50 protein-coding genes, 5 pseudogenes and 2 riboswitches (2 of these 57 only partly in view) are annotated in these 57,124 nt (G+C 65.5%); of the genes and pseudogenes, 33 read left to right on the forward strand and 22 right to left on the reverse strand.

Annotation, left to right across the window (positions count from 1 at the left end; all coding sequences use genetic code 11):
* Both SY91_RS27945 and SY91_RS27950 read left to right on the forward strand, forming a co-directional pair.
* Positions 1-332: pseudogene (locus SY91_RS27945) on the forward strand (DUF3422 family protein) (it extends 987 nt beyond the left edge of the window).
* A 34-nt stretch (positions 333-366) separates the two neighbouring features.
* Positions 367-546, forward strand: a complete 180-nt coding sequence (locus SY91_RS27950; RefSeq protein WP_023475300.1) for a hypothetical protein — start codon at positions 367-369, stop codon at positions 544-546.
* A gap of 156 nt (positions 547-702) precedes the next feature.
* On the opposite strand, the gene SY91_RS27955 is transcribed toward SY91_RS27950, so the two are convergent.
* Positions 703-1,062 (reverse strand): DUF3304 domain-containing protein, encoded by a 360-nt coding sequence (locus SY91_RS27955; RefSeq protein WP_310642270.1) that lies wholly within the window; start codon positions 1,060-1,062, stop codon positions 703-705.
* A gap of 55 nt (positions 1,063-1,117) precedes the next feature.
* Positions 1,118-2,014: a transcriptional regulator CynR gene (gene cynR / locus SY91_RS27960; protein ID WP_023475301.1), complete on the reverse strand. Its 897-nt coding sequence runs from the start codon at positions 2,012-2,014 to the stop codon at positions 1,118-1,120.
* A gap of 113 nt (positions 2,015-2,127) precedes the next feature.
* Between cynR and SY91_RS27965 the strand changes: the two genes are divergently transcribed.
* The 3 genes and pseudogenes from SY91_RS27965 to SY91_RS27975 all read left to right on the forward strand — a co-directional run bounded on the left by SY91_RS27965 (position 2,128) and on the right by SY91_RS27975 (position 3,861).
* Complete coding sequence (locus SY91_RS27965) at positions 2,128-2,787, forward strand: carbonic anhydrase (RefSeq protein WP_023475302.1); 660 nt, start codon at positions 2,128-2,130, stop codon at positions 2,785-2,787.
* A gap of 30 nt (positions 2,788-2,817) precedes the next feature.
* Positions 2,818-3,288: a cyanase gene (gene cynS / locus SY91_RS27970; RefSeq protein WP_023475303.1), complete on the forward strand. Its 471-nt coding sequence runs from the start codon at positions 2,818-2,820 to the stop codon at positions 3,286-3,288.
* A gap of 149 nt (positions 3,289-3,437) precedes the next feature.
* Positions 3,438-3,861: pseudogene (locus SY91_RS27975) on the forward strand (GNAT family N-acetyltransferase).
* Positions 3,862-3,922: 61 nt separating this feature from the next.
* On the opposite strand, the gene SY91_RS27980 reads toward SY91_RS27975, so the two are convergent.
* A complete protein-coding gene (locus SY91_RS27980; protein WP_006479871.1) occupies positions 3,923-4,819 on the reverse strand; it encodes a LysR family transcriptional regulator in 897 nt (298 codons plus the stop codon).
* Between the two features lie 137 nt (positions 4,820-4,956).
* Between SY91_RS27980 and tam the strand changes: the two genes are divergently transcribed.
* Positions 4,957-5,742, forward strand: coding sequence for a trans-aconitate 2-methyltransferase (gene tam / locus SY91_RS27985; protein WP_043886913.1), 786 nt, complete (start codon positions 4,957-4,959; stop codon positions 5,740-5,742).
* 41 nt (positions 5,743-5,783) lie between these two features.
* Here the strand turns inward: tam and SY91_RS27990 are convergent, their stop codons facing one another.
* The 5 genes from SY91_RS27990 to SY91_RS28010 all read right to left on the reverse strand — a co-directional run bounded on the left by SY91_RS27990 (position 5,784) and on the right by SY91_RS28010 (position 10,240).
* Positions 5,784-6,374: a GNAT family N-acetyltransferase gene (locus SY91_RS27990; protein WP_023475304.1), complete on the reverse strand. Its 591-nt coding sequence runs from the start codon at positions 6,372-6,374 to the stop codon at positions 5,784-5,786.
* Between the two features lie 143 nt (positions 6,375-6,517).
* Positions 6,518-7,402: a helix-turn-helix transcriptional regulator gene (locus SY91_RS27995; RefSeq protein ID WP_043886914.1), complete on the reverse strand. Its 885-nt coding sequence runs from the start codon at positions 7,400-7,402 to the stop codon at positions 6,518-6,520.
* Positions 7,403-7,860: 458 nt separating this feature from the next.
* Complete coding sequence (locus SY91_RS28000; protein ID WP_023475307.1) at positions 7,861-9,252, reverse strand: MFS transporter; 1,392 nt, start codon at positions 9,250-9,252, stop codon at positions 7,861-7,863.
* A gap of 188 nt (positions 9,253-9,440) precedes the next feature.
* Positions 9,441-9,842, reverse strand: coding sequence for a hypothetical protein (locus SY91_RS28005; protein ID WP_185921251.1), 402 nt, complete (start codon positions 9,840-9,842; stop codon positions 9,441-9,443).
* A 17-nt stretch (positions 9,843-9,859) separates the two neighbouring features.
* Positions 9,860-10,240 carry a winged helix-turn-helix transcriptional regulator gene (locus SY91_RS28010; RefSeq protein WP_006479865.1) on the reverse strand — a complete coding sequence of 127 codons (381 nt, stop codon included), beginning with the start codon at positions 10,238-10,240 and terminating at the stop codon, positions 9,860-9,862.
* Between the two features lie 136 nt (positions 10,241-10,376).
* Here SY91_RS28010 and gstA point away from each other — a divergent pair, with 136 nt between their 5' ends.
* From gstA to SY91_RS28040, 6 genes and pseudogenes are all read left to right on the forward strand, one after another.
* On the forward strand, positions 10,377-11,006 hold the full coding sequence (gene gstA / locus SY91_RS28015; protein ID WP_023475309.1) for a glutathione transferase GstA: 630 nt from the start codon (positions 10,377-10,379) through the stop codon (positions 11,004-11,006).
* A 90-nt stretch (positions 11,007-11,096) separates the two neighbouring features.
* Positions 11,097-11,483, forward strand: coding sequence for a hypothetical protein (locus tag SY91_RS28020; protein ID WP_023475310.1), 387 nt, complete (start codon positions 11,097-11,099; stop codon positions 11,481-11,483).
* Between the two features lie 91 nt (positions 11,484-11,574).
* A complete protein-coding gene (locus SY91_RS28025; RefSeq protein WP_023475311.1) occupies positions 11,575-12,867 on the forward strand; it encodes a TolC family protein in 1,293 nt (430 codons plus the stop codon).
* Between the two features lie 11 nt (positions 12,868-12,878).
* The gene (locus SY91_RS28030; RefSeq protein WP_023475312.1) at positions 12,879-14,402 is read left to right on the forward strand and encodes an efflux RND transporter periplasmic adaptor subunit; all 1,524 of its coding nucleotides are present in this window, start codon (positions 12,879-12,881) and stop codon (positions 14,400-14,402) included.
* Positions 14,399-17,604, forward strand: a pseudogene (locus SY91_RS28035) (efflux RND transporter permease subunit). The gene SY91_RS28030 and the pseudogene SY91_RS28035 overlap by 4 nt, the downstream one beginning before the upstream one ends.
* Positions 17,601-17,969, forward strand: a complete 369-nt coding sequence (locus SY91_RS28040; protein ID WP_006484513.1) for a copper-binding protein — start codon at positions 17,601-17,603, stop codon at positions 17,967-17,969. Before SY91_RS28035 ends, SY91_RS28040 begins: the two are co-directional and overlap by 4 nt.
* 95 nt (positions 17,970-18,064) lie before the next feature.
* On the opposite strand, the gene SY91_RS28045 is transcribed toward SY91_RS28040, so the two are convergent.
* Entirely contained in the window at positions 18,065-19,075 is a 1,011-nt protein-coding gene (locus tag SY91_RS28045) for a sodium:calcium antiporter (RefSeq protein ID WP_023475314.1), read from the reverse strand.
* 68 nt (positions 19,076-19,143) lie between these two features.
* Positions 19,144-19,312, reverse strand: a riboswitch (yybP-ykoY riboswitch).
* Positions 19,313-19,428: 116 nt separating this feature from the next.
* On the opposite strand from SY91_RS28045, the gene SY91_RS28050 reads away from it, so the two are divergent.
* The 4 genes from SY91_RS28050 (at position 19,429) to SY91_RS28065 (ending at position 22,230) form a co-directional block, all read left to right on the forward strand.
* Entirely contained in the window at positions 19,429-19,704 is a 276-nt protein-coding gene (locus tag SY91_RS28050) for a metal/formaldehyde-sensitive transcriptional repressor (RefSeq protein ID WP_023475315.1), read from the forward strand.
* Positions 19,705-19,716: 12 nt separating this feature from the next.
* Positions 19,717-20,742: a CDF family Co(II)/Ni(II) efflux transporter DmeF gene (gene dmeF / locus SY91_RS28055; RefSeq protein ID WP_023475316.1), complete on the forward strand. Its 1,026-nt coding sequence runs from the start codon at positions 19,717-19,719 to the stop codon at positions 20,740-20,742.
* A gap of 2 nt (positions 20,743-20,744) precedes the next feature.
* On the forward strand, positions 20,745-20,930 hold the full coding sequence (locus SY91_RS28060) for a DUF1289 domain-containing protein (protein WP_023475317.1): 186 nt from the start codon (positions 20,745-20,747) through the stop codon (positions 20,928-20,930).
* A gap of 91 nt (positions 20,931-21,021) precedes the next feature.
* Positions 21,022-22,230, forward strand: coding sequence for an MFS transporter (locus tag SY91_RS28065; protein WP_023475318.1), 1,209 nt, complete (start codon positions 21,022-21,024; stop codon positions 22,228-22,230).
* Between the two features lie 24 nt (positions 22,231-22,254).
* Here SY91_RS28065 and SY91_RS28070 read toward each other — a convergent pair whose 3' ends face one another.
* Both SY91_RS28070 and SY91_RS28075 read right to left on the reverse strand, forming a co-directional pair.
* Positions 22,255-23,664: a heavy metal sensor histidine kinase gene (locus tag SY91_RS28070; protein ID WP_023475319.1), complete on the reverse strand. Its 1,410-nt coding sequence runs from the start codon at positions 23,662-23,664 to the stop codon at positions 22,255-22,257.
* Positions 23,661-24,332 (reverse strand): heavy metal response regulator transcription factor, encoded by a 672-nt coding sequence (locus SY91_RS28075; RefSeq protein WP_012338817.1) that lies wholly within the window; start codon positions 24,330-24,332, stop codon positions 23,661-23,663. The genes SY91_RS28070 and SY91_RS28075 overlap by 4 nt, the downstream gene beginning before the upstream one ends.
* A gap of 232 nt (positions 24,333-24,564) precedes the next feature.
* On the opposite strand from SY91_RS28075, the gene SY91_RS28080 reads away from it, so the two are divergent.
* The 10 genes from SY91_RS28080 to SY91_RS28125 all read left to right on the forward strand — a co-directional run bounded on the left by SY91_RS28080 (position 24,565) and on the right by SY91_RS28125 (position 34,825).
* On the forward strand, positions 24,565-24,921 hold the full coding sequence (locus SY91_RS28080; protein ID WP_023475320.1) for a hypothetical protein: 357 nt from the start codon (positions 24,565-24,567) through the stop codon (positions 24,919-24,921).
* An 88-nt stretch (positions 24,922-25,009) separates the two neighbouring features.
* A complete protein-coding gene (locus tag SY91_RS28085; RefSeq protein WP_043886956.1) occupies positions 25,010-25,279 on the forward strand; it encodes a hypothetical protein in 270 nt (89 codons plus the stop codon).
* Entirely contained in the window at positions 25,276-26,778 is a 1,503-nt protein-coding gene (locus SY91_RS28090; RefSeq protein WP_023475322.1) for a TolC family protein, read from the forward strand. Before SY91_RS28085 ends, SY91_RS28090 begins: the two co-directional genes overlap by 4 nt.
* A gap of 1 nt (position 26,779) precedes the next feature.
* Entirely contained in the window at positions 26,780-28,075 is a 1,296-nt protein-coding gene (locus SY91_RS28095) for a multicopper oxidase family protein (RefSeq protein ID WP_023475323.1), read from the forward strand.
* A gap of 66 nt (positions 28,076-28,141) precedes the next feature.
* Positions 28,142-28,486 carry a copper-binding protein gene (locus SY91_RS28100; RefSeq protein WP_023475324.1) on the forward strand — a complete coding sequence of 115 codons (345 nt, stop codon included), beginning with the start codon at positions 28,142-28,144 and terminating at the stop codon, positions 28,484-28,486.
* Between the two features lie 16 nt (positions 28,487-28,502).
* Positions 28,503-28,883, forward strand: coding sequence for a copper homeostasis periplasmic binding protein CopC (copC, locus tag SY91_RS28105; RefSeq protein WP_043886920.1), 381 nt, complete (start codon positions 28,503-28,505; stop codon positions 28,881-28,883).
* A complete protein-coding gene (locus tag SY91_RS28110) occupies positions 28,880-29,821 on the forward strand; it encodes a CopD family protein (RefSeq protein ID WP_023475326.1) in 942 nt (313 codons plus the stop codon). Before copC ends, SY91_RS28110 begins: the two co-directional genes overlap by 4 nt.
* A gap of 169 nt (positions 29,822-29,990) precedes the next feature.
* Positions 29,991-31,805 carry an ExeM/NucH family extracellular endonuclease gene (locus SY91_RS28115; RefSeq protein ID WP_023475327.1) on the forward strand — a complete coding sequence of 605 codons (1,815 nt, stop codon included), beginning with the start codon at positions 29,991-29,993 and terminating at the stop codon, positions 31,803-31,805.
* 697 nt (positions 31,806-32,502) lie between these two features.
* Entirely contained in the window at positions 32,503-34,350 is a 1,848-nt protein-coding gene (locus SY91_RS28120) for a S10 family serine carboxypeptidase-like protein (protein ID WP_043886922.1), read from the forward strand.
* A 55-nt stretch (positions 34,351-34,405) separates the two neighbouring features.
* Entirely contained in the window at positions 34,406-34,825 is a 420-nt protein-coding gene (locus SY91_RS28125) for a 2-oxoglutarate dehydrogenase (protein ID WP_226239597.1), read from the forward strand.
* Between the two features lie 134 nt (positions 34,826-34,959).
* On the opposite strand, the gene SY91_RS28130 is transcribed toward SY91_RS28125, so the two are convergent.
* Positions 34,960-35,970 carry a GlxA family transcriptional regulator gene (locus SY91_RS28130; RefSeq protein ID WP_043886926.1) on the reverse strand — a complete coding sequence of 337 codons (1,011 nt, stop codon included), beginning with the start codon at positions 35,968-35,970 and terminating at the stop codon, positions 34,960-34,962.
* Positions 35,971-36,058: 88 nt separating this feature from the next.
* Here SY91_RS28130 and SY91_RS28135 point away from each other — a divergent pair, with 88 nt between their 5' ends.
* Positions 36,059-37,159: a DJ-1/PfpI family protein gene (locus SY91_RS28135; RefSeq protein WP_043886928.1), complete on the forward strand. Its 1,101-nt coding sequence runs from the start codon at positions 36,059-36,061 to the stop codon at positions 37,157-37,159.
* A 15-nt stretch (positions 37,160-37,174) separates the two neighbouring features.
* On the opposite strand, the gene SY91_RS28140 is transcribed toward SY91_RS28135, so the two are convergent.
* The gene (locus SY91_RS28140) at positions 37,175-38,254 is read right to left on the reverse strand and encodes an alcohol dehydrogenase catalytic domain-containing protein (protein WP_023475332.1); all 1,080 of its coding nucleotides are present in this window, start codon (positions 38,252-38,254) and stop codon (positions 37,175-37,177) included.
* A gap of 109 nt (positions 38,255-38,363) precedes the next feature.
* Here SY91_RS28140 and SY91_RS28145 point away from each other — a divergent pair, with 109 nt between their 5' ends.
* Positions 38,364-39,155 carry a helix-turn-helix transcriptional regulator gene (locus SY91_RS28145; protein ID WP_023475333.1) on the forward strand — a complete coding sequence of 264 codons (792 nt, stop codon included), beginning with the start codon at positions 38,364-38,366 and terminating at the stop codon, positions 39,153-39,155.
* A gap of 92 nt (positions 39,156-39,247) precedes the next feature.
* On the opposite strand, the pseudogene SY91_RS28150 reads toward SY91_RS28145, so the two are convergent.
* The 6 genes and pseudogenes from SY91_RS28150 to SY91_RS28175 all read right to left on the reverse strand — a co-directional run bounded on the left by SY91_RS28150 (position 39,248) and on the right by SY91_RS28175 (position 48,106).
* Positions 39,248-40,725, reverse strand: a pseudogene (locus tag SY91_RS28150) (aminotransferase class V-fold PLP-dependent enzyme).
* 166 nt (positions 40,726-40,891) lie between these two features.
* On the reverse strand, positions 40,892-41,206 hold the full coding sequence (locus SY91_RS28155) for a TrfB-related DNA-binding protein (protein WP_023475335.1): 315 nt from the start codon (positions 41,204-41,206) through the stop codon (positions 40,892-40,894).
* 18 nt (positions 41,207-41,224) lie between these two features.
* The gene (locus tag SY91_RS28160) at positions 41,225-41,482 is read right to left on the reverse strand and encodes a PAAR domain-containing protein (RefSeq protein WP_043886930.1); all 258 of its coding nucleotides are present in this window, start codon (positions 41,480-41,482) and stop codon (positions 41,225-41,227) included.
* Between the two features lie 79 nt (positions 41,483-41,561).
* Positions 41,562-42,904 (reverse strand): annotated as a pseudogene (locus tag SY91_RS28165) (virulence factor).
* A gap of 134 nt (positions 42,905-43,038) precedes the next feature.
* Positions 43,039-45,210, reverse strand: coding sequence for a membrane protein (locus SY91_RS28170; protein ID WP_043886959.1), 2,172 nt, complete (start codon positions 45,208-45,210; stop codon positions 43,039-43,041).
* Between the two features lie 133 nt (positions 45,211-45,343).
* Entirely contained in the window at positions 45,344-48,106 is a 2,763-nt protein-coding gene (locus SY91_RS28175) for a type VI secretion system Vgr family protein (protein ID WP_023475339.1), read from the reverse strand.
* A 686-nt stretch (positions 48,107-48,792) separates the two neighbouring features.
* Here SY91_RS28175 and SY91_RS28180 point away from each other — a divergent pair.
* The 5 genes from SY91_RS28180 (at position 48,793) to SY91_RS28200 (ending at position 53,335) form a co-directional block, all read left to right on the forward strand.
* Positions 48,793-49,545: a hypothetical protein gene (locus tag SY91_RS28180; protein WP_260632496.1), complete on the forward strand. Its 753-nt coding sequence runs from the start codon at positions 48,793-48,795 to the stop codon at positions 49,543-49,545.
* 234 nt (positions 49,546-49,779) lie between these two features.
* The gene (locus SY91_RS28185) at positions 49,780-50,595 is read left to right on the forward strand and encodes a MipA/OmpV family protein (RefSeq protein WP_043886935.1); all 816 of its coding nucleotides are present in this window, start codon (positions 49,780-49,782) and stop codon (positions 50,593-50,595) included.
* A gap of 8 nt (positions 50,596-50,603) precedes the next feature.
* Positions 50,604-51,278 carry a response regulator transcription factor gene (locus tag SY91_RS28190; protein WP_043886937.1) on the forward strand — a complete coding sequence of 225 codons (675 nt, stop codon included), beginning with the start codon at positions 50,604-50,606 and terminating at the stop codon, positions 51,276-51,278.
* A 51-nt stretch (positions 51,279-51,329) separates the two neighbouring features.
* Positions 51,330-52,682, forward strand: coding sequence for an ATP-binding protein (locus SY91_RS28195; protein ID WP_043886939.1), 1,353 nt, complete (start codon positions 51,330-51,332; stop codon positions 52,680-52,682).
* Positions 52,683-52,841: 159 nt separating this feature from the next.
* Positions 52,842-52,945, forward strand: a riboswitch (SAM-I-IV-variant riboswitch).
* Positions 52,946-52,987: 42 nt separating this feature from the next.
* Positions 52,988-53,335: a hypothetical protein gene (locus tag SY91_RS28200; protein WP_023475344.1), complete on the forward strand. Its 348-nt coding sequence runs from the start codon at positions 52,988-52,990 to the stop codon at positions 53,333-53,335.
* 64 nt (positions 53,336-53,399) lie between these two features.
* On the opposite strand, the gene SY91_RS35250 is transcribed toward SY91_RS28200, so the two are convergent.
* The 3 genes from SY91_RS35250 to SY91_RS28215 all read right to left on the reverse strand — a co-directional run.
* Entirely contained in the window at positions 53,400-53,723 is a 324-nt protein-coding gene (locus SY91_RS35250) for a gamma-glutamylcyclotransferase (protein WP_260632462.1), read from the reverse strand.
* A 275-nt stretch (positions 53,724-53,998) separates the two neighbouring features.
* Positions 53,999-54,799, reverse strand: coding sequence for a serine protease (locus SY91_RS28210; RefSeq protein ID WP_185921252.1), 801 nt, complete (start codon positions 54,797-54,799; stop codon positions 53,999-54,001).
* Between the two features lie 70 nt (positions 54,800-54,869).
* Positions 54,870-57,124 carry the 3' portion of an AAA family ATPase gene (locus SY91_RS28215; RefSeq protein ID WP_023475345.1) on the reverse strand. The gene runs 358 nt beyond the window's last position, so only the last 2,255 of its 2,613 coding nucleotides appear in the window; the start codon falls outside the window, past its right edge; its stop codon occupies positions 54,870-54,872.

Below are 57,124 nucleotides of genomic sequence, written 5' to 3' on the forward strand. Positions count from 1 at the left end.
GCGTGAATCTCGCGCAGGAAAAGGACGTGACGCGGCTGCTGGCCGGCATGGAGCGCACCGCGCGCAACCAGCTGCATTTGCAGCACGCGGTCGAAGGGCTGTCGGTGGCCGCCATTTCGTACTACGTGCTGTCGCTCGCGACGGCGGCGTTCAAGGCGCTGCACGTGATGAACCTGCCGGTCGATCCCGAGCTGGCGGAAGGGCTGCTGATCGCGCCGGTCGTGTTCGCGGTGATCCACATCACGCGGCGTACGCGCGCGCAGCTTGCGCGGGCCGAGGCGGTGCATGACAGTGCGCCCGTGCATGCGGCGGCGTTGAAGCGGGCCGGCTAGAACATCAACGACCTATCAAGGCAAAGGAGTGGAGATGACTTTTTCGCAGAATCAAGCGGGTTTTTACAGCGGTTTCGATGCCGCGTTCGACGAGCCGGCAGCGGCTCGCGTGACGTCGTATCAGGCCGTGCTGCAGGAACCGATGACGTCGCTCGTCGGCAATACGCTCGATCGGCCGGACGTCGCGGCGGTGGCGATTCTCGGGTACAACTGACGCGGCGTCGCGCGACTATTCCGCGCGGCTACGCAGCATCCACGAGCGGCCCTTCTCCGATCAACCGCCATCGCGCATGCGTGGCATCGTCGGGTACGCCGCCCATCGGGCGTCGATCTTGCGGCCGGGCAGGAAACGAAACTCGATATAGCCGTCTCACCGGTTCGGCAAAGCCGGCACGGCGACCTCGGTTTCGACGATTTCAGGTGCCTGGTTCCTGGCGTCTTCTTCAGGCGTCAGGTCGTAAGTGACCCTGACGTGCCAGGTCTGCTTGCCGCGGGGCACGCTCATGCAGCACACCGTGCCACCCCCGCCGCCGAACTGGCGTGCGTGCACGCTGCCGGCGCCGAAGCCGTCGACCACGAAGCTGTAGACGCCACGATCCGTGTAGTTGAACCCCACGACGCGATACGGGCCGTTGGCGCGCGTCTGTGCGTGGACCCACCAGGCTGCGCCTGCCAGCAGCGCGGCGATGGCAAGCGGGTTGAGCGTCATGCGGCGTAGCAGGTTCGACATGTCGATGTTTCCATGAGTCGGTTCGCCGGCGACGATCCGTTGCCGGCAGCTGAGGTCAGCGCGCGGGCCTGACCGGCCCCGCCCCCTGCGCCAGCGCCAGCTCGACGAACGCCCGCGCCGCAGCACTCCGATACCCACCCTTGCGCTGCAGCAGCACGGCCGTGCGCCTCAGCCCCGCCGGATCGAGCGCAACCGCGACGAGATCGTCGTGCTCGACCGCGACCGTCGCCGGCAGCAGCGTCGCGAGGTTCGTGCGGCGCACGATCTCGATTACCGCACCGAGCGAATTCGCTTCCATCAGCACGCGCGGCTGCAGGTCGTGCTCGCGGAAATAGCGGTCGATTTGCATGCGCGTCGCGAATTCCGCGGTGAGCAGCACGAGCGGCGCGTCGTGCAGCGCGCGCAGGCCGGCCTTGCGTTTGCTGCCGAGCGCGTGTCCGCGGTTCACGACGAGCGCCAGTGTTTCGACCAGCAGCGCTTGCGCGTCGATATCCGCCGTCTGCACCTCGTCGAATGCAATGCCGACATCGAGCTCGTCGTCGACGAGCAGTGCCTCGATACGCTCCTGCGACATCTCGCGAACCGACAGCGATACGTCCGGATAGCGGCGGTGAAACGCCTCGACGAGCGGCCCGACGAGATAGCTCGTGAAGGTCGGCGTGACCGCGACGCGCAGCGAGCCGCGGCTCAGGTCCTGCACGTCGTGAATCGCCCGCCGGCCTTCCGCGAGATCATGCAGCGCCTGCCGCGCATAGCGGAAATACACGTCGCCGGCATCGGTCAGCCTCGTGACGCGGCCGGTGCGGTCGAACAACTGCGCGCCGAGCGTGTCCTCGAGCTGGCGGATCTGCTGCGACAGCGCGGGCTGCGATACGTGCAGCGCGGCGGCCGCGCGCGTGAAGCTGCGGTGTTCGGCGACGGCCAGGAAGTAGTGGATGTGACGCAGCAGCATGGCGGTTCCTATAAGTCGTGCTTATCCGGTGGATCGTAAATCAGTCTTTTACGTTATCGGAAGTCGGGCGTAACCTGCCCTTCATCGATTCCACCCGCACCGGAGAATACGCGATGAAGGACATCATCGAAGGCTTCCTGAAGTTCCAGCGCGACGCCTATCCGGCGCGCGCCGCGCTGTTCCGTGATCTCGCACGTAGCCAGAATCCGCGGGCGCTGTTCATCTCGTGCTCGGATAGCCGGCTCGTGCCGGAGCTCGTCACGCAGCGCGAGCCGGGCGACCTGTTCGTGATCCGCAACGCGGGCAACATCGTGCCGTCGTACGGCCCGGAGCCGGGCGGCGTGTCGGCGTCGGTCGAATATGCGGTCGCCGCGCTGCGCGTGACCGACGTCGTGATCTGCGGGCATTCCGATTGCGGCGCGATGACCGCGATTGCGACCTGCCAGTGCATGGACCACATGCCGGCCGTCGGCCACTGGCTGCGCTATGCCGATTCGGCACGGGTCGTGAACGAGGCGCGCATGCATCGCAGCGAGCGCGAACGGATCGACTCGATGGTGCGCGAGAACGTCGTCGCGCAACTGGCCAACCTGAAGACGCATCCCGCCGTGCGGCTCGCGCTCGAGGAAGGGCGTCTCGCGCTGCACGGCTGGGTCTACGACATCGAATCGGGCTGCATCGACGCCTACGACGGCGCGAGCGGCCGGTTCGTTCCCCTTGCGGACCATCCCGGCGTCCGTGCAACCCCCGCGACACTCCCCGTCGCGGCCTGAATCGCTCCCACTCCACTACGAGGCATTACCATGATCCAGTCCCAGCACAGTCAGACGGCGCGCCACGCGCTGGCGGAAACCGTCGTGCTCGCGAAGGCGCGCAAGAACCTGTCGTTCGCGCAGCTCACCGAAGGCACGGGCCTGAGCGAAGCGTTCGTCACGGCCGCGCTGCTCGGGCAACATGCGCTGCCGGCCGACGCGGCGCGCGTCGTCGCCGACAAGCTCGGCCTCGACGACGACGCGGTGCTGCTGCTGCAAATGATCCCGCTGCGCGGCAGCATCGACGATCGTGTGCCGACCGATCCGACCATCTACCGTTTCTACGAAATACTGCAGGTGTACGGCACGACGCTGAAGGCGCTCGTTCACGAGAAGTTCGGCGACGGCATCATCAGCGCGATCAATTTCCGGCTCGACGTGAAGAAGGTCGACGATCCGGAAGGCGGTTCGCGTGCGGTGATCACGCTCGACGGCAAGTACCTGCCGACCAAGCCGTTCTGACGCCGGCGGCGCGTCGTGGCGTCACGGCGTCGCGCGATATCGAGCGATCATCGCGCGTCGTCACGGCGCATGACGACGCGCTATAGTCGCGTGATACCCGCCGCGGGCGCCGCCCGCCCGGCGGTCTATTCACGCACGCGTTCGCTTCGATGACAGCCCATCCCGACGTCACCCTTCAACTGACCGACACCGAGCAGCCGGCCGCCCGAGACTTCATCAGCCGCAAGCTCGGCGAATTCAACCATGCGATGACGGGGCGCGCCGATACGGCCGCGCTCGACGTCTACGTGACCGATCCCGCGACCGGCGACGTACTGGGCGGCCTCGCCGGCCGCACGTCGCTCGGCGTGTTCTTCATCGATCTGTTCTATCTGCCCGAATCGCTGCGCGGCGACGGCTTCGGCAGCCGGCTGCTGCGCGAGGCCGAAGCGGCGCGGTTGTGCGCGTGCGGTGCTGTACACGATCTCGTTCCAGGCGCCGGACTTCTACCGGAAGCACGGTTACGAGACATTCGGCGAAGTGCCGTGCGAGCCGGCAGGCGCGGCGCGCGTATTTATGGTCAAGGTGCTTTGAGCGGCAACGGGCAGTTTGCTGACATCTCATGACAAGCTGGTAGCGCCGGAAGGCTCACGAATCACCGCCCGGGCGTCGCCCGCTCGACGATCATGTCGCACAGCGCCCGCGCGGCGGGCGACAGTTGCGCGTTCCGCCGCATGACGAGCACGAGCGTGCGCGACACCGACGGCTCGACGAGCTCGATCGTGCGGATCATCGGATACGCATTCTTCTGGATCGCGAGCTTCGGCACGACGGCCGCGCCCAGCCCTTCCGCGACGAGCCCGAGCGCGGTCGAACTGCGCTGCACCTCGTAGAACGAATGCAGCGATACGCCGCTCGTCTTCAACGCGCCATCGAGCAGCCCGCGATTGCCGCTCACTTCGCCGGCGAAGATCAGCGGATGCGGCTGCAGCGCCGCCCAGCGGATGCGCCGCCGCTTCGCGAGCGGGTGATCGTCGCGGCACACGAGTACGTAAGGGTCGTGCGTGAGCGGCACGCTGACCAGTTCCGGGTGCTGGTCGCCAGCGATGCTGATGCCGAATTCCGCCTCGCGGCGCAGCACGGCCTGCAACACCGACGCCGACGCGTGATCGAGAATCTTCACGCGATCATGCGGCCGGTGCGTGGAGAACGCGCGCAGGATGCGCGGCAGGTACTGCACGCCGACCGTCGGCACGCACGCGATCGTGACGTCGCCGCGCTGGCTCAGGCCCGTCTCGCGGATTTCGGTCAGCGCATCGGACAGTTCGTTCAGCAGCCGGCGCGCCTGCGGCAGGAAACGCCGGCCGATCTCGGTCAGCGTGGTACGGCGCGTCGTGCGCTCGACCAGCGCGACGCCGAGATACGCTTCGAGCTTGCGCAGCCGCTGCGTGATCGCCGTCTGCGTGACGTGCAGCGTATCGGCTGCCTGCCTGAAGCTGCCGCCGTCGGCGATCGCGACGAAAGCCTGGACACCGAGCGTATCGATCTTCATCAGAATTTTGAATCAATCACGATATTAAATTCATTTTACTGAAGGTCGGCGGCAGTCGCAGAATGCGCTGAATCGACGGCCCGTTGCATCCCGTGCGCGGATGCGTCGCCGCTCCCCTGCCGACAAGGAGACTTATCGTGACGACCCCGCTCGATCAATACGCGACCCAGTACGTGCAGTTCGAGGACGAACGCACGCGCCCGGTGCGCGATCTGCTGGCCGCCGTGCCGAACACGCCGATCCATACCGCGATCGATATCGGCTGCGGGCCGGGCAATTCGACGGAAGCGCTGATCGCCCGCGCACCGGACGCGACGATCCACGGGATCGATGCGTCGGCGGACATGATCGAGGCCGCGCGCAAGCGCCTGCCGGCGCTGCGTTTCGACCTTGCCGATGTCACCACCTGGGACGATCCGGGCGGCTATGACCTGATCCTGTCGAATGCGGTGCTGCAGTGGGTGCCTGCGCACGACACGCTGTTCCCGAGGCTCGTCGGCCGGCTCGCGCGAGGCGGCCATCTCGCGGTGCAGATGCCCGACAATCTCGACGAACCCGCGCACCGGCTGATGCGCGAAGTCGCCGCAGGCGGGCCGTGGGCCGACAAGCTGAAAGGCGCGGCGCGTACCGAGCGATTCGATGCGCGCTATTACCATGCGCTGCTGGTGCCGCTGTGTTCGCGCGTGGACGTGTGGCGCACGACCTACTACCACCCGCTGCGCGGCGGTGCGGAGGCGGTCGTCGAATGGTTCAAGGGCAGCGCGCTGCGGCCGTTTCTCGCGGCGCTCGACGCGTCCGAACAGCGCGCGTTTCTCGCGCGCTATCGCGACGCGCTGGCCGGCCCGAACGGTTATCCGGTGCAGGACGACGGTACGGTGCTGTTGCCGTTTCCCCGCCTGTTCATCGTGGCGACGCGCAAGTAACGCGCCAATCACACTGCATTGACGTGACGATCAGCCGTGCATCAGCGCACCGGCTGCACCGATGCCGGGTCGACCGTGCGGCTTCGCGCGGTCTGCCCGTTGCGCAGGTCCTTGTACCAGAACAGCGCGACTTCTCCCGCGTTCTTGCCGTCGGCGTAGAGAAAGCGGTCGTGGCCGCCGAGCACGAAGCCCGCACGCGCATACGTCGAGCAGGCCGCGACGTTGTTCGCCTGCGTTTCGAGCCGCATGAAGCCGAACCCGTGGCTGCGCGCCCACGCTTCCGCGGCTGCCAGCAGGAATTTCCCGATACCCTGGCGCCGGCAGTGGCGGTCGACGGCCAGTTCCGCGATCTCGGCCATGCCGTTCCAGCTTTCCTCGATCGCGACGAATCCCGCGAGCCGTTCGCCGGCCGTCGCCCGAAACAGCGCCGTGCGGCCCGACGCGTCGCGCGCCCAGCCGGCCGGATCGAAGCCGTAGTCCTTGCGCCGCGCCGGCAGCGCGCGAAGATCGAGCAAGTCCTGATACGGCACATTCAATTCCCACGCGATGTCGAACGAGAAATCGCATCCGTCCAGTTCGTCGGCGGCAAGCGCGAGCGCCGGTTCGATGCTGATGTGTTCGGCTCGGTCCATAGGTCGGTGTCCTGTCTTCGGCGCGATGGCGCGATGATGTGATGGTATCCGTGATGCGCTCGTCGGTCCGATGAATGCGCACCGCAGCGCGTCCTTGTCGTTGCTTCGTTCGCTGCGCCGGGACGCCGACGCAGCGGCTCAGGTCAGCGCGGGATGGCCGGCGGTGCGCCGTCGTCATACGATCCGGCGGCGGGGAGCACGGCGGTGGCCGAACCCCACGCGGCGAGTTCGCGCTTCGTGCGCACGCCGAGCTTCGCGAATGCACGCTTCACGTACGACTCGGCCGACGCGACGCGCACGCCGAGAATCCCGGCGGTTTCCGGCACGGTCTTGCCGGAGAGCAGGTGCTTGCAGGTTTCGTATTCGCGCTTCGACAGCTTCACGCCGTCGGCCGCGAGCCGCGCATCGAACTGCGCGAGCGGATGGACGTCGGGCGTCGCGTGCGCGATGCGCCGCGCGGCGGTGGTCGACGCATGGAGTTCGAGCAGCGGAAACAGCATGTCGCTGATGCTGCGGAAGCGGTTCATCTCGGCGAGCGTGAACGGCGGCCGGTCACGGCCACGCTCCAGGGCGATCGAATGCTGCGAATAGCGCGTGCCCCGTGCGAGCACGCATTCGTGGCCGATATGCACGTCGTCGAACAGCCGCTGGCGGAATTCGCCGGGCGGGATCGCCGCGATGTCGCGCACGACCAGCATCGTGCCGGTCTTGCCGCGCAGACCCGCGAACAGCGGGTCGCTGTCGAGAAAGCGCTCGTAGTAGAGCGTCATCACGTCGGAGATGTCGGTGGACGCGGTGCCGATGCCGCTGCTGCCGATCCATTCGCAACGGTAGCCGGTGGGCATCGTCGCGTCGACGCGCGAGCGCTCGACGTGCGCGACGTCGAGCGGCACGACCTCGTTCAGCAGTTGCGTGAGGCGCGGCACGAAATGCGGCGTGCCGACCGTCTCGATCAGCTCGCCCAATGCCTTGAACGACACGTTGAAGCGATCGTTGTCGCGGTGGATGGCGTTCACGTTGAGCAGCATGCGATTCCCAAGGCCTGTTCCGCCCATGACGCGCGTTTCGTTGATACGAAAAAAGCAGTGTTCAGCCCGCGATCGGGAGGGAATACAGGCAGGCGTCCTGCCGATCCGTTCGCCCGTAAAACGTTGCGTGTCGTCCCGAAGAGGGCATACCGGTGCAGTGTAAACGAGTCACTGCGTCCCCGTCCTTTTCAATCGAGCGACAGGCGATTCCGACGACCAACCTGATCAGGCGCATCGTGCCGCAGGGCACGCGCCTGGGCGAATCGAAGGCGCTCGGCTTCGGGGGGACGAAAGCGATCGGCGCGCGGCCGAAGGCAGGCGCGGCAACTGAATCGACGGTTGTCGGGAAGGCAAGGGCGGGTCAGGCGCGTTTCCGGAGTCGGCCGCATCGGCGGTGTGGCGCGCCGGCCGGGACAGCGGTCAAGCAGGGCGACGCAGGTGCGCCGCCCTTACAGCGCTTACGCGTCGATGCGCTCGACCTTGCCGACGAGCAGCCCATACGACAGGCTGCCCGCGAGCGCCATTGCGCCGATGTAGGTGATCGCGCGCGAGAAGTCCGCGCCGTCGACCAGCAGCCCGATCACGATCGGCGTCGCGATCGCGGACAGGTTGCCGACCAGGTTGAACACGCCGCCCGTGAGGCCGAGCAGTCGCGCGGGTGCGAGCCCCGACACGAGCGACCACGTGATCGATGCGAAGCCGTTGCCGAAGAACGCGATCGTCATGAACGCGATCACCCAGCCGGTGGAGCTCACGTAGTTCGCGCCGATGATGCAGGTCGAGATCAGCAGCCCCGAGATGATCGGCAGCTTGCGCGCGAAGCCCTGCGATGCGCCGCGCCGCATCAGCCAGTCCGACAGCACACCCGAGCACAGCACGCCGACGAATGCGGCGAGGAACGGCAGCGACGCGAGGAAGCCCGACTTGATGAAGTCCATCCCGCGATACTTGACGAGGTAGGTCGGGAACCACGTGAGGAAGAACCACAGCGTCGAGTTCAGCGCGAACTGGCCGAGGTAGATGCCCCACAGCTTGCGCCGGCCGAGCACGACGCCGAGGTCGCGCCACGTCGACGGCGTGCGGTCGCTGCGCGCCGCGATGCGGTCCTCGAGATCGACGAGCCCGCCGCCGTCGCGGATCAGCGCGATTTCGGCCGCATTGACGCCGCGCAACGCGCGCGGCTCGCGATACACCGCATACCAGATCGCGGCCCATGCGATGCCGGCGAGGCCGGTCGCGACGAACACCATGTGCCAGCCGAGATGCACCTGCAGCCACGCGAGCACCGGCGTGAGGAACGCGAGGCCGACGAACTGCCCCGACGTGTAGCCGCCGATCGCGCTCGCCCGCTCGCGGGTCGGGAACCACGTCGTCACCACGCGGTTGTTGATCGGATAGGCCGGCGCTTCGAGCGCGCCGACCGCGAGGCGCAGCACGATCAGTCCGACGAACGAGCCGGCGAAGCCGAGTAGCAGCGTCGCGGCCGACCACAGTGCGAGCGCACCCGCATACAGCACGCGCGGCGACACCTTGTCGACGAGCCAGCCGCCGGGAATCTGCATCAGCGCATAGGTCCAGCCGAACGCGGAGAAAACGAGGCCCGCGTGGACCGGATCGATGTTCAGTTCCTTGAACAGTTCGGGCGCCGCGATCGACAGGTTGCTGCGGTCGAGATAGTTGATCACGACCGTGACGAACAGCAGCGCGAGGATCAGCAGCCGCTTGCGGCTCGGCGGCGTGGCCGGGGGTGCGGCGGCGGCCGAGCGGGTAGCTGATTCGGATGAAGTACCGGTGTGCGCGGATGGCCGCTGCGGCGGGTTGGCATGGGTGCGTGACGCGGATGGGCCCACGGTCGTCTCCTGTGTTCTATGCCCCGGCCGGCGCTCGCGAACGAGGCGGCCGAATCGAATGGCGTTGGGGCGAACGTTAGAGCCGTGGCGCGGCGTGCGTCAACATTTGGGCAGGTATCCCCATTAATGGGACGTTTGCCGTTCAATATATGGGAATGGGCGCCGCGACGCGCGGGTCGGCGTCGTCGTCACGAAGGAGAGCAAGCAGGCGACCGGTCAGCCCGCGTGCTGTCGTCGCGATAGCCGCTCTTGCCGACGAAGATTTCCTTCAACGCGGCGCGCAGCGTGACCGGATCGTACTGACCGGGCGCGAGATGGATCACGTAGCGCGTCTGGCCGTCGAGCCGCGCGGCGATGCCCGGCTCGATCTCGACGTCGATCGTGTCGTCGGTCAGACGCACCGACAGATCCTTGACGCGCACGTTGAGCTGGTCGCGCACCATCACTTCGATCAGCGCATCGTCCGGAAAGCGCGACAGCGCGAAGCAATAGTCCTGCTCCGCATCGTGACAGTAGATATTGGCGAAGCTTTCGTCGTCGTCGAGGTCGGACGTGGCCGCGCCGACGGTAGCGTGAAGTTCCATGAGCATCGATTCCTGCTGAACGGTTATTTGTGGGCGTGCATCGTCGTTTCGATCGCGGCCGCGGTGTCGGGCATTGCGTCGGCGTGCGCGTCGCGCGCCTTCAGCCACAGCCCGAAATCGCGCATCACGTCGACCACCGGCCGCAGACGCTCGCCGTCCGCGGTGAGATCGTACTCGACGCGCACCGGCACTTCCGGATAGACGGTGCGCCGCACGAGCCCCGCGTCTTCCAGCGCGCGCAGGTCGAGCGTCAGCATGCGCTGCGAGATGCCCGGCATGTCGCGCCGCAGGTCGCTGAAGCGGCGCGGCCCGTCGAGCAGATACGACACCAGCAGCAGCCGCCAGCGGCCGCCGAGCAGGCGCATCGCTTCTTCAACGGAACATCCTGTTGCACTCGTTTTCATCGCGCTGAATCCTGGTCGGTAAATTTTTTGTGACTACGGCACAAACGACTGCCGTCTTCTCAGCCGTGTGCCGATGCGAGATATTAGCGCCCGCGTCGCGGCGAATCGATACATGGACAACCCACGAAGGAAACATATGAAGCTCTATCACGCTCCCGGCAGTTGTTCGCAGGCGATCTGCATCGTGCTGCGCGAAGCCGATATCGACGCCGAGATCGTCAAGGTCGACGCGCGCAAGCATGTCGTCGACGGCGGCCGCGATTACTACGACGTGAACGAACTCGGCTACGTGCCGCTGCTCGAACTCGACGACGGCACGGTGCTGCGCGAAGGGCCGGTGATCGCGCAGTATCTCGCGGACGAGCGCCCGGAGGCCGCGCTCGCGCCCGCTTACGGCACGCTCGCGCGCTACCGGCTGATGGAATGGCTGAACTTTCTCGGCACCGAGATCCACAAGGGCTTCATCCCGCTGCTGTATGCGGTGCAGGCGGGGAAGTACGTCGAACCCGTGCGGCAGAAGCTCGACGGCCGCTTCACGTGGATCGACCGCCAGCTCGACGGCAGGACGTTCCTGACCGGCGACACGTTCACCGTCGCCGATGCGTACCTGTTCGCGCTGACCGGCTGGGGCAAGGCCGACTGGATGCGCTCGGTATACAACGCGGATATCGACCTGAGCCGGCATGCGCATCTGCGTGCGTGGTACGAGCGGGTACGGGAGCGGCCGGCCGTGCAGGCGGCGCTGGCGGCGGACAACCTGTCGTGATGACGCGCGGCCGCCGCAGCGGGGAGGGCGCATCATTTCGTCGTAGCGGCGCCGCGCCATGCCGCAACAGTGCGCGCTATAATCGCCGCCATGAAACTGCTTCGGACCTTCATCCTGCTGCTGCTGTGCGCGGTGCTGCCCATCACGGGGCTGGCAGCCAGCGGCCTGACCGGTGAATGTCCGATGCAGCACACGATGTCGATGGACGCGGACACGGGCATGAACATGGCCATGTCCGCCGAGATGGGCGATTGCGATTCGATGCAGCCGCCATCCGCCGATCACGCGAAGGCCAAAGCCAAGGGCATGGCCTGCAAGGTGACGGCCCAATGCCAGTTCGGCAGTCTCTACCACCCGGCCGTCCGCGCCGACGTCAACCGTCCCGCTGCATTCGCCAGCACGATCGTCTTCCACTACACGCAGTCCGTCCCGGCTCGCGACCCGAACGGGTTGTGGCGCCCGCCACGCATCAGCTGATCCCGATTTGACCCGTTCGCCGCGCACGCGGTGAGGTTCGTCCTGCGCGCAGGACGTGGAATCCCTTTGGATTCCGATTTGGGGTTACACCATGTCATTCGTTTTCCGCACGCTGCGCATGCCGCGTGCAGGTCGGCGCGCGCCCGTACCGTGGGCCGCGCTGCTGGTGGCGGGCGCCGTTCACGCGCAGCCGTCGCCGCTGACGCTCGACGCCGCGCTGCAGTCCGCCACCGATCGTTCCGCGTCGATGCAGGCCGCGCAGGCGTCCGTGCTCGCGCGTTCCGAAGCGGCCGTCAAGGCCGGCCAGTTGCCGGACCCGATGCTCAAGGCCGGCATCGACAACCTGCCGGTCAACGGCGGGCAGCGCTTCACCGTCGGCCAGGACTTCATGACGATGCGCCGCATCGGCATCGAGCAGGAATGGGTGTCCGGCGACAAGCGGCGGCTGCGTACCGCGCTGGCCGACGAACAGGTCGGCCGCGAGCGCGCCGGCTATCTCGTGCAGCTCGCGGCCGTGCGCCGGCAGACCGCGACGGCGTGGCTCGATGCCGTCTATGCGAAGCAGGCGCTCGCGCTTCAGCAGGCGCTGCTCGGTCACATGAACCATGAACTCGACGCGACGCAGGCGTCGTATCGCGGCGCGAAGGCGAGCGCGGGCGACGTCGTGCAGGCCCGCGCGATGCTCGCGCAGACGCAGGACCAGGTGCTCAAGGCACAGCAGGCGTATCGCACCGCGCTCATCGCGCTGGCCCGCTGGACGGCGGTGCCCGTGACGGACGTGGCCGGTACGCCGCCCGCGCCCGAATCCTTCGTATCGTCGTTGCCGCCGGACGAACTGCGCCTGTCGCAGCCGGCGCTCGTCGCCGCCGCGGACGATATCGCAGTGGCCGAAGCCGACGCCGCGGTCGCGAACAGCGAGCGCAGCCCCAACTGGACGTGGGAAATCGCGTACCAGCAGCGCGGCGGCGCGTATTCGAACATGGTGTCGGTCGGCGTCTCGATCCCGCTGCCGCTCAATCGCAAGAATCGACAGAATCGCGACGTCGCCGAAAAGGCGGCGCTCGCGACGAAGGCGCGCCTGATGTACGAGGACACGCTGCGCCAGGTACAGGCCGACATCCGCACGCAATCGGACACGCTGGCGAGCGGCCGCGAACGCATCGCAAACCTCGGCGCCGCGCTATTGCCGGCCGCCGACCAGCGCGTGCAGCTCGCGACGGCGGCGTACCGGGCCGGCACGGGGTCGCTTGCCGACACGTTCGTCGCGCGGCGTGCGCAACTCGAAGCGCAATTACAGGTGCTCGACCTCAGGCGCGACGTGTCGCAGACCTGGGCACAGCTCGAATATCAGGTCGTGCCGTCGGCGATGGCCACCGCGCAGTGAAGGAGATGCTCATGACAAGGCAATCACTGATACGAGCGGTGCTGATCGCATCCGCCGGCGCGGTGCTCGTCGGCGCAGGCTATTTCGCGGGCGTTCGCCATGCGACGAACGGCGCGGCGACGGCCTCAGTGCCCGCCGCTGCGCCGTCGGGTATGCCGGCTCAGCAGGCCGCACGCAAGGTGCTGTACTGGCACGACCCGATGGTGCCGAACCAGCACTTCGACAAACCGGGCAAATCGCCGTTCATGGACATGCAGTTGCAGCCGGTCTATGCGGACGAAGGCGGTGCCGCGGCAGGCATCCGGATCGATCCGGGCCTGCAGCAGAACCTCGGCATCCGCTATGCGACCGTGCGTCGGCAGCAGACGGCGGCCGGCTTCGACGCGGTGGGCTCCACGCAGTTCGACGAAGCGCGTGCGGCGGTCGTGCAGTCGCGCGTCACGGGCTACATCGACCATCTGTATGCACGCGCGCCGATGCAGCGCATCGCGAAGGGCGCGCCGGTCGCATCGCTGTTCGTGCCCGACTGGCTCGCGCCGCAGGAGGAATATCTCGCGCTGAAGCGCGGCGGCATGGACGGCAACCTGCTCGATGCGGCGCGCGCACGAATGCGTGCACTGTCGATTCCGGACGGGATGATCGCGAATCTCGATCGTACCGGCCGCGCGCAGACGCATGTCGTGCTGAGCGCGCCGGAGACGGGCGTCGTCAGCGAGTTGAACGTGCGCGACGGCGCGATGGTCGCGCCCGGCCAGACGCTCGCGAAGATCGCCGGGCTGGCGACGCTGTGGCTGATCGTCGAGGTGCCGGAAGCGCTCGCTTTGAACGTGCAGCCGGGAATGTCGGTCGACGCGACGTTCGCGGGCGATCCGGCCCGGCATTTCAGCGGACGCATCCGCGAAGTGCTGCCCGGCATCAGCACGGGCAGCCGCACGCTGCAGGCGCGCGTGGAGATCGACAACGCATCGCTGAAGCTCACGCCCGGCATGCTGATGCGCGTGCGGGTCGCCGCGAAGGAGACGGTGTCGCGCCTGCTCGTGCCGTCCGAGGCCGTGATCGCGACCGGCCGGCGCACGATCGTCATCGCGAAGCTCGGCGACGGCCGGCTTCAGCCGGTGTCGGTGACGGTCGGCAACGACGTCGGCGGCGACACGGAAGTGCTCGGCGGGCTGAACGAAGGCGACACGGTTGTCGCATCGGGGCAGTTCCTGATCGATTCGGAAGCCAGCCTGAAAAGCGTGCTGCCGCGGCTCGAGCGGGCGGCAGGCGCAAGCTCGGCCGCGTCGTCCGCGACGGCAAGCGCGCCGGTCTACGAAACCACCGGCAAGGTGGAGAAAGTCACGGCCGACGACATCACGTTCTCGCATCAGCCGGTGCCGGCGCTCGGTTGGGGCGCGATGACGATGGCGTTCGGCAAGCCGTCGGCGCACGCGTTTCCGGACGTGAAGCCGGGGCAGACCGTGCGTTTCGCGTTCACGCAGACTGACGACGGCTACCGGCTGACGAAGGTCGAGCCGCAGGGAGGTGAGCGATGATCGCGCGCCTCATTCACTGGTCCGTCCATCATCGGTTTCTGGTGCTGCTGGCCACCGTGCTGCTCGCGGCATGGGGCGTGCATTCGCTGCGACAGACGCCGCTCGACGCATTGCCCGACCTGTCGGACACGCAGGTGATCGTGAAGGCGTCGTATCCGGGCAAGGCGCCGCAGGTCGTCGAGGATCAGGTGACCTATCCGCTGACGACGACGCTGCTCGGCGTGCCCGGCGCGAAAACCGTGCGTGCGTACTCGTCGTTCGGCGACGCGTTCGTCTACGTGCTGTTCGACGACCGCACCGATCCGTACTGGGCGCGCTCGCGCGTGCTCGAATACCTGAGCCAGGTGCAGAGCCGCCTGCCGGCGGGCGCGACCGTGTCGCTTGGGCCCGATGCGACCGGCGTCGGCTGGGTATACGAGTACGCGCTCGTCGATCGCACCGGCCGTCACGATCTCGGCCAGTTGCGCGCGCTCAACGACTGGTTCCTGAAGTTCGAACTGAAGGCCGTGCCGGACGTCTCCGAAGTCGCGAGCATCGGTGGCATGGTGCGCCAGTACCAGGTCGTGCTGGACCCGGACAAGCTGCGCGCATACGGCATCACGCAGGCGGCGGTCGCGGAGGCGCTCGGCAAGGCCAACCAGGCATCCGGCGGCTCGGTCGTCGAGCTGGCCGAGTCGGAGTACATGGTGCGGTCGTCCGGCTACCTGCGCACGCTCGACGATTTCCGTCACGTCGTGCTGCGCACCGACGACACCGGCACGCCGGTCCTGCTCGGCGACGTCGCACGCATCCAGGTCGGCCCGGCGATGCGGCGCGGTATCGCGGAACTGAACGGGCAGGGCGAAGTGACGGGCGGTGTCGTCGTGATGCGCTCGGGCAAGAACGCGCTGACGACGATCGACGCGGTGAAGGCGAAGCTCGCCGACCTCAAGCGTTCGCTGCCTGCCGGCGTCGAGATCGTCACGACCTACGACCGATCGCAACTGATCGCGCGCGCGGTCGACAACCTGACGGACAAGCTGATCGAGGAATTCGTCATCGTCGGTGTCGTCTGCGCGGTGTTCCTGTTCCATCTGCGCAGCGCGCTGGTCGCGATCCTGTCGCTGCCGCTCGGCGTATTGGCCGCGTTCATCGTGATGCGCTACCAGGGCGTGAATGCCAACCTGATGTCGCTCGGGGGATCGCGATCGCGATCGGCGCGATGATCGACGCGGCGATCGTGATGATCGAGAACGCGCACAAGCATCTGGAAGCGTACGACCACGCGCATCCGGGCGAGCCGCTCACGGTCGCGCGTCGCTGGGAGCTCGTCGCGGCGTCGGCGGCGGAAGTCGGGCCCGCGCTGTTCTTCTCGCTGCTGATCATCACGCTGTCGTTCGTTCCGGTGTTTTCGCTGGAAGGGCAGGAGGGCAAGCTGTTCGCGCCGCTGGCGTTCACGAAGACCTATACGATCGCGGCGGCCGCCGGGTTGTCGGTGACGCTGGTGCCGGTGCTGATGGGCTATCTGGTGCGCGGCCGCATTCCGCACGAGCACGCGAACCCGATCAATCGCGTGCTGATCCGCCTGTACCGGCCGCTGCTCGAAGCGACGTTGCGGCGCCCGTGGGCCGCGATCGGCGTGGCGGTCGTCGCGCTCGTGCTGACGGCCGTGCCGTTGTCGCGGCTCGGCGGCGAATTCATGCCGCCGCTCGACGAAGGCGATTTGCTGTACATGCCGACCGCGCTGCCGGGCATCTCGGCGGACAAGGCGAGCGAGCTGCTGCAGCAGACCGACCGGCTGATCAAGACCGTGCCCGAGGTCGACACTGTGTTCGGCAAGTCGGGCCGAGCCGATACCGCGACCGACCCCGCGCCGCTCGAGATGTTCGAGACGACGATCCGCTTCAAGCCGCGCAGCACATGGCGGCCGGGCATGACGCCGGAGAAGCTCGTCGACGAACTCGACCGGACGGTGAGGGTGCCGGGCCTGTCGAACGTATGGGTGCCGCCGATCCGCAACCGGCTCGACATGCTGTCCACCGGGATCAAGACGCCGGTCGGCGTGAAGATTTCCGGGCCGGACCTGACGGGAATCGACGCGATCGCGACGCAGGTCGAGGCCGCCGTGAAGCGCGTGCCGGGCGTGACGTCCGCGCTCGCGGAGCGGCTGAACGGCGGCCGCTACGTCGACGTCGACATCGATCGGCTCGCCGCCGCGCGTTACGGGCTGTCGGTGACGGATATCCAGTCGGTCGTGTCGTCGGCGATCGGCGGCGAGGACGTCGGCGAAGTGATCGCCGGGCGCGAGCGTTTCCCGATCAACATCCGCTATCCGCGCGAGATCCGCGATTCGCTCGAGAACCTGCGGCAACTGCCGGTCGTCACCGCGCGCGGCGCGCAGATTCGCCTCGGCGACGTCGCGCGTGTCGCGATCGCCGACGGGCCGCCGATGATCCGCAGCGAGAACGCACGGCTGTCCGGCTACGTGTACGTCGATCTCCGCGGTGTCGACCTGAGCACGGCGGTTCGTGCGATGCAGCAGGCCGTCGCGCGGCAGGTCGCGTTGCCGCCCGGCTATTCGATCGCGTGGTCGGGACAGTTCGAGTATCTCGAACGCGCGGCGGCGACGCTGCGCACCGTCGTGCCCGTCACGCTCGTCGTGATCTTCGTGCTGCTGTTCGTCACGTTCGATTCGGCGGCCGACGCGTTGCTGCTGATGTCGACGGTGCCGTTCGCGCTGGTCGGCGGATTCTGGCTCGTATGGGTGCTCGGCCATGCGGTGTCCGTCGCGACGTCGGTCGGGTTCATCGCGCTGGCGGGCGTGGCGGCCGAATTCGGCGTGGTGATGCTGCTGTACCTGAAGGGCGCGCTGCAGCGCCGGCTCGATGCCGGCGAACCGCTGACCGATGCGTTGCTGCTCGACGCGATTCGCGAAGGCGCGGTGCTGCGCGTGCGGCCGAAGGCGATGACGGTCGCCGTCGTGCTCGCCGGCCTCGTGCCGATCATGATCGGCCACGGCGCCGGTTCCGAAGTCATGCAGCGCATCGCCGCGCCGATGGTCGGCGGCATGGTCACGGCGCCGCTGCTGTCGATGTTCGTCATTCCCGCCGCGTGGCTTCTGCTGCAGCGCCGTCGTGCGCGAAGCGCTGGCCGAGCGCGGCATTCCGATGCAGTTCCTTCCGGCACGAACGTGCCATCCCTTCCCACCGGAGAATCACGATGAAGATGAATCAATTGATCGCTGCTGCAACCGCTGTCGTCGCGCTGAGTGCTTTCGCGGTACCGGCGCTTGCCGCCGGCGAGATGTCGAACATGGACATGTCCGGCATGAAGATGTCGTCGGACGGTGCGGCGGAATCGAATGCCGCGCTGACCGACGCCGAAGTGAAGAAGGTCGATGCCGCGAGCGGCAAGATCACGTTGAAGCACGGCGCGCTGCAGAACGTCGGGATGCCGCCGATGACGATGGCGTTCAAGGCGAAGGATGCGGCGATGCTCGCGCAGGCGCATGCGGGCGACAAGGTCAAGGTGCGGATCGAGAAGGTCGACGGCACGTTGACGATCGTCAAACTCGTCAAGGGTTCCTGATCGTCGGGATGCGGGCGTCGCAGCCGCCGCCTGCATGCGGCGCCGTGAAGCGCGCCGCGCCGACGTGTTGGTCGGCCGGCGCGCCCGACCGGCGTTTAGCGCGCCAGCGTCACCGCCAGATACCCCGCATACCCCGCGCCGTTCGCGAGCAATGCCCAGATCGCGAGCCCGCGCGTGCGTGCATTGACGCGCAGCCACGCCGCCGCCGCGAGCGTGATGATCACGCCGGTCAGCACTTCGGGGCGCGGCTCCCACGGCGTCAGCATGATGCCGATCGCCGGCAGCAGCGTGCCCTGGAACACCATCGCGCCGGTGATGTTGCCGAACGCGAGCGTGTCTTTCCCGCGGCGAATCCACAGCACGCTGTTGACCTTCTCCGGCAGCTCCGTCGCGATCGGCACGATGATCAGCGACAGCAGCAGCGCCGACACGCCGAGCACGTGCGACACGCCTTCCACGCCGCGAATGAAGCCCTTCGCCCCGCCGACCAGCAGCGCGACGCCGATCAGCAGTTGCAGCACGATCGTCGCCAGGTTGGTCGGCAGGCCGATGCGCGACAGCAACATCGCGTGCGGCGCCTCGGTGCCGTGCCCGGCATCGACGAGCCGGGTCGACGCACGGAACGTCAGCACGACGTACATCACGTAGAGGCCGACTAGCATCGCGGCGAGCAGCGCGCGCACGGCCCAGTTGTGATGCGGGACGAACATCGCGACGGTCGCCAGCGAGAAGGCGGCGAGGAAGGTGTTCATGTCGCGCACGAAGCCCGTGCGTTCGGGCGCGATCGTGCCGCGCGGCCCGCGCGAGCGGATCACGGCGAGCGCCATCAGGAACGTGGTGAGCGTCACGAGCATCAACGGCGCGCCGAGAATCGCGCCGACGCCGATCTCCTCGTTCACGGCCTGGCTCGACGTGCCGCCGGCGAGCGCGAGCAGCGGCACCATCGTTTCGGGCAGCGCGGTGCCGACGGCCGCGAACAGCGAGCCGGTCACGCCTTCGGAAATCTTCAGGCGTTCGCCGAGATGTTCGAGCGCATTGGTGAAGACTTCGGCCGCGACGAGGATGACGATCAGCATGAACGCGAGTTCGACGAACATGAAAGTCATGCGACACCTCCGCGGGCAGCGGTGGCGTGAGGGAAGCGAGGGGGAGGAACATGGGGACTCCGTGGTCGGACGCTGACGAACCATGACACATCCGCCGACGTCCGACCAGGAACGACGCGATGTGCCGATGGTCTCGCCAAGCCGATCAGGCTGAACGCGCCACGGCCGCAGGCCGAGTGTGTTGACGCGTTCGCTTTCCGGGAGACGGAAAGCAGGCTACTCCCCAAAGACGGAAAGCAGTCTAGCCGAGCGGTTTTCTTTCGACAAGCCTTCGTCTCGAAAAAATATACCCCTCCGCCCTATAGGGGCAGCGCTTAGGAGATATACTCCCCTACCCTATACAGGAGCCATCGATGAGTCATACCGTTCGCGAAAAACAGAAGCTGCTGAACCGCGTGCGCCGTATCAAGGGACAGGTCGAGGCGATCGAGCGGGCGCTGGAAGAAGAGCGCGACTGCAACGACGTGCTGCAACTGATCACGAGCTGCCGCGGCGCGATGAACGGCCTGCTGGCGGTCGTGCTGGAAGACCACATCCGGTCGCATCTCGTCGATGCGGACACGCCCGATGCGCACGAAGGCAGCGCGACCGAGCAGCTGATCGAGGTCGTCCACAGCTATTTCAAGTAAGCGGATCGGAACATGAACGAATTCAAGAGCCCGGCGGCCGGCGGCGCGCACAGTCACGCGTTTCTGGGCGCCGCCCATGCGCGCAACGAGCGGAAGACGTGGATGGTCATCGGCCTGTGCACGGCGATGATGATCGCCGAGATCGTCGGCGGCACGCTGTTCGGATCGCTCGCGCTGGTCGCGGACGGGCTGCACATGTCGACGCATGCGGGCGCGATGCTGATCGCCGCGCTGGCCTATACCTATGCGCGCCGGCACGCCGACGATCCGCGCTTCGTGTTCGGTACCGGCAAGCTCGGCGACCTGGCCGGCTTCACGAGCGCGATCGTGCTGGCGATGATCGCGTTGCTGATCGGCTACGAGGCGATCGCGCGCCTGCTGGCGCCGGTGCCGATTCGCTTCGACGAAGCGATTCCGATCGCCGTGCTGGGGCTGGCCGTCAACCTCGCCAGCGTATGGCTGCTGAGTGGCGATCATCATCACGGGCATGGTCACGGCCATCATCATGCGCATGGGCACGACCACCATGATGACCACGACCATGATCATGACCACGACGACGCCCACCACGCGCATCATGCTCACGGTTCGCCTTCGGCCGCGCATCGCGACCACAACATCCGGTCGGCCTACGTTCACGTGATCGCCGACGCGGCCGTGTCGGTGCTGGCGATCGTCGGCCTGCTGCTCGCTCGCGCGTTCGGATGGGTCTGGATGGATCCGCTCGCGGGCATCGTCGGCGCGCTGGTGATCGCCAACTGGGCGTACGGGCTGATGCGCGATACGGGCGGAATCCTGCTCGACGTCAACGTCGATCGCAAGCTGACCGACAACGTGCGCCGCGCGATCGAGGCGCTCGGCGACAAGGTCAACGATCTCCATGTGTGGCGCGTGGGGCCGGGGCACATGAGCGCGATCGTGTCGGTCGAATCGGGCGACGCCGCGCGCGATGTGCGCTTTTATCATGCGCTGGTCGCGGGCTTCGACGGCGTGTCGCACGTGACCGTCGAAGTGCTGACGCCCGCGAAGGCCGCCTGATCGTGGCCGTGAAATCGCCGTGTATCGAGCTGTGCACGTTCGACGGCCGCACCGGCTTTTGTGTCGGCTGCCTGCGCACCCGCGACGAGGCGCGCGACTGGAAGAAGCTGACCGACCATCGCCGGCACCAGATCCTCAACGACCGCACGCGCCGGCAGGCGAAGCTGCGGCGCGACGCGGTGGAATAACGAGGGTGCACGCGCAACCCGCGATCGTGTCACGGGACTGCAGTAGCATCACAGGCATTCAGCGTCACGATTCCTGAACCGGGGACGACCCATGCAGACCGACTCATCGACCGGCATTCTTCGGCAGATTCCGCGCAGCGTGTGGGTGCTCGGCTGTGTCAGCCTGCTGATGGACGTGTCGTCCGAAATCATCCACAGCCTGTTGCCGATGTTCCTGATGGCGGGGCTCGGTGCGAGCGCGACGACGATCGGCCTGATCGAGGGGATCGCCGAGGCGACGTCGCCGGTCGTCAAGGTATTCTCCGGCACGCTGAGCGACTATCTGCGCAATCGCAAATGGCTCGCGGTGGCCGGCTACGCGCTCGGCGCGCTCAGCAAGCCGCTGTTCGCGATCGCGCCGACGATCGGCGTCGTGGTCACGGCACGGATCGTCGACCGCGTCGGCAAGGGGATTCGCGGCGCGCCGCGCGATGCGCTCGTCGCCGACGTGACGCCCGTTCACCTGCGCGGCGCCGCGTACGGGTTGCGTCAGTCGCTCGACACGGTGGGCGCGTTCCTCGGGCCGTTGTTGGCCGTCGTCATCATGCTGATGTGGCGCGACGATTTCCGCCTCGCGTTCTGGCTGGCCGTGATCCCCGGCGTGCTCGCCGTGGCGCTGCTCGCGGTCGGTATTGACGAGCCGGCACGTGCGCCGGGCGAGAAGCGCGTCAATCCGGTTCGCCGCGAGGTCGTCGCGCAACTCGGCGCCCGCTACTGGTGGGTCGTGGCCGTCGGCGGCGTGTTCGCGCTGGCGCGTTTCAGCGAGGCGTTCCTGGTGCTGCGCGCGATGGGCAGCGGCGTGCCCGTCGCGCTCGTGCCGCTCGTGATGGTCGCGATGAACGTCGTGTACGCGTTGTCCGCTTACCCGTTCGGTAAGCTCGCCGATACGACGAGCCACACGAAGCTGATGGTGGTCGGGCTCGCGCTGCTGATCGCCGCCGATATCGTGCTGGCGCACGGCGCGCACTGGCCGACCGTGCTCGTCGGCGTCGCGCTGTGGGGACTGCATATGGGAATGACGCAAGGGCTGCTCGCGACGATGGTCGCGCAGGCCGCGCCGGCTGAATTGAGAGGAACGGCGTTCGGCGTGTTCAACCTGATCAGCGGCGTGGTCACGCTCGTATCGAGCGTCGTCGCGGGTGCCCTGTGGGACCAGGTGGGCGCCGCCGCCACGTTCTATGCGGGGGCCGTATTCAGCGCAGCGACCATCGTGTTGCTCGTGTGCGTTCGCACGTCGTTCGGCGCGGTGCGGGATCGCTAGCCGCTCAACGCGGCGGCGCATGGCCTAACTATCGGTACCGCGCGGAAAGTACAGCGCGAACGTCGTGCGCCCGTCGCGGCTCGCGACTTCCACCTTGCCGCGATGGAGCTCCATGATCGACTTCACGATCGCGAGCCCGAGCCCCGCGTTGCGCGCCGCGCCGTGCCGCGACGAATCGATCCGGTAGAAGCGCTCGAAGATCCGCTCGACCTGTTCGGGCGGAATCGCGACGCCGCGATTCGTGACTTCGACGACCGTGTAGCTGCCTTGTACGGACACGGCCAGTTCGATCGTCGACGCGGCGTCCGCGTGTTCGAGCGCATTCGACGCGAGGTTGCTCACCGCACGCCGGAACAGCGTCGCGTCCGCGACGACCGGCGCTTCGCCATGCACGTCGATGCGCACGCCGGCCTCGTCGGCCAGCGCCTGGAAATACGACGCGAGCCGGCGCAGTTCGCTGCCCGCATCGAGTTCGGCGGTCTTCAGGTGCTGCCGCGCATTGTCGGTACGGGCGAGAAACAGCATGTTCTCGATCATTCGCTGAAGCCGTTCGCATTCCTCGATATTCGATTCGATCAGCGCTTCATATTCGTCGGTCGTGCGCGCGCGCGACAGCGTGATCTGCGACGAGCTGATCACGTTCGCGAGCGGCGTGCGCATGTCGTGCGCGAGATCGGATGAGAACTGCGACAGCCGCACGAACGCGCGTTCGAGCCGGTCGAGCATCCGGTTCACCGACGTGGCGAGCTCGCGCAATTCGACCGGGCCGCCGCGCGCGTCGAGGCGCGCGTTCAGGTTGTGCGCCTCGATGCGCGACGTCTGCCGGCCGAGGCTCTCGACCGGGCGCAGCCCGCGCGACGCGACCGCATAGCCGAGCGCACCGACCAGCAGCGCGCCGACGGCCGCCGCGAGCCAGATGTCGACGCGATAGCTTTCGAGCAGCGATTGCCGATCGGTTGCGGTGCGCGCGAGCGCGACCTGGATCGCTTCGCCGGACGGCAGCGTTTCACGCGCATACACGCAGCGCGACGTGCCGATGCCGGGCGGCGCGCACGTGAACGGGCTGCCGGCGTTGCCAGTCGGATGCGAGGCCGAGATCACCGACGCGAGCGTGTTGCCGGCTTCGTCGGAATGCTCGACGAGCGGGCGGTGTTGCGCATCGTAGATGCCGAGATAGACGCCCGGATGCGACAGCAGCACGTCGTGGAACACGGCGGGATCGGCGCGCAGCGCGGCCGTCGATCCGCTGGCGCGTGCGAGTTGCAGGAACTGATTGAGCTTGGCCGAGATCTCGATGTCGTCGCGCCGCGTCAATTCGGCGGACAACGAGCGGTAGAGATACGCGCCGGTCAGCGCGAACACCAGCGCCGCGACGGTGGCGAACGCGAGCGTCAGGCGCCGCAGCAGCGAATACGACGTGGGGCCCGTGGTCACGAACGATCCTCGAGCACGTAGCCCATGCCGCGGATCGTGTGGATCAGCTTCTTCTCGTACGCGTTGTCGATCTTCGCGCGCAGGCGCTTGATCGCCGCGTCGACGACGTTCGTGTCGCTGTCGAAATTCATGTCCCAGATCTGCGACGTAATGAAGGTGCGCGTCAGCACCTCGCCTTCGCGTTCCGCGAGCAACTGCAGCAGCGCGAATTCCTGCGCGGTCAGGTCGATGCGAGTGTCCGCGCGCCGCACGCGACGCTTGAGCAGGTCGATTTCGAGATCGGCGACGTGCAGGATATCGCGCACGTTGCGTGGCGCGCGGCGCAGCAGCGAGCGGATACGCGCGAGGAATTCGGCATACGCGAACGGCTTGAGCAGGTAATCGTCGGCGCCGAGTTCGAGCCCGGCGACCTTGTCCTCGATCGCCTCGCGGGCCGTGAGCAGCAGCACGGGCGTCTGCTTCTGCGCGCGCAGCCGCCTGAGCACCTCGAAGCCGTCCAGCGCGGGCAGCATCACGTCGAGCACGATCAGGTCGAAATCCTCGTGCAAGGCGAGGAACAGGCCGTCCTGGCCGTTTTCCGCGACATCGACCGTGTAGCTCGCCTCCGTCAACCCCTTCCGGAGGTATGACGCCATCTTGGGTTCGTCTTCGACTATCAGTATCCGCATGGTGAGGCAGGCTATCCGTGATTCCAGCCGGTCAGTGTAACGCCGGAGCGTACGGCAGCGCGCGTGCGTGAAGAATGACCGGCGGATGACGGAATTGTCATGAAAAGCCGGTCATGTTTCGGCCATGCCGTCGTCACCGGGGCGGCGATAAGCTGCGACCGTCTTGTCCCCGGAGCGCGCCGTCGTGCGACGCGCCGGCCCTAACGATCGCTGTCTGCCTGATCTCGCATCCATGTCGTACTGGCGCACATTTCTCGTCGTCGTGTTGCTCGCGCTGAGCCTGTCGATCCCGTCGTTCGCGGCGGTTTCGATGCAGTGCCCGGGCGTCGCCGTGCCGCAAGAGGAAAAGGCGTCGCACGCGATGCCGGCCGCGCAGGGTGGCCATCACGATCACGGCGATCACGCGCGGCATGCGTCGTCATGTGCCGCGTGCGTGTCCTGCTGCTTCGGCGCGGGGATGTCGAGTGCGCCCGCGGTGCCCGCCGAGGCGAGCGTCGGCGTCACCATCGTCGCGCCTCCGCGTTCGGCCGGGGGCGTGTCGTTCCTGACGGGCGGAATCGACCGGCCGCCGCGCCGGATGCCCGCCTAGTCGCTGCCCGCGGCCGATGCGCCGCGATCCGCCACCCGCTCCGGCGGCCGCATCAGGCGCGCCGGACGACTTACGACGAGACATGTTCATGCGATTGATCATTGCGGCGCTGTTGGGCGCGGCGGCCCTCGTGCCGTCGCTCGCGCCCGCGCAAACTCCGTTTCCCGATCCGGCTGACGCCGCCGCGTCGGTGCCGGACGTCACCGTGACGTCCGCGTTCGACGGCTACCGGCCGTATCGGGACGACGCAGGCCCGGGCTGGAAGCAACTGAACCGGGACGTGATGGAGCGACCCGCGAAAGGGCGCACGACCGGCAACGCCGCGCCCCATTCGGCGCACGGAGGGGCCACGCGATGACGACGCTCGCGATATCACCGAGGATCGGCGCGGCCGCGATCGCGCTGGCGTTCCTCGCGGGCTGCACGACGTTTTCGAAGGATGGCGGGTTCGACGCCGTGTCGTCGGCTGCATCGGAACGCATCGGAAAGGACGCGGTGGTGGTGAGGACCGACGCCGACCGCGAAGCGGTCGACCAGCGGACGAAGGAACTGCTCGGCAAGCCGTTGTCGATGGACGACGCGGTGCAGGTCGCGTTGCTGAACAACCGCGGGCTGCAGGCGTCGTACGCGGAACTGGGGCTGTCGGAGGCCGACCTCGTGCAGGCCGGCCGGTTGCCGAACCCGCGCTTCGCGTTCAGCCGCACGCGTGCCGGCGATGGCGAGCTGACGCTTGGCCGCACGTTCTCGGCGAACGTGTTCGCGCTGCTGACGATGCCGCTCGCAACGAAGATCGAACGCCGCCGTTTCGTGCAGACCAAGCTCGAAACGGCCGATGCGATGCTGAAGGTCGCGGCCGACGCGCGCCGCGCGTATGTCGAGGCGGTCGCCGCCGAGCAGGCCGCACACTATGCGCAGCAGGTGCGCGACGCCGCGAGCGCGGCCGCCGAACTCGCACTGCGCATGCGGCAGGCCGGCAACTTCAGCCGGCTCGACTACGCCCGTGAACAGGCGTTTCACGCCGACGCGGTCGCGCAGCACGCGAAAACGCGGCAGCAGGCCATCGCCGCACGCGAGAAGCTCACGCGCGCGATGGGGCTGTGGGGCGAGCGAACGCGGTACGCGCTGCCCGAGCGCTTGCCGGATCTGCCGAAGGCGCGCCCGAACCTGCCCGACCTCGAACGCTTCGCGATGGGCAATCGCCTCGACGTCCAGGCCGCGAAGCTGCAGACGCAGGGCGTCGCGTCGTCGCTCGGCCTGAGCAAGGCCACCCGCTTCGTCAACGCGGTCGAGCTGGGCTACGTGAACGACTACGAAACCGGCAAGGGCCACGAGCACGGCTACGAGATCAGCATCGAGATTCCGCTGTTCGACTGGGGTGGAGCCAAGGTCGCGCGCGCCGAGGCCGTCTACATGCAATCGGCGAACCGGCTCGCGAAAACGGCCATCGATGCCCGCTCGGAAGTACGCGAATCGTATGCGGCGTACGTGACGAGCTACGACGTCGCGACGCACTATCGCGACGAAGTCGTGCCGCTGCGCAAGACGATCTCCGACGAACTGCTGCTGCGCTACAACGGGATGCTCGCGAGCGTGTTCGAGCTGCTGACCGATGCGCGCGAACAGATCGGCGCGGTCAACGGCTACATCGACGCGCTGAAGGACTACTGGCTCGCGGAAACCGATCTGCAGATGGCCGTCGGCGGCCGGTTGCCGTTACCGGATGCCGTGCCGAGCGCGACGCATTCCGCCGAACCCGCACCCCGATCCACATCCAGCGCCGACGCTGCGCCGCAACCGGCTTCCACTCCCGCGGCGCCGTCGGCGCCCGCCACGCAACCGCATCCGGAAGGTCATTGACATGGTGTCCCGTCGACAATTTCTCAGCGGCTCGGGCGCCGCGCTGCTCGGTGCGGCGATGGTCAGCAAGGCTGGCGCCGCGTCGTTGCCCGACGCGCCGACGATGGCGAAAGCCGGCACGCAGCCGCCGCTCGTGCCGCCCAACGGCCGCCCGTACACGCCCGTCGCGACGCTGAACGGCTGGTCGCTGCCGTGGCGGATGAAGAACGGTTGGAAGGAATTCCACCTGACGGCCGAGCCCGTCGTGCGCGAGATGGCGCCCGGCATGAACGCGAACCTGTGGGGCTACAACGGCCAGTCGCCGGGCCCGACGATCGAGGCCGTCGAAGGCGACAAGGTCCGCATCTTCGTGACCAACCGGCTGCCCGAGCACACGACGATCCACTGGCACGGGCTGCGGCTGCCGAACGGGATGGACGGCGTCGGCGGCCTCACGCAGCCGCATATCCCGCCCGGCAAGACCTTCGTCTACGAGTTCCAGCTCGAAGCGCACGGCACGTTCATGTATCACCCGCACGCCGACGAGATGGTGCAGATGGCGATGGGGATGATGGGCATGTTCATCGTGCATCCGAAGGACCGCGGCACGATGCCGGTCGATCGCGACTTCGTGTTCCTGCTCGCCGCATACGACATCGACCCGGGCAGCTATACGCCGCGCGTGAACGAGATGACCGATTTCAACATGTGGACCTTCAACTCGCGCGTGTTCCCGGGCATCGATCCGCTGCCGGTGCGAGCCGGCGACCGCGTGCGGATTCGCTTCGGCAACCTGACGATGACGAACCACCCGATCCACCTGCACGGCTACAGCTTCGAAGTCGCGGGCACCGACGGCGGCTGGATTCCGCCGGCCGCGCGCTGGCCGGAAGTGACGGCCGATGTCGCGGTGGGTCAGATGCGCGCGATCGAGTTCACCGCCGATCGTCCGGGCGACTGGGCGTTCCATTGCCACAAGTCGCACCACACGATGAATGCGATGGGCCATCAGGTGCCGAACCTGATCGGCGTGCCGCAGAAGGATCTCGCGAAGCGCATCGGCAAGCTCGTGCCCGACTACATGGCGATGGGCAGCACGGGCGGCGCGATGGGCGGCATGGAGATGCCGCTGCCCGAGAACACGCTGCCGATGATGACCGGCACGGGCCCGTTCGGGCCGCTGGAGATGGGCGGCATGTTCACCGTGCTCAAGGTGCGGCAAGGGCTGGGCCGCAACGACTATCGCGATCCGGGCTGGTTCCGGCATCCGAAGGGCACCGTCGCATACGAATACACCGGCGAATTGCCGGACGGCTGAAGCAGCATGCGGCGGCCGCGTCGATGCGGCCGCCGGTTTCCATTCACTCACACGGGAGTCGACACGATGAAGAAGGGGCTGGTTTTGATGGCGACGGGGTGCGCGCTGGCGTTCTCCGCGGCGTCGTACGCGGCCGGCGACATGGCCGGCATGGACATGAGCGCGAATGCGAAGCAGGGCGCCGCGGTGTCGCGCATGTCGCACGGCGAAATCCGCAAGGTCGACACGGCGGCCGGCAAGCTGACGATCAAGCACGGCCCGCTGGAGAACCTCGGGATGGACGCGATGACGATGGTGTTCAAGGTGAAGGACCCGGCGATGCTGGCGCAGGTGAAGGTGGGCGATACGATCGATTTCGTCGCTGAGGACGTGGACGGTGCGTTGACCGTCGTCGAGCTGAAGAAGCCGTGAAGCGGAGCGCGTGAACATGACGATCTCGATGCTCAAGCGGCTGGCCGGCTTCGCCGCGGCTACCGCCATCTTCGCAGGCGCACCGGTCGCGGCGTCGGCGCACGGCAAGCTGGAGCGCGCCGTACCGGCGGCCGGCGGCACGGTCGATGCGGCGCCCGACACGGTGCGGCTCACGTTCAACGAAGACCTCGAACCGGCGTTCAGCTCGGTGAAGGTGTCGGACGCGAGCGGCAACACCGTCACGCAGGACAAGGCGAAGGTCGATGCGTCGAACCCGCGCGTGATGACCGTCGCGATACCGAAGCTTGCGGCAGGCGCGTACACCGTACAGTGGGCGGCGATGACGGCCGATGCGCATCGCGCGAAGGGCGCCTATACGTTCCGGGTGAAGGAATGAACGACGGCATCGTCGGCCTGCTGCGGCTCGTGGCGGTGGCGATCCAGAACGCCGGGTTCGCGGTCGTCGTCGGCGCATTGCTCGGCCGGCACTGGCTCGCGCGCGGCGTGTCCGCGTGGCAGCGCGACATTGGGCGGCGGCTCGCCGCGACGCTATGTATTGCGTCCGTCGTATCGCTGCTCGCGAGCGTCGCCGCGTTCTGGGCGCACTGCGCATTGATGAGCGAGGTGTCGCTGCTCGACGCAGGGCCGGCGGTGTGTTCGATGCTCGCGCGCACCGGCTTCGGTCATGCGTGGCTGGCCGGGGCGGCGTTCATGCTCGTCGTCGTGCTGCTGTCGTTCGTCGGACACGCGAACGACACGCGGTTTCCGCTCGCGATGGTGGCTGCCCTCGCTTGTGTCGCGCTGGCACGCAGCAACGGCGGTCATCCGGTGGACGCCGGGCTGTTCAGCGTGCCGGTGTGGATCGACTGGCTGCATCTGCTGGCGATCAGCGCGTGGGTGGGGCTCGTGCTCGTCACGGCATTCGGCGTGATGTCGCGGCTCGCCCGCATGCCGGCGAGCGAACGCGCGACGGGCGCATCGTTCGTGCAGTCGCTGTCCGATGCATCCACTTACGCACTGGTCGTGCTGTTCGCGACCGGCGCGTACAACGGCTGGCGCGGCGTCGATACGCCCGCCAACCTGTTCGCGTCGACGTATGGGCAAATCCTGCTGCTGAAGCTTGTGCTCGTGCTGATTGCCGCGATGCTCGGCGGACACAACCGCTTCTTCGGGATGCCGAAGCTGCTGGCCGCGTTGAAAGACCCGGCCGCCGCGATACCGGTACGCGCGTTGAAACGGTTCGGCACGGTGCTGCGAGTCGAGGCGGTCGTGCTCGGCGGCGTGCTGATGGCGGCGGCCGCGCTCGTGTCGAGCGCATTGCCGGGGACGGTCTAGCGGCGGGGCTTCGTCGTCGGGAGATCGGCTGCATTGTCGGGACTTGACCGGATGACGCATGGCGATCGCGGCGTGATGACGACGATTACATCGGCCTGTCTCACGATTACCAAAAACTGTCACCGAGCGCCGCTAAGCTTTCGCCACCCTCACAACCGGGATTCCCGCCATGCGCTCGCCAATCCGCCTGTTTGCCCCGCTATTGCTGCTCCCGACGCTCGCCGCGCCGGTATTCGCCGCCACTGCCGCGCCCGTCAGCCCGAATTGTGGCGGCAGCACGACGCCGATCGCCGATATCCAGGGGCCGGGCGCGCCGTCGCCGCTCGCCGGGCAGAACGCATCGATCGAAGCGGTCGTCACCGCCGATTTCGGCGGCACGGACGGCTTCGGCGGCTTCTTCGTCCAGCAGGCGGACGCGCAGCGCCGCAACCAGCCGGGCGTGTCCGAAGGCCTGTTCGTCTATGCGCCGAAAGCGCGCGCGAAGGCCGGCGATCTCGTGCACGTGACGGGCAAGGTCGAGGAGAAATACGGGCAGACGCAGCTCACGCTGCAGGGCGCGATCGCGGTATGCGCGAACGGCCAGACGGTCACGCCCGCGACGCTCACGCTGCCGGTCGACAGCCCGAGCGCGTTCGCCGCGTACGAAGGGATGCTCGTGCGCCTGCCGCAGACGCTGAGCGTCACCGACAACTACGAACTCGGCCGCTACGGCAGCGTGATGCTCAGCAACGGCCGCCTGCGCACGCCGACGAGCGTCGTGCCGCCCGCGCAGGCGCAGACGCAGATCGACGCGAACGCGCGCAACCGCCTGATCCTCGACGACGGCTCGAACAAGCAGAACCCCGCGACCGTGCCGTATCCGGCGCCGGGCCTGTCGGCCGCGAACACGCTGCGCGCGGGCTACACCGTGCGCGACGTGGAAGGCGTGCTCGAAGTGCGTTACGGCGCCTGGCGCGTGCAGCCGCTGCCGGGCGCGGCCGTGCCGGCGTTCGACGCGCGTTCGAACCCGCGCACCATCGCACCGGCGCGCGATCCAAAATCGAACCTGCGCGTCGCATCGTTCAACGTGCTGAACTACTTCAACGGCAACGGTCTCGGCGGCGGCTTCGACGATCCGAACAATCGCGGCGCGAAGACGTTCCAGGAATTCCAGCGCCAGGAAGCGAAGATCGTCAGCGCGCTGAAGGCGATCGACGCCGACGTGATCGGCCTGATGGAAATCCAGAACAACGGCTATGGCGAACTGAGCGCGGTGCGCCAGCTCGCGGCGAAGCTCGGCAACCACTGGCGCGTGGTCGATCCGGGCACGTCGCGGCTCGGCGGCGATGCGATCGCGGTCGCGATGATCTACGACAGCCGCAAGGTCGAGCCGGTCGGCCGCGCGGCGACGCTCGCGATCGACGACAAGAACCGCCAGCCGCTCGCGCAGTCGTTCCGGCTGATCAACGGCAACAAGCAGGCGCTGACGGTGGCCGTGAACCACCTGAAGTCGAAGAATTGCCCGGATGCCGCGAACGACGATCTCGACCAGGGCGATGGTCAAGGCTGCTGGAACCCGACGCGCACGCGCGCGGCGGCGAAGGTTGCCGACTGGCTGGCCGGCAACCCGACGGGCGTCAAGAGCCAGGGCGTGCTGCTGATCGGCGACTTCAACAGCTACACGTACGAAGATCCGATCCGCACGCTGGAATCGCGCGGCTACCGTAACCTCGTCGCGCGCTGGATCGGTGCGAACGCGTACAGCTACGTGTACAACGGCGAAGCCGGCTATCTCGACCACGCACTGGCGACGCTGCCGCTTGCGTCGCACGTGAAGGCCGTGCACGAATGGCACATCAACGCGGACGAGCCGCTCGCGCTGCAGTACACGCTTGCGTACAAGTCGGCCGAGCAGCAGAAGACGTTCTACGCGGCCGATGCGTATCGTTCGTCGGATCACGATCCGGTGCTGATCGATATCGCGCTGCCGGGCGGCGGGAAGTAAGCGTGGTCTGAGTCTTGGTGACGGCGCGATGTGCGGCAATGCCGGACGTCGCGCCCGTTCCGGAAAGCCGTTCGAATACCGGGTAAATAATGCCGTGAACAATTAATCGAACCGGTATTTTATGGATGATGCGGTGCACATCGATACTTCGATTGAAGTGCGATTGAAATGGAAAGAATCATCGAATGACGTGTGCATGCTGCTGCATCGTCTTAATCGATTGGCGATAATAAAATTGAAAGAATAATCCTGTCGATCTGAAGGCTTTCGATGTGTTGCGCCAATGCAGGAAAGGCTTCCTCGTTGTGCAGAAAAGGTAAAATATTCGACGCGACATAGTCGATAAAGCCCGCCTTGCACGAATAATTCCGTTTTCTTTCAAATTCCAGACACTGTCCGCCCTTCGCATCATTGCGGGATTTTTAATATCCGAATGATCTTTGACAACGCGGCGCAGCACCGCCTATTTTTGTCATGGCTCAAGTTTCAGTCATACAAAAGTTGTCCAAACTGCAGGGGGCGCGTCCGGGCATCATTCTCGCCAGCAGTTTGCTGTGTCTGTATCAAGTTCAGTCTCTGAGAAGTCCCATTCCCAACCGCCGACTGCCGACCGTGCAACGCGAGTGGCGGGTCGGCCTGCGCGTGTCGCGGGCGTTGGCGGCCTTTGTGACGCGGTATCCGAAGCCAAAGGAAAGAGATGAAACCAGACAGGAGCAGTACCGGCAGCCGCCGTGTTCGTCGCGGCCGGCTGGCCGGGCTAGGCGCATTGACTGCCATGACACTGGCGCTCGCGGCATGCGGCGGCGACGATTCGTCGTCCGTCGGCGCGTCGAGCCTCGCGCAGGCCACCGCAAGCCAGCAGGCCAGCGCGCACGCGGCCGGCACCCAGGCGCCGGCGGCCAACCAGCCGTACGTCGACCCGGTCGCGTACTCGATGAACGCGACCGACGGCCTCGCGCCGTCGCAGGTGTCCGAGAAAGCGGCCGTCATGCATTACCAGTGGAAAGGCGGCGGCAAGACGATCGACTACACGACCACCACCGGCCACCTGACCGCGCAGGACGCGAACGGTAATCCGGAAGCGTCGATGTCGTATGTCGCGTACACCGCGCCCGGCACGAACGGCAAGCCGCGCCCGGTCACGTTCGTCTATAACGGCGGGCCCGGCTCGTCGTCGATCTGGCTGCGCCTCGGCTCGTTCGCGCCGACCCGCGTGGCCACGCCCGATCCGCTGTTCGGCAACAACTGGCCGAACTACCCGCTCGTCGACAACGCGGAGAGCCTGATCGACACCACCGACCTCGTGTTCATCGACCCGCCCGGCACCGGGCTGTCGGAAGCCGTGTTGCCGAACACCAACCAGAAGTACTGGGGTTCCGACGTGGACGTGAACATCATGCGCGACTTCATCCAGCGCTACCTGAACGTCAACAACCGCGGCACGTCGCCGATCTACCTGTACGGCGAATCGTACGGCACGCCGCGTACCGACATGCTGGCGCTCGCGCTCGAATCGGCCGGCGTGCACCTGACGGGCATCGTGCTGCAGTCGGCGATCCTGAACTACTTCGCGGACGCGGTGGAAGCGGTGGCGATCACGCAGTCGACCGAAGGGCTGCTGCTCGATACCGACACGGTGGCCGGCTATCTGCCCGGCTACGCGGCGGTCGCGGCGTACTTCAACCAGGTGTCGCCGGCGCCGGTGAACCAGGATCTGTACGCACTGCAGACGGAACTGTTCACGACGCTGATCTACAGCCAGCTGCAGAAGTACTCGCAGTCGTGGGTGTTGAGCCAGCTCGGCATTCCGGATGCGCTCGGCACGCCGGTGTTCCCGAGCGATGCGACGCTCAGGCTGTGGTCGATCCCGTCGAGCCTCACGCAGCAGGCGCTGCGCGGCTACTTCAACGCGAATCCGTTCGGCACGAGCCTGCTGCCCGGCACGACGATCGGCCGGTACGACGGGCGCGTGTCGTTGCCGAATTCGGACCCGCGGTTGCAGAACGACGGCGATCCGTCCGACATCCTGATCTCGCAGCCGTTCACGAACGCGCTCGCGACGCAGATGCCGGACTACCTCGGCTATACGGCCCCAAACGCGACGTACCTGCCGCTGAACGACAACATCATCGAGGTCTGGGACTTCTCGCACGACGGCCAGCCGATGCCGGACACGATCCCCGATCTGCTCGGCGCGCTGCAGCTCAACCCGAAGCTTCGCGTGCTCGCGGAGAACGGCTTCCACGATCTCGCGACGCCGTTCTTCAACACCGAGAAGCAACTCGCGCGACTGCAGACGGTGAAGGGCCTGAATCCGAAGCTGCAGGTGAACTTCTTCCAGGGTGGTCACATGATCTATCTGGACGACGTCGCCCGCCCGCAGATGAAGCGGGATTTGCAGACCTTCTACAAGGGCGCGCGGATTCCGACGGCGCTGACGCTGCACACGCTGCCGCCGCCGTGGCCGGATGAAAATGCGCCGAGCGTCCCGACCGGCAGCACGCCAGGCGCGACCGCCGCGACGACGCTGGCGGCAGCCCCTTGAGCGACGGAGTCCTTGTCAAAGGAACCCTCTCTTCATCCATTGAATGCGAGCGATCATGTCCCTAATCCAATTGATGCGGCGTCTGTCTCCGTTGATCGTGCTCGGTGCCGTGATGAGCAGCGCCCATGCGTTGCCGCCGCAGGCGGTGGCGCCGGTGAAGCTGCCGCACGGCGGGCGCGGTGTCGACGGTCCGTTCTTTCCGGCCACGCGGGCGGCGCCGGTGTTGCCGTCGACCGGCGCGACGTTGCAGCAGCAGGCGCAACAGCGCGTCGACGCGCGGCTCGGCGGCAATACCGTGCTGAGCAACGGCGCGGCCGTGACGAAGGCGCAGGCGCAGAGCAGCGGGCTCGGCTTCGTGTCGAAGCACTTCGACGAGATCGATGCGAAGCACACCGGTCGCGTGACGATGAGTGATGTCCGGCAGTTCATCCGGCAGCGGCAGGTGCAGGCGCAGCAGCAACAGCAGGACGAGTGACGTAGCCGGGCTGGGCGGGGGCCGGTGCGATGGCGACCGCACCGGCCCCCGACTATTCAGCTGCGCGGGTGCCGGGGGGCGCCCGGCTTCCGTTGCATGTTTTCATCCCGCATGCCGGAGAAGCGGACGACGGCTTATTCCGTTTGCCGCTTGGCGCGTCGCGGTCCGAAGCGCGCGCGATAGTCGCGCGGCGCGATGCCGACGCGTTTCGAGAACGCACGCTGGAGCGCGTCCACGCTGCCGAATCCCGCGCGTTCCGCGATCCGTTCGAGTGGCCAGTCGGCCCGCTCCAGCAGCGCCTTCGCCCGCTCGACACGCGCGGCCAGCACGTACTGCGCGGGCGACACGCCGGTCTCCTTGAAGAAATGGCGCGCGAAGGTCCGTGCGCTCATGTGCATTCGCGCGGCCAGCGCGGCGACGCCGAGGTCGCCGGCCGGATCGTCGGCGATGTCGGCGAGCAGTGCCCGCATGCGCGGCGTCGCACGAGCCTGGATGTCGAGCCCGACGCTGAACTGCGCCTGTCCACCGGGACGATGCATGAACAGCACGAGTTCGCGTGCGACCGCGAGCGCGGTGGGCGCGCCGCAGTCCGCCTCGACGAGCGCCAGGCACAGATCGATGCCGGCCGTCACGCCGGCCGACGTATGGAACGGCGGGTCGCTCACGTAGAGCGCGTCCGGCTCGATCCGCGCGTCGGGACAGAGCGCCTGTAGCGTCGCGCACTGGTTCCAGTGCGTAGTCGCGCGCTTGCCGTCCAGCCATCCGCCGGCGGCGAGCACGAACGCACCCGTGCAGATACTCGCGATGCGCCGCGTGCTCGCGATCCGCGTGCGGAGCCACGGCAGCACGCCGGCTTCCGACGCGGCGTGCCGCAGCGCCGCTTCATCGCCGCCCGCGACGATGATCGTGTCGATTCGTGCGGGCAGTGCCGCCAGTGCGGCCGCGCCGGCGAGGCGCAGGCCCGCGTGCGTGACGATGTCGTCTCCGTGTTGCGACGCGAGCGTGAGCCGGTACGGGGCGGCGTGCGCCGGAAGATGACGGTTCGCGACCGCGAACACTTCCATCGGCCCCGTGATGTCGAGCGACTGGACACCTTCGAAGCCGACGACGACGACGTCGCGTGCCGAGCAGGTTGACTGGGACATGGCGGAAAGTGCGGTGGAGTTGTCCTTGTGACCGCGAGCATGATCCTTGTAATTTTCCGGACATGCAATCGATCGATACGGGTGGACGATGCGGGAACGGAAGACAGGCAGCGCGGTGTTGCTCGTGTGCGGGCTGCTGGGTGCGTGGGCATTGGGGTGGCCGACGCGGGCGATGGCGGAAGACGCGCCGGCGGCGGCCCGGACGCTGACGATCGACATGCCGAAGGCGGGCCGCACGCGGCCGCTCGTTGCGGTCGTCGCGGACAACGCCGGCACGGAGACGACCGATTTCATCGTTCCGTACGCGATTCTGAAGCGCTCCGGCGCCGTCGATGTCGTCGCCGTGTCGGCCGACGAAGGCACGGTCGAACTGATGCCCGCCCTGCGCATGCTGGCCGATACCACGTTCGACCGGTTCGACGCGACGGTGCCCGCGGGCGCGGATGTCGTGATCGTTCCCGCGCTGCATCGTGCGGACCGGCCGGCCGTGCTGGCCTGGCTACGCAAGCAGGCCGCTGCCGGCGCGACGATGGTGGCGATCTGCGATGGCGCGGAGGTTCTCGCGAATACAGGCCTGCTGCGGCAGCGCACCGCGACGTCGCACTGGTATTCGCGCGAGGGCCTGCGTCGCCGCTTCACCGAGACGAAATGGGTCGACGATCGTCGCTACGTGATGGACGGCAACGTCATGACGACGACCGGCGTGTCCGCATCGATTCCCGCTTCGCTGGCATTGCTGGGTGTGCTGGCCGGACCGAACGCAGCGCGCGAGACGGCGCGGGGCCTCGGCGTGCACGCATGGGGCGATGATCACGACGGTGGCCGGTTCGGGTTGACCGCGCGCGTGGCGGCGATCGCATTGATGAACCGCCTCGCGTTCTGGCGGCACGAGACGTTCGATCTTCCGGTCGACAGCGGGTTCGACGAACTCACGGTCGCGTTGACCGCCGACGCGTGGGCGCGGACCTGGCGCAGTGACGTCGTCGCGACGGCCGATGCGAGCGTGGTCGAGTCGAGGCACGGGCTGCGGCTGCTGGCGCAGCCGGCCGATGTCCGGCACGCGCGTGTGGCGATATCGGCTGGCCGGCGGGGCGATTCGGCGCTGCCCGGCGTGCTTGCCGATATCGCGGCGCGCTACGACGACGCGACGTCCAGCTGGGTTGCGTTGCAGCTGGAGTATCCGAAGTAGCACCCGTCGCGCAGGCTAAGGCGCGATCACCGTCATCCTGAACGGCCCGCCATGTTCCGCCGCATGCACGACCGCGTCGTTCGCGTCGTCGAGCGCGAAAACCGTCACGTCGAAATGCCCGAGGTCGAGCAGTCCGCCGCGGACGAGCCCGGTCATCAGCGTCACGGCTTCCGTCGGGTACATCCATTTGCCGCGCAGCGTGATGTCGTTGCGCATGATCCACGGATACGGCAGCTCGAGCCCGGCTCCGCCGAGCATGCCGACGCCGCCCATCAGCACCACGCGTCCATAAGGACGCACGGCCATCACGGCGGCACGCACCGTCGTCGCCGGCACCGACGGCGGCATCAGGTCGATCACGCAGTCGATCGGCCCCGGCGCCGCCTGCTGCATGCGGATGCGGTCCGCGGTTTCGTCGCCGGCCAGCTCGACCGTGCGTACGCGGTCGCCGAAGCGGCGTTCGAGCTCCGCCAGCACGCGTGCATTGCGGCCGGGCGCGACCACGCATTGCGCGCCCATCGCCAGCGCCACCGCGATGCACGCGCTGCCGAAATTGCCGGTCGCGCCGCTGACGAGCAGGATTTCGCCGGCGCGCAGGTCGGACGCAAGCAGGCCGCCATAAGGCACGAGCAGCGTATTGAGCGCGCACCAGCGCGCGGCGTCGGCCGGCGCGATCGTGCCGACGCGCACCGCGTTCTCGGTCGGCACGCGCAGCCGCTCGGCGAACGGGCCGTCGTGAAAATAGCGCTGCAACTGCTTGCCGCCTTCGCCGCGCGCGCTCCAGCCCTGCAGCACGATGTCGGGCATCCGCGCATCGTCGCGCGAACGCACGGTCGGGTCGCAGAACACCCAGTCGCCCGGCTGCAATTGCGTCGCGTCGGGGCCGGTTTGCCGGACCCGGCCGATCGCGCCGCAACCGGGCACCATCGGCAACTCGATCGGATAGCGGCGCTCGCCGCTGAACACTTCACGCGCATAGGACAGCACCGGCGTCGCGACGACATCCACGACGACCTCGCCGGTGCCGAGCACCGGGTCGGGCATCGTTTCGATCGCGAGCGGCTGGCCGAGCGACTTCAGAATCGCAGCTTTCATGACGCTTCCTGGGGGTAGGGACGCGTCGATTCTGGCAGGCTTAGAATCGGCAACAAGGCCCGGCGCGAACCCAGGATTGGCCGGTACCACCCAGCACGGAGCGAACCCGATGACCGTCACCACGCGAACCCCGTTCGGCGATTTCCTGCGCTCGCGGCGCAAGAAGCTGCGCCCGGATGCCGTCGGCCTGCACGACGGCCCGCGCCGGCGCACGCCCGGCCTGCGGCGCGAGGAAGTCGCGGAACGGGCGGGCATCGGCGTCGACTGGTACGTGCGGCTCGAGCAGGGGCGCGACGTCAACCCGTCGGATGCGACGCTCGACGCGCTGGCGCGCGCGTTGCGGCTCGACAAGGCCGAAGCCGCCCACCTGCGCACGCTCGCGCGGCGCGACGGGTCACGTGCGTTCGTGCCGGAGCGTGTGCCGCCGGCCATCGCGCGGCTCGTCGCGCATCTTCAGCAGCCTGCCTACGTGACCGGCCGGCGCTGGGACATCCTCGCGTGGAATGCCGCCGCGGCCGAGCTGCTCGGCTTCGACCGGCTGGCGCCAGCCGATCTCAACATCCTCGTCTACATGTTCGAGGCGCCGTACGCGCGTGCGCTGTTCGCCGCAGGCTGGGCCGACGAGGCGCGCCGGATGATCGCGCTGTTTCGCGCGAACCACGATCTCTATGCGAGCGACCCGGCGTTCGTCGCGCTGGTGGCGCGCTTGCGCGCCGGCAGCGGTGAGTTCGCGCAGTGGTGGGATGCGCATGACGTGCGCAGTGGCGTGTCGGGCGAGAAGGTGCTCGTGCATGCGCGACACGGCACGCAGCGCTACGAGTACGCGACGTTTCAGGCCAACGACGATCCCGCGCTGAAGCTGGCGATCTATACGCCGGTGAACGGCGATGAACAGACGTGATGCGGAAGTGACCGGCGCCACCTGGCGGCCACGCGGCGAAGCATCGGCTCCGTGCGTGAGCGCAGGTGGTTGGGCGTAATGGCGGGGGCGGCTCAGGCCGCGCGGCGAGCGGACAGCCGGTTCCACAGCATGCCGGAGCGGCTGCCGCTGCGGCAATACGCGAGCACGGGCTTCGGCAGCGTGTCGACCAGTGCGCCGAACGCGTCGACTTCCGCGTCGCCGATGCGGTCGCGCTCGACCGGCAGGTAGCGCGCGTCCATGCCGAGTTCGCGTGCGGCGGCGGCGATCTCCTCGAACGCCGGCTGATCGTCGCCTTCGCCATCCGGCCGGTTGCAGATCACCGCACGGAAGCCCGCATTGCGGATCGCCTTCAGATCGGCCGGCGTGATCTGCCGCGACGCGGTGAAGCCGGTCGCCGCCGCGGCCCGACATTGCTCGATCGCCCGCGCGAAACAGCCGATCGCGAAGTCGACGTCCTGCTCGGTCGAGAAACGCCCGAAGCTGATGCGCACCGTGCGCCCGGCCGTTTCCGCATCGAGGCCGATCGCGGTCAGCACGTGGGACGGCGCGCCGCTGGTCGAATTGCATGCGGAGGTGGACGACACGGCGAGCGCATCGCCGAGCATGAACGGGAAGAAGCCCGGCGCCTGCACCGTCAGGCTCAGCGTGTGCGGGATGCGGCGGGCGGCGGCCGCGTTCTGCGTGACGTCGCCGAGCGCGAACAGCGCGTCGGTCAGCCGTGCGCCGAGCGCCGCGATTCGCGCGCACTCGCCGTCGAGTTTTTCCGCGGCGAGTTCGCACGCGACGCCCATGCCGACGATCTGGTGCGTCGCGAGCGTGCCCGAACGCAACCCGCGCTCGTGGCCGCCACCGTGAATCTGCGGTGCAATCCGGCTCGCGATCTCGCGGCGGACGAACAGTGCGCCGATGCCTTTCGGGCCGTACACCTTGTGGGCGGACATCGACATCATGTCGATGCCGAGCGCGCGCACGTCGATCGGCGTCTTGCCGAGCGCCTGCGCGGCGTCGACGTGGAGCAGCGCGCCGGCGGCGTGCACGATGCGGGCGATCGCGCCGATGTCGGTCAGCGTGCCGATCTCGTTGTTCACGAGCATCAGCGACACGAGGCCCGTGTCGGGGCCGATCGCGGCCGCGACCGCGTCGGCGGTGATTTCGCCGTGCGCGTCGGGTGCGAGGAAGGTGACCTGCGTGCCGTGCTTCGACAGGTTCGCCATCGTGTCGAGGATGGCTTTGTGCTCGAGGCGGCTCGTGATCAGGTGGCGCTTGCCGGTCGCGTGTTCCGCATAGCCCTTCAGCGCGAGGTTGTTCGATTCGGTGGCGCCGGACGTCCAGACGATTTCGTCGGCATCGGCGCCGATCAGGGCGGCGACCTGCGCGCGGGCGTGCTCGACCTTGTCTTTCGCGAGCCGGCCGGCCGCGTGTGAACTGGAGGCGGGGTTGCCGAAGATGCCGTCGAAGCCGAGGCAGGCCGTCATCGCTTCGATCACGCGCGGATCGGCGGGGTCGTGGCTGCGTAGTCGAGGTAGTGCAGCGGGGTGGGTGCGCTCATGTCCGTCTCTTGCTCATTGCGTAGTGACGGAAATGATACGGGGGACAGAAGGGAAAAAGGATCCAAAGTTGGCTGGGAATGCGGCTCGAAGTGGAATTACGTTTTCTTTGTATGTTGAATTGGGGAATTTGTTTCTCCGGCGGTTCGCTGGCTGGAATCGTTGCGATTACATCGCCGCATCGGGGCCGGCTTGAGTCGACAACCGGTGTGCATCCCGCACCCATGCCAGCAGCGCGTGCTCGTACCTCGACGGGATCGTGACCGTGAGTGTCGTGAGGCGGGTGGCGTTGCTCGGCAACTCCAGATAGCGTCGCCAGGCTTTTCGCACAAGTTGCGACATCGCGGAGTGGGTCATGCCGAGTTCGGCGGCCAGCGCCCGTTGGGATCTGCCTTTCACGAAAATCTCGTGCAAGGCCCACTGGTTCAGCGGCTTGGTCCGCGTAGCGTGCAGTCGCAACAGCCGGAACTGTTCGGCGGTCATGCGTCGGGTCGTCGGCATTCAGGGCCGCCCCGAATGTCGAAGCGACGAGATCAATTCCGCGCCGCACGAAGTCTTGTGGCCGTCGAACGCGGCGGCTCCGCCTTCGATGTCGAAGGCCGGGTCGCCTTCGGCGATCGTGCACGCACCATGAATCGGACACGAGCACGCGTCGCCGATACGAGCGACCGCGCGCCCCATCACCGTGCTTTTTCGGGCGCCGGATTCGACCCGGCCGCCGTGGGTATGCTTGTCTTCTACCCGGATAATTCCCCGCATGGGATTCCGTCCTCCAAATGGTTTGAGGTCTGACGCGGCGATCACGTTCGGATGAAGCAATCTGCCGCACCGGTGTGCATCACCACGAATAACCTTGCATGCCGTAATTTGTGTCGTGCCGACGCCCCACCACGGCAGATAGGCATTGTTGCCACCGCGTGCGCGGAACCAGTCCTTGTCGGGATCGATCGGCGTGAGTTTCGACGGTGGCCGGACGACGACCGCGACAGGGTGATCTGGATCGGTCGTGCCGGCGACGAGTGCGTTGCCGCCGAAGTGATTGATCCGGCCGATGGCGAGCGCGACGTCGGTCAATGCGCTGCCTGTTCCCATGTCGCCGAGCAGGGCGGCCGTGTTGAATGTCTGCTTCCGGTGGTCGTATTCGGGAAGGGTTTCGGTCAAGGTTTGTCCGAGCATCGCAAGACGTGCCGATGATGCGTCGCTGCCTTTACCTGCGTCGTGGACGATGTAGTCGAGGTCAGGGACCGCGACGCCGGCATTGCGTGCCGCTTGGTCGATGGTCGCCTTCCACGCCTGCACGGCGCGGGTCGTGCCTGCCTTCTGCGGAAAATCATGCGTGTTGCCAGTGGCGGCCTTGCCGATCCAGGCGAGCGGTTCGCGTTCGGTGTTGAACGTCGGACCAGCGAGGAACAGCGCGACAAGGTTCTCATTGATCTGTGCATCCGTGGGAGGGAAGTTGGGTGCGTCCCAGTTCACTACCCAGACGCTCTTGTCGGGGTTCGCCTGCAAGTAGTCCAGTGCGTTGTTCAGGGATGTGAATCCGGTGTTGGGGCCGCCCTGTGTGACCTGTACGTCGGGGAGCGTGTTGCGGCTCCACATCGTTGGAAAATACCGATTCCCGATCGAAAACGTCCTTCGAATCGAGTCCTGCAAGTAGCTTTGCGATTCGGCCGCGTCGAGTCGTTCCGGAATCGCAAGCTCGACACGGATGCCAGCCAATTCACGCCAGTCCCTTTTATCGTCAGGTTTGACCGTGTAGAAGTATTTCGCGTTGCTCGCGTAGCGTGAGTGAAGCAGTAGCGGAAATTTAGTCATGTACTTGCGATAGAACCCTCTGAATGTTTCTGCGCCTTCGTTTCCATATACCAGCGCGCCAATCGATTGAAGCGTTGTGAAGGACTTCGGATCGGTCCGCACCATGTCGTCGTTCTTGTTCGGAGACGCGAGTCCTTGCGTCCACAGCAGTTGCCATTCGGTCGGGTAGTCCATGCGTTGCAACGGATTCAACCAGATCAAACCTACGACCTGAGCGACGAATGGCTTCGCTGCTTCTTCCGCAGAGGGTCCCGCATGCGTTACAGGTTTCGTCGAAGGTGTCGCGTGCGCCGGCCGTACCGTGGCCGTGGTGAACAGAAGCACCATGAGCGCAGCCAGGCTGGGCACGACTAAAAATCGTTTCATCCAATCTCCTATTTCCAGTTGTGTCGGGTCTGGTTGTTCTACGTGCGCCATTAACGACGCCATGAGTACGGTCGTGATCATCCATGCTGCGAGCGCGACAGCGGCACGTCGCGGCCATGTCGCGATTAGTGCCTTCATATCGTGCCTCCGACCTTCAGATAGAACTGACCTTCTCGTTCATTCGTGATGGCATCCGGCATCTTGCCTTCGCTGCTCTCCGCATGTACCCATTCATGCATCGGAAGTTCGTCAAGTTTTCCGCGCACAAAGTACTCTGTGTATTTCTTGTTCGGGTTGTCGTCGGGAATACCGTCTTCCATCCGCCAATCGGCTTCAATCCGTAGCGCTTTCATTTGCTCGGGCGTCAGATAGCAAACCCCGATCGCCACGTCGTACGCAAGCGCCTTTTTGGCATGATCCGGATTGGTCATCGTCGTGGAGTGATTTGTCGGGCTGTTGGTCGAACCACGATCGAGCCAATCGACAATCTGCTTGTCGCGCCATTCCTTGTAGCCCTCCGGCATTTCGCTCTTGCCGTCCTCGCCGATCACGTGACCATCGCCATCGAGCCATTCCGTATTCAGCGTTCGCCGCGCCTCCATCCGCATCAACGCGCGGTCCTCGTAACGCTGTCCGGCTTCGCTCTCTGCCGTACCTTGCGCGACACTGTCCGCGTTCTTCGCCTCGTACTGATCGTAAGGATCGTCCGCGCGCTTGTCTGCCTCGCTCTTGCTTGCGTCACGCCATGCGGCTGGCGGATCGTTGCCTTCGTTGAAGTCGCTTTTCGCATTGCCGTCCCTCGTTTCGATGGGCTTGCCGAACCGCAACGCTTGCGGCGGGAACGGTTCGTCGAGTGCCGGCGCGTCCGCTACCACGGTCCAGCCCTTCGGCGGAAGGGCGTTCACGCGGAACATATTCAATGCCGAGCTGATCTGGGTCACGAAAAACATGATCGGCGCGGATGCAAGCGTGGCCGCCACCCCGAACACGGACTCGTTTCCCTTGAGCGCACCGATGAGATTGAACTTGGCCGGCGGCGAAGGTGGATACCAGAATCCCGACGTCTTTCCCTTTTGCCGATGCCGCCAGTCGTCTTCCCAATACTGATAGCGTTCCTGCACGCCAACCTGGAAGCCGGAGGCAAAGACGCGTTGCGTCAGCACGCCGGGGACGCTGATATCGTTCAGCTCGTTCTCGTCGATGCCGCGCCAGCCGATACCTTGAACCGTGACCGCCGAAATCACCTGGTCGTGCGGGCAGCAATACGCGGTGACGCGACCATATGTCGATCCGTTCAGGCCGTGGCGGGCCCGATCCTCTTGTGCCGCATAAGACCGCTTGCTGGTCGGCGATACCCGCTCGTTGGCCATGTCTTCATCGATCTTGCCGGCGGGCAGTTCGTAAGCTTTGCGCGTGCCGATGATCGACAGAAACTTGCCGAGCGTTTTCGTGCGGGCGGCGTAGGTCTGCCGTCCGCGACGACCGCTGCCGTCCCTGGTCGCGCGTTGCGACCAGGTATCCATGAACGTATCGGATGGATTCGGGCCGTCTGCGCGCGCAAGGCTGTACGGCGCATTCGCCAGTACATAGGCATCCGCCACGCAATGCCCGCTACGTCCCCACGGATCTTCGACATCGGGCATTGCATCGCCGAAGAACGCCGCCGTCAGGCCCACGATGTTGCCCTGGCTATGGCATACGACGGTAATCGGCACGTCGGCCTGCATGCGGCGAATCGACTCGATCAGCCTCGCCAGGCGCAACGCCGCGAGCACGCCATATGCGCGGGGCGGCGCGCGATATAGCGGCCGGTTGGTCGGGTTGATCCCTTGGACGGTCAACCACCCGGCCGCGCGGTCGTCGAGGCCGTCGTGCCAGAGATCGGGCAGGCTCGCGCAGCCATTCGTGAACGGGCCGCCGCCCCAATAGTCCTTCTCGTTCAGGAAAATCTTGTCGCCATACTCTTTCAACTCTGCGGCGGTTGCCCGATAGCCCCATCGGAAATGAATGACGGGCGAGAAGGACGGATCAGATTTGACGTAGTTGTCCGCAAGCAGCGTCGGATTGAGAAACCCATCCGGCGTCACGCTTTCCGTGTACTTCGCCGGCACCAATTGCCCAGCGTCGATGCCGTGATACATCAATTGATCATCCAGCCGCCCGAGCCGTCGGTTCAGACCTTTGCACAGCCCACGCTCGGCGGCTTCAAACCATTCGCCTTCGGAGTTCACGCCATGAACGAAGATGACGACACCAGGCAACGGCATTTGCTTGATGCAGATCAGCCGCGTGTCTTTCGTCCACATCGAGACCCCGTCGCTCCGACCGACGACGATCTGAGGTGGCTCCGTGCCCGTCGCGGCATGCTCGTCGGTGCGTGCGTCCTCTTCCGGCCGAGGATCGAGAGATGATTCGATCATCCGGACTCCTGCGCTTTTGTTAAACATTCTTCTTGGTGAACTGCACCGCCAGTCTCTCGAACCGGTCGGTATCGACCGCCGGCAGTTCCCCGGCCGTGTCGGTCGTCAAACTCGACAGCGTTCCCGATGCCGTTCGAATCTGTCCTTCGAACCCCGGCGCCGCGTTACCGTCCGTTGGGCGAATCAGCTTCGGGACGCGGCCGAGCGGACGCTGATCGAATGTCGGCAGATCGACGCTCATGCTCGCGGGGCCGTCCCACGCATGACCATCGGATTTCACGGTGAACTTGCCGGGGCATCCCAGTTCGATATCGCTCCCGTGCAGCTTGAGATACGCGCCGCCAGCCGTGACGAATACGACTTCGTCGCTTGCCGTGCCGACAAGCCTGCCGTCGACCGCGGTCAACTGGATGTTTTTGCCGGACTCGATTTGCGTGTCGTCGTGCTGCGATTGAAGGGCCACTTTCCCCTGATGCGCGATCGCCGATACGCCGTCACCATGCGCGAACATCGCGACGCCACGCCCGGCATGCAGATTGATTCGCTCGCCGCTCGTGATTTGCATGTGCTGCTGCGCGATCTGATCGACGTTCTCGCCCGCATACGTGACGTGCGTTTTCGGCGTGACGTTCAGCGACCCGGCTTGCGCGCCGAACGCCATGAACGCGGAGGCGTCGCCGGTGGCGCCGGATTCCGACCGGCCGGGTTTCCAGTGACGGAATGCATTGGCGATGTTGTCCTGGCCGGCCGTGTCGGCGGATTGCCCGCCATGCTGGCCGGCGTGATCGCCGAGCGACTTGAACAGCGCCGTGCATTGATCGAGCAAGCGGATCAATTCGTCGCGATCGAGCTGACCACCGGTTGCATGCGAACGCGCATAGGTCGTCAACAGCATGCCTTGGGCAGCGCGCAACGCCACAGCGGCGTCGGTGCGCAGCTCCGCGCCTTCGCCCCGATCGCTTCCGTGTCCGTCCTTGCGCGGCTGCGTCAGGTAGCCGAGATTCAGCTGGGTATGCGCATGTCCGCTTGCCAGCTGCGCGGAGATTTGCGACGGCGTGTCGTCCAGCCGAAGCTGGTTGTGCCGGCGGCCCCTGATTTCCCGCGTCTTGATCCCGGACACGTAGCGGTTGCCCGGCAGCGCGCCGGTATCGCTGAAAGTCGCGGGTGGGTTCGCGCCGTTGCTCAACACCCCGATGATCACCAGACGGTCGGGATCGCCCGACAGGCTCCCCAGCAAGACTTCCATGCCGACACGCGGCAGGAACAGCGCCCCGAAGCATTCGCCCGCGAGACTTGCCACGACGCGAATCGGCGCGCTGTCGCCGGCCAGCCCGTTCGTGCCGGCGCCTTGCGCGTGAGCGTGGTCCGCCGGATCCAGCCCGTGAATCAGCACACGCACGCGGCCTGCGTTGTCGCACAACACCTCTTCGCCCTGCGTGCCGACGATCGTGCCGGTCAGCAGGTGAACCGGCGGCACGTCGATCGCCGGATCGTAGGCCGGCTTGAGCGGCACACCGCGTTGCACGCACGTGAAACTGTTCTCGTAGCGTGTGTCCGTTTGTCCCGATGCATCGGGCGGCGGGACGGTCGGCGTCAGGTTGCGGCTTGCCGCGAACAGCCCGCTTGCGCGGCCCGACAGGTCTTTCGGCAGGTTGTTCCAGATTTCGTGTCGAATCGACGTGACGACGAACCGACGACGATCGATCGACTTCATATCCAGCTCGGGGTCGCCCGCCAGCGTGAACCCGTGTCCCACGAGCATGTCGCGCACGGTGCCGATGCCTTCGAAGTGCGCGGCTTCGAACTGATGGGCCAGCATCCGGTCGTGCGCGATGCGCGCGTGATCGTTCCACGAGTCGCCGACGTGCGGGATGTCGATCGCGACGTCGGTCAGCAGGCGCGCGAGATCGTTTCCCGACTCGCCCTGATCGATGTCGGCGGCGGCCTCGAAGTCGTCCACGCGAGCGGTCTTGTAATCCCACGACGGGCGGCGGACCTTGCCGGGCGACAGACGCTGGTCGTACGCAAAGAGGGTGACGGTGTCACGTTGCTCGACGCCGGCGTCGCGCGGGTGAAGGCGGACGGTGCCGGCCGGCGCGTCCGGCAGACGATGCGGATCGTCGCAGAACACGAGCGTGTGAATCGGCCGCTCGTCGGCCACGCCGCGTCTGCCGTCGACCGGGGCGGCCTTCGCGAAAACCGTGATGCCTTCCCGGCGCAGCAGACGCCGGATGAAGCGCGCGTCGGATTCGTTGACTTGCCGCGTCAGCTCGCGTGCCGGATAGCGATCGGCCTGCAACGTCGACAGGTCGAAATCGAACGTGCGCGCGAGCGCGGGGCTACGCTGTTTCCACTCGTTCATCAGCGTCGCCAGAATGTCCGGCACGCTGCGCGAGCGGAACAGGCGGGCGTTCGTGCGACGGTCCATCAGCGACAGGGCGTCGCAAACGTGCAGCTGATAGACGGTCAGTTCGCCGTCTGATTGCCCGGCTCGCACTTCGCGCACGATCGCGTTGATGGCCTGGATGTTGCCCCGGTCGGTCGTCAGCCGGACCGATACGGGCAAGCCGAGAAACAGCGCAGGCGGCAGATGGTCGTAGGTGGACACGCAGGTCAGTTGCCCTTCGATGCCCGACATCAGTCCCTCGCGGATATCGGCGTGATGGAGCGCCAGCAGATGGCCGACCGCGCGTTGCGCCTGCCCGAAATGGAGGGAGACTGGACGCTTGTTCTGGTCGACCAGACCCGACGCAAAGTTTCTCAAAGTTGCTGCTATCGACATAACGACAATCTCGTTATTTTTTGTTCCGGATTCGGATGGATTCGAATCCGCCTCTCAGGGTGGCAATGCGACGGCACTTGGAATTTCGGTGCGAAGAATAGCAAGCTATTTCTATCTCTATTCGATATTTTTATTTTGAGATGGAAAATTATTTCTTTTGAAACAATGGTTAATGTTTGTTTTGGTTAGGTGGTGTTTTTGTTTCGATGGGGATATGTCGAGGAAGTTATTTTGGATTGGTATTTGTTGTGACTCGTTTTTCCATATCATCGAAATAGGGGATTTTTTGTCAGGACATGATTGAATTGGAGAATGAGAGTTCGGAATTGTCCCGAATCAAAATGAGCAACGGTACGTCACGCCATTGAAATTGGCGCGAGCGGGCTTGTGTACTGGCGCGCGATGTGCACGTCCGCCGATCGGATGCCGGAAAAATGCATCTTTCAACATACAAATTCGCCGCTGGATGGTTCGGTCAGCGCCCATTGACGTGCCGCCGGGCGACAAGGAACCTGTGACGAGGCATGCCGGCATCGGCGAATTTCGAACGGCGGGTGCGTTGCCGATCATTCCACCCTATAGTGCTCGTCGTTGATCGATCCGCAAGCAATCGGGGGTTCGTCGTGTTTCGCCGGAAATTCAAATTGGGTTGTTCGCGCTTCGCGTGCATCGTCGCCGTGACGACGATGCTGGCGCCCGTCGCGGTGCATGCGGAGGGGGAGGCTGTCGATGGCACGACGCACGTCGCGTCGGCTGTCGATCACGACACGTCACCGGCACGACCGATTGTCGGCGACGATCCGGTTGCCATCCGGAATGCGCTGCAGAAGGTGCACATCGGCACGCTCTCACCTTCGTTGCGCGATCGCGTTCGCGGCGCGGTCGCCGGTGCCGCCGGCCGGCACGGCCCGACGAATCCCGACCTGGCGGCCGTCGGTCTCGATCGTGACGTGACGTTCGTGGTGCCGGTGCGGTACGGGCTGAGATACCGGTCGCGGCGGCAACTGCTGACGCTGGATGTCGACCTGTTCGATGCGGAGCGCGACGGCCGGGACGGCATCCTGCTCCACAAGGTGACGACGGGGCCGCGAGGGCGCGGGCTCGTGATTGCACCGGAAGCGAAGGCAAAAGGGTACATCCAGCACGTCGACATCATCGAACTCGAGGCCGGGCAAGGCAAAAAGACCACGGTTCGGAGCCGCATGCGGCTTTCCCCCGCCGAGTACGCGCAAACGCATGGCGACTTCGCGCTTGTTTTTTCCGGACGCCTGGTTCGGCCTTACCTGACCGAACAAACCGAACATGCCGATCCGAGTATCGAGGAGCCGACGGACATTTCGACGAGGATCTCCACGTTGCATATGGATCTCCGCGACATCTGGCTGGTGAGTCCGTCGAGCGGCGTCGTGGTGTCGAAGAAGCTGGGGTTGTCGAAGTAGCGGGATTCGGCGGGCGGGTCATGCAGTCATACAGGCGCGCGGAGAGGAAAGGACCGGGTCGGCGAAGCCCTCCGCCCGAAGAACCCCTTTCCGGGGCTGCTTGTTCAACATCGGTGGCAATGCGATAACCAAAGCCGATTCTGTCATTAGACGATATTTTTCCTGGTAAGTGAGCGGTAAGTCGACTGGTCCTACAGTAGCCCCCGTTTCGACCCTCGACTCCAGGAAACGATTGTGAAAATTGCCTCTCGCCGCGCCCGCCCGTTATGGCTGATTGCCGCTTCATTCGCACTTTCATCTGTTTCCGCGTGGGCGGACGACGGCATGAGCCCACCCGACCCAGACAATACGGGGCTGACCATCCTCAACAACGCGACGAACGTCACGCACTGGGGATTGGGCGCCGGCGTCGGCATCGAGCCGTCGGCCTACAAGGGCGACGGCACCCGTGTATTGCCTTTTCCGCTGGTCTACTTCGACAACAAGTGGGTGCAGGCCATCGGCACCACGGTCGATCTGAAAATCGGTAGCTGGAGCGGCGTCAATCTCGCGCTTCGTGGCCAGTTCTCGCTGTTCGACGGATACAAGGGCTCGGATGCGCCGATCCTGAACGGCATGGAAAATCGCAAGGGCGCGTTCTGGTACGGCCCTGCGCTGTCATGGAACACCGGATTCGGCACGTTGTCGGGCAGCTTCCTGCTCGGCGGAAACAAGGGCGAGCGCGCGAAGATCGGCTTCGAGAAGGCGTTCGCCGTCGGCGCATTTTCGATCGCGCCACATGTCGGCGTGGAATGGCTGAGCAACAAATACGTCGACTACTATTACGGCGTGCGACCATCCGAGGCGCGTGCCTGGCGCGCCGCCTACAGCGCGGGTTCGGCCGTGAACGTGTCGGCCGGCACGCGTGTCGACTACCGGTTGACGAAGCAGCAGACGATGTTCGTGGACGTGGGCGTGTCGCGTCTCGGCGACGGCATCACCGACAGTCCGCTCGTCGGCAGGCGGTTCATTCCGGAGGCCAGGATCGGCTACATGTATCGGTTCAAGTGAGTGCGAGCATGCCAAGAGTGGCGATTGTCGAGGATCACGAGCGTCTGGCCGGCCTGTTGTCGCAGGCGTTGGCCGCGGCGGGAATCGAATCCGACCGGTTCGGCAATGCTCGGGAAGCTGCTTACGGTGTCGACCGGGCCGATTACGCGCTGCTGATCATCGATCGCGGATTGCCGGACGGAGACGGTCTGGCGTTCTTGCGGACACTGCGTGCGGCGGGGCGCATGATGCCTTGCCTGATGCTGACGGCGCGCGACGCGTTGCATGACCGCATCGACGGACTCGAAAGCGGCGCCGACGACTATGTGACCAAGCCGTTCGAAATGAGCGAACTCGTCGCGCGCGTCCGTACGCTGATGCGGCGCCCGGCGCGGCTCACGACGCTCGTCGCGTCGTTCGCGGACGTGACCGTGGACCCGCCCCAGCGCGCGATGCGCTGTGGCGACCGGACGGTGCTACTGGCGCCGGCCGAGCTGCAGATCATGCTTTGCCTGATCGAAGCCGCGGGCCGCACCGTCCGGCATTCGAACCTCGAGCATGCCGCATGGGGGCTCGCGGAAGCGGTCACGCCGAATGCACTCGAGGTGACCGTGCACCGCTTGCGCAAGAAACTGACGGCGATCGGCGCGACGATGCGGCTCACCAATATCCGCGGCGCCGGCTTTGCGCTGCGAGACGCGTGACGATGCTTCGCCGCGTGTCGCACGTGGCTACTCCCTCGTAAGAAAACCGCCATGTTTCGTCATTGGGCCCTGCGTCTGTCGACGCGTCTGTGGGTGACCAACGTTGCCGCGTTCGCCATCAGCCTGGCGCTGCTGTCCGCGCTTTCCGTGTATTTTCTGGATCGATATCCCGAGTTCCTGGGACGGCGCCAGCAGATGGAGAGCATCCGTCATATCGTGGCCGGGATGCGTTTCGATGCGGCCGGGCGCCCGGCATCCGTGCGATTGGGCGAGCATCCGGCGGTGATGTTCCGGCTCTTGCCGGCCGACGTGAAGTATCGGGTGCTCGATGCGACGGGGAAGGTGTTGTTGGCGTCGGTGCCTTCGAACGAAGATCGACCGTGGCTGACGGAGGACCTCGCGACGGTGGCAGGCAAGGTGCTGCCCGCCACGATCGACGGCAAGGCGTACGCGGTCGCGACGCAGCGCGCGTTGAACGGGAGCGTCGTCTATTACGTGCAGGTGGCGCACAGCAACCAACTCGTCGATGCGCTCGTCAGGACGCGGATCGATCCGATCCCGAAGACCGTCGTTTATGTGCTGGTCATTGCGACCGTCATTTTCGGACTGACGCTGCCGTTGACGATCGGTCACGTGCTGAAGCCGTTGCGGGAGGTATCGCGTGCCGCGCGGGAAATCGAGCCGCGCAACCTGAAGACGCGGCTGTCGTCAGCCGGGATTCCCAGCGAGATCAAGCCGCTGATCGATGCGTTCAACGACGCGCTGACCCGGCTCGAGAACGGCTTCGCGGTGCAGCAGCAGTTTCTGGCCGATGCCGCGCACGAGTTGCAGACGCCGCTCACGCTCGTCAGAGGGCAGATCGAGTTGCAGCCCGACATCAGCCAGAAGGCGCTTTTGCTTCGCGAGATCGATCTGATGGCCCGGCAGGTGAAGCAACTGCTGCATCTGGCTGAAGTCAGCGAGGCGCAGAACTTCAGTTTCGGCGACGTGAATGGTGCCGACGTCGCGCGGGACATCGTGAGCTTGCTGGCCGGCAAGGCCGATGCGAAGCAGGTGACGCTTCATATCGAAGCGCGTGATTCCGTGGCACCCATACGCGCGGACGGCGGGGCGCTTTTCATCCTGCTCAAGAACCTGCTCGAGAATGCGATCAACGCGTCGCCGTCGGGCGGGGTCGTGGTGCTGACTGTTCTTGATACGGCGATTCATGTCGAAGATGAAGGGCCGGGGATTCGGCGAGAACATCTTCCGCTGGTCTTCGATCGATACTGGCGGGCGCCGGATTCGCGGTATGACGGTGCGGGGCTCGGCTTGGCCATCTGCAAGGAGATTGCCGAGGCCCATCAATGGACACTGACGGTCGATGTGCTGGCGACGGGGACGCGGTTCAGTGTCCGGTTTTAGCCGGATACGACGGGATTCCGACCCTCATACGAGGCGCTCGGTGGAGGTGGGGCGGGCGGGGGGCGCCTGTCCCGCAGAAGTACTGCTTTTCACAGACTCCTTGTTCGCCGCCGATTTTTCGATATAATGAATCCACGTTCGGAATGTCGAACGTGAGAAATCAAGCATCCAGAGTCGGGTTTCCCGACGCCAACCTGCCCTCCCGGGCAAGGTGGACGCCCTCGAGGCGATGCGGCCGATTGACGGCAACGAAACGGGAGCAGCATGGCTGGCACCGGTTCGATAACCATTCATCCGGAGCAACCATGAGCCAAGTTTCCTCCGCTTCCCGCCCGACGGTCTGTGAAGACTGGTCGCATTTTCTTCCCGGTTTCACGTTGACGCATACGGTTCATCTCGTTTCGAGACGGAATCCGGGCATCGTTTCGACCGCGGCGGCCGTGCTCGAAGGTGAAACGGCGACGGTCGATCGGTGGGCCATCACGCGCTGTGGCGACGTGCTCGAACAGAAGATCGTGCTCGGCGAGATGACGGAAGGGCAAGCGGTGCGGCTGCGTGAACGGCTTGCCGCGCTGGAGGGGGTGCTTCGCACGAAGGTCGAGCATCATTTTGTTCGGGGTGGTTCTGGACATGCGTCGGAGAAAGGTCGTTAGACGATACATTTGCGTCGCCACCGCATTTGCTGACATGACTTCTCGCGGCGTGATGCCTGAACGATTACTCCCGGACGTCGCAATAGACCGCCAGATTTCGCTCAGATCGAACCAAGTCGAGGTCCTGAATTTCCTCAAACTGCTCGATTGCTGCTATGTAGTCGGGAGGAAGTTTTGCCGCACGAGCCCCGTACAACACGTGATATTTGTACCAGTGGTACGGCCTTAGTCCCAGCTCTGTCTTGGTTGCGAAGTAAGTGAATGCGGTAACGACTCCTTGGTCAGTCTGAACTTGAACTTCTTGCAGCTCAGAGGTGCGGCTGGCATCTTCGTATTTGTCCAAGGCCGGCAAACTGCTGGTATCAATAGCAAAGAGTACCCCCCACACGTGATGCCCCGGTTTTCCAGTGAAATTGCAATCGCAATTGCCTGAGTCATCTATGGAAGCTTTGTCGAACGTGAGTTAAATCCATCGGGGTATCCATTCGCGATATGCCGAATCGGTTTGATGCGGGTGGTCAGGCGCGGCGCACTCATGTTGGACCCGTATGCAAAGTATGCGAATTCGTTTGATTTGAACATTTTTTCCCCACACTGTTCAGCGCTAGTGAATGCTTAAAAGTATTCTTCTCTCTTGCATGAGTGCGCTGTCGTTGGAGCCGGCTATGTGGCAGTGCTGGCCCCCGCGAGAAAACGTAGTGGCAAGAGGCTGATGGCTACCGTGCACCCTGAAGGAACTCGGGTATTACCATCTTTGCCAATATCAACAGTCGTCACAGCTCGTTGGGACAGAACGCCAATGGCTTCACCTCTCTCGTTGACGAGAGGCCCGCCGCTAGCGCCTGTATGCATCGCGTTGTCGATATACATGACGTCGCACTCCAGCGTTTCGCCGCCAGCAGTTGTCACCACAATACGCCTGATGTTTCCGATGTGCCCTTGCTTGATAAGCGGGCCAGTCATATCTGCCTGATACCCTTTATCCATTGCGGCTTTGAATGCATCAGCGCCTTCCATTGCAGGACACAGCAATCGGTCTACATCAAAGGGCAGCCGCAACTCCTCTGAATAGCCGGCCATAAATACGCGTTGACCGAGACGAGGTGTCTCCAGTGGAACTGGTATCCAGTGAAGCGTGTCGGGAAAAGGAATCTTCGGATGCAGTATCGCCAAGTCTAACTGAACATTACTCGTAAAGCCCGGGACCTGTATCTCTGGGCAACACATAACTACAGCATACTCAGCTACGGGAATTCCAGGAAATTTGCAGAATATCTTCAACTCGGGGGCGGTGTAGTCGCTCCTTCGAATGGGAAATCGTCCAGTGACAACATGTGCAGCTGTCATAACCTCACCGCTGGGCGTGTACGCGTATCCCGAACCTTCGCTAATCTTTTCGTCGTCCAGAAACACCGTCACGTAGCAGCAGGCGGGAGAGATTCGACCGTAGAGTTCTTCAGGCATGTCGCGTTGAGCCATGGATGTCAGATAGGGACGCCAGCATACTTCAGCAGCTTTCAAGTATCGACGAGGTCTAACCCCTCGCCGCGCGGATGGGGGTGCGCCTACGAACAATCTGCTCCCGCCATGATTCGAGCTTCTCAATGTCTTCACTAAGCTCATCGGGCTGAGGGATGGGTAACCTGCCGACGCGGGCGGCAGCGTCGTGCTCGAATTTCGAGCATTTAGTCATCCCTGCTTCTATTGCGCGATAGTCATCGTCCGAGACAGCGACTTCTTTCAGCCGTTGTGTTGAAACACCCTCGCCAAAGCGTTGAATCGCACCGTTGAAGAGGACCTCTTCCACACACCGCTCCCACGCGAGGCGCAAATCACCATACGCACGCGCTGTGAGGGTCCGATGCGCGTCCTCGTCTCCGTCAGCATGCGCCTTGCGAACCTCTACAAGCATCTGCCGCAGCTTGCCAATGCGATTCTTCGTCCCGAGCACGTCGAAGGGAAGACCATCGGAATGTGCACCAAATCCATCGACAGTGCGGCGGATGTAGTTTGCTTGGAGCGGGGTTTTTAGCTCATCAGCCTTCTGTTCAAGAATGCACAGGAAATATATGTCGTGCGTGAACACGATGACCTGCCGCTTAAGCGACTCTTCGACGAGGCGCTCCGCGACTTCCCAACGGCGGCGATGGTCGAGCGACGAGACCGGGTCGTCGAAGACAATGCCGCCGCGACCGCCACTGAGCTTGGTTTCCGCGAGGAACGACGCGATAGCGATGGCGCGCTGTTCGCCTTCACTGAGAATTGCGGCCGGCGTCGCGTTGCCCGGCAGTTGAAGCGTGAGCTTGAACTGCGTTCGACCGCCGGGTGATTCTGGCTTCATGACAACCTGCAACTCATGGCACTTCAACCTAGTGAGCTCGTCGTTCAGCGCATCCGCCAACTCCTTACTTGCAAGAGTTCGGGACAGGTCGGTGGACTTTCGGGAAATCGCACGCGTGTCGGTACCGTTGATGCACGTTTGCAACTTCGCGCAATACTCATATTTCGCAATTGCCTCGAACACGGCGTCCTTCACCTCGCGAAGCTTGTGCCTTGCGTCAAGTTCAGCTCGTTCGAGTACCAGCTTTGTGCGAGCGACCTCGTCGGCCGATGCTTCGAGGGTCTTTGCCTGAGCTTCCAGCGCGTCGGCAATCTCTTCGAGTCGAACGGCAGCGTCGTTCTGCACGGTGCATACGTTTTCCCACGGCAGAGTGCCCGCAGACGCAAGCAACGCTTCGGATTGTCGAGTCTTCAAAACGGCTTCCGATTGCTCGCAAAGCGGCAACAGCCGTGCATCCAGAGTGTTGAGCTCTTCCTTCATGGCAGGATCGATCACAAAGTCGAGCTTCGCATTCTTTATCGTGTTGTACGCGTCCTTTGCCAGGCTCCGTGCGTCCTTCGCAGCCTGCTCAACCTTGTCTTTAATAAACGCGTCGAAGCGACTGAGCCTGCTTGCGCCTTCTGCGCCCAGTTCATTCTGACAGAGCGGGCACTGTGCATCTTTCGGAAGAGCAGAAATTTGGTGGCCGGCGTGAGAGATGGCTGCGAAGTCGCGAGCGGCGTCAAACAGCGTCTTCCACTCGTCGCCACCAGTGCCTGGAAGCTGCCCCGGCTCACTTCGAAACGCTTCAGCTGCGGTATCGGCGACTTTCCTCGCGGCGTTCGATTTGCTGATAAGTTCCTGAAGATTATGGAGCTTTTCGGCGGAGACAGTTCCGACCTTAGTATCAATCTGCGTCTTGAGCCCTTTAACGCGAAGCGCCTTGTTTCGAATCTCTCGGGCTTTCGTCTTCGGGTCCGCTTCGGAAAGCGTCTTCGTCAAGGTTTCTCGGCGATTGACCTCGTCGTCCGACAGCTCTGCCAGCTTCTCTATCTCTTCTCTGGTGGTCTTCTTGGAAATGCCGCTAAGTGCGCGGCCGACTGCGGTGGTCTGGCTAATTAGCACAGAGTACGCCGCGTCGCTCGGCGACGAGTCCCCCTTTTCTTTCGTCGCGCGCGCCCTCAGTTTCCCACACAGACTCACCAGCCCTTCGAGAATATCGAGCCCGTACGGCACGTAAGCGAAATCACCCTGGTTGTCGATATACGCACGTGCGCAGTGGGTGTCGAAGATTGAGATATCCGCGAGCGGTACAGGCGGTTCTGCGCGATGCTTCCACACGAAGTCGACCGTAGTGCCATCGACAATGGTTTCGAATACCGCCTGTGCAGTACCGACATCCTTCGGGTCCAAGCGAGCGTTGGGCAGGATAGGCTCTCTCCGGTCCCGTGCGCGGCATGCATGTTTGA

The organism is Burkholderia cenocepacia (genome assembly GCF_014211915.1).
GTDB lineage: Bacteria > Pseudomonadota > Gammaproteobacteria > Burkholderiales > Burkholderiaceae > Burkholderia > Burkholderia orbicola.

Bases quoted from the DNA above. Each gene is read 5' to 3' on its own strand.
- SY91_RS28090 (WP_023475322.1), top strand. From the start codon at position 25,276: ATGACGACGCTCGCGATATCACCGAGGATCGGCGCGGCCGCGATCGCG.
- SY91_RS28045 (WP_023475314.1), bottom strand. From the start codon at position 19,075: ATGACTTTCATGTTCGTCGAACTCGCGTTCATGCTGATCGTCATCCTC.
- copC (WP_043886920.1), top strand. From the start codon at position 28,503: ATGACGATCTCGATGCTCAAGCGGCTGGCCGGCTTCGCCGCGGCTACC.
- SY91_RS28010 (WP_006479865.1), bottom strand. From the start codon at position 10,240: ATGAAAACGAGTGCAACAGGATGTTCCGTTGAAGAAGCGATGCGCCTG.
- SY91_RS27950 (WP_023475300.1), top strand. From the start codon at position 367: ATGACTTTTTCGCAGAATCAAGCGGGTTTTTACAGCGGTTTCGATGCC.
- SY91_RS28180 (WP_260632496.1), top strand. From the start codon at position 48,793: ATGCTGGCGCCCGTCGCGGTGCATGCGGAGGGGGAGGCTGTCGATGGC.
- SY91_RS27980 (WP_006479871.1), bottom strand. From the start codon at position 4,819: ATGAAGATCGATACGCTCGGTGTCCAGGCTTTCGTCGCGATCGCCGAC.
- gstA (WP_023475309.1), top strand. From the start codon at position 10,377: ATGAAGCTCTATCACGCTCCCGGCAGTTGTTCGCAGGCGATCTGCATC.
- SY91_RS28115 (WP_023475327.1), top strand. From the start codon at position 29,991: ATGCGCTCGCCAATCCGCCTGTTTGCCCCGCTATTGCTGCTCCCGACG.
- dmeF (WP_023475316.1), top strand. From the start codon at position 19,717: ATGAACGAATTCAAGAGCCCGGCGGCCGGCGGCGCGCACAGTCACGCG.
- SY91_RS28120 (WP_043886922.1), top strand. From the start codon at position 32,503: ATGAAACCAGACAGGAGCAGTACCGGCAGCCGCCGTGTTCGTCGCGGC.
- SY91_RS28005 (WP_185921251.1), bottom strand. From the start codon at position 9,842: ATGCTCATGGAACTTCACGCTACCGTCGGCGCGGCCACGTCCGACCTC.
- SY91_RS28200 (WP_023475344.1), top strand. From the start codon at position 52,988: ATGAGCCAAGTTTCCTCCGCTTCCCGCCCGACGGTCTGTGAAGACTGG.
- SY91_RS28025 (WP_023475311.1), top strand. From the start codon at position 11,575: ATGTCATTCGTTTTCCGCACGCTGCGCATGCCGCGTGCAGGTCGGCGC.
- SY91_RS28175 (WP_023475339.1), bottom strand. From the start codon at position 48,106: ATGTCGATAGCAGCAACTTTGAGAAACTTTGCGTCGGGTCTGGTCGAC.
- cynR (WP_023475301.1), bottom strand. From the start codon at position 2,014: ATGCTGCTGCGTCACATCCACTACTTCCTGGCCGTCGCCGAACACCGC.
- SY91_RS28040 (WP_006484513.1), top strand. From the start codon at position 17,601: ATGAAGATGAATCAATTGATCGCTGCTGCAACCGCTGTCGTCGCGCTG.
- SY91_RS28110 (WP_023475326.1), top strand. From the start codon at position 28,880: ATGAACGACGGCATCGTCGGCCTGCTGCGGCTCGTGGCGGTGGCGATC.
- SY91_RS28155 (WP_023475335.1), bottom strand. From the start codon at position 41,206: ATGACCGCCGAACAGTTCCGGCTGTTGCGACTGCACGCTACGCGGACC.
- SY91_RS28065 (WP_023475318.1), top strand. From the start codon at position 21,022: ATGCAGACCGACTCATCGACCGGCATTCTTCGGCAGATTCCGCGCAGC.
- SY91_RS28100 (WP_023475324.1), top strand. From the start codon at position 28,142: ATGAAGAAGGGGCTGGTTTTGATGGCGACGGGGTGCGCGCTGGCGTTC.
- SY91_RS28130 (WP_043886926.1), bottom strand. From the start codon at position 35,970: ATGTCCCAGTCAACCTGCTCGGCACGCGACGTCGTCGTCGTCGGCTTC.
- SY91_RS28145 (WP_023475333.1), top strand. From the start codon at position 38,364: ATGACCGTCACCACGCGAACCCCGTTCGGCGATTTCCTGCGCTCGCGG.
- SY91_RS28050 (WP_023475315.1), top strand. From the start codon at position 19,429: ATGAGTCATACCGTTCGCGAAAAACAGAAGCTGCTGAACCGCGTGCGC.
- SY91_RS27965 (WP_023475302.1), top strand. From the start codon at position 2,128: ATGAAGGACATCATCGAAGGCTTCCTGAAGTTCCAGCGCGACGCCTAT.
- SY91_RS28135 (WP_043886928.1), top strand. From the start codon at position 36,059: ATGCGGGAACGGAAGACAGGCAGCGCGGTGTTGCTCGTGTGCGGGCTG.
- SY91_RS28020 (WP_023475310.1), top strand. From the start codon at position 11,097: ATGAAACTGCTTCGGACCTTCATCCTGCTGCTGCTGTGCGCGGTGCTG.
- SY91_RS27955 (WP_310642270.1), bottom strand. From the start codon at position 1,062: ATGTCGAACCTGCTACGCCGCATGACGCTCAACCCGCTTGCCATCGCC.
- SY91_RS27995 (WP_043886914.1), bottom strand. From the start codon at position 7,402: ATGCTGCTCAACGTGAACGCCATCCACCGCGACAACGATCGCTTCAAC.
- SY91_RS27990 (WP_023475304.1), bottom strand. From the start codon at position 6,374: ATGGACCGAGCCGAACACATCAGCATCGAACCGGCGCTCGCGCTTGCC.
- SY91_RS28140 (WP_023475332.1), bottom strand. From the start codon at position 38,254: ATGAAAGCTGCGATTCTGAAGTCGCTCGGCCAGCCGCTCGCGATCGAA.
- SY91_RS28030 (WP_023475312.1), top strand. From the start codon at position 12,879: ATGACAAGGCAATCACTGATACGAGCGGTGCTGATCGCATCCGCCGGC.
- SY91_RS28210 (WP_185921252.1), bottom strand. From the start codon at position 54,799: ATGCCTGAAGAACTCTACGGTCGAATCTCTCCCGCCTGCTGCTACGTG.
- SY91_RS28125 (WP_226239597.1), top strand. From the start codon at position 34,406: ATGTCCCTAATCCAATTGATGCGGCGTCTGTCTCCGTTGATCGTGCTC.
- SY91_RS28160 (WP_043886930.1), bottom strand. From the start codon at position 41,482: ATGCGGGGAATTATCCGGGTAGAAGACAAGCATACCCACGGCGGCCGG.
- SY91_RS28190 (WP_043886937.1), top strand. From the start codon at position 50,604: ATGCCAAGAGTGGCGATTGTCGAGGATCACGAGCGTCTGGCCGGCCTG.
- cynS (WP_023475303.1), top strand. From the start codon at position 2,818: ATGATCCAGTCCCAGCACAGTCAGACGGCGCGCCACGCGCTGGCGGAA.
- SY91_RS28085 (WP_043886956.1), top strand. From the start codon at position 25,010: ATGCGATTGATCATTGCGGCGCTGTTGGGCGCGGCGGCCCTCGTGCCG.
- SY91_RS28095 (WP_023475323.1), top strand. From the start codon at position 26,780: ATGGTGTCCCGTCGACAATTTCTCAGCGGCTCGGGCGCCGCGCTGCTC.
- SY91_RS28195 (WP_043886939.1), top strand. From the start codon at position 51,330: ATGTTTCGTCATTGGGCCCTGCGTCTGTCGACGCGTCTGTGGGTGACC.
- SY91_RS28080 (WP_023475320.1), top strand. From the start codon at position 24,565: ATGTCGTACTGGCGCACATTTCTCGTCGTCGTGTTGCTCGCGCTGAGC.
- SY91_RS28170 (WP_043886959.1), bottom strand. From the start codon at position 45,210: ATGTGGACGAAAGACACGCGGCTGATCTGCATCAAGCAAATGCCGTTG.
- SY91_RS28075 (WP_012338817.1), bottom strand. From the start codon at position 24,332: ATGCGGATACTGATAGTCGAAGACGAACCCAAGATGGCGTCATACCTC.